Raw genomic sequence first — 43,623 nt, 5'->3', positions numbered from 1 at the left:
CGGTGGGCTCCGGGGAGGCGGCGGGCGCGCCGGCCCCCGCTGCCGCCGCGCCCGCCGCCTCCCCGGAGCCCACCGACTCCAACCCCGGCTACGTCACCCCGCTCGTGCGCAAGCTCGCGGGCGAGAACGGCATCGACCTCTCCACCCTCACGGGAACCGGAGTCGGTGGCCGCATCCGCAAGCAGGACGTCCTCGACGCGGTCGAGGCCGCCAAGTCGGCTCCGGCCGCCCCGGTCTCGGCGCCCGCCGCCGCAGCCGCGAAGGCCGCGCGCACCCCGCTCGAGACCTCGCCCCTCCGCGGCACCACGCAGCCGATGTCGCGCCTGCGCAAGGTCCTCGCTCAGCGCGCCGTCGAGTCCATGCAGACGAGCGCTCAGCTCACCTCGGTCATCGAGGTCGACGTCACGGCGGTCGCCCGCTTCCGCGACTCGGTCAAGAAGAGCTTCCAGGAGAAGACCGGCGCCAAGCTGTCCTTCCTCCCGTTCTTCGCCCTCGCAGCGGCTGAGGCACTCAAGGCCTACCCGGTGATCAACTCGACGCTCGACGGCGAGTCGATCGTCTACCCGGACCACGAGAACATCAGCATCGCCGTCGACACCGAGCGCGGCCTGCTGACCCCGGTCCTCAAGAACGCCTCCGAGCTGAACCTCGCGCAGATCGCCTCCACCATCGGCGACCTGGCCGAGCGCACCCGCAACAACAAGCTCAAGCCGGACGAGCTCGCCGGCGGCACCTTCACGCTGACCAACACCGGTTCGCGCGGAGCCCTCTTCGACACGCCCGTCGTGTTCCTGCCGCAGACCGCGATCCTCGGCACCGGCATCGTCACCAAGAAGCCGGCCGTCGTGCAGGTGGACGGCGCTGACGCCATCGCGATCCGCTCGACCGTCTTCCTCGCGCTCTCGTACGACCACCGCACGGTCGACGGAGCCGACGCGGCGCGCTTCCTGGTCGCGATCAAGGAGCGCCTCGAGGAGGGCTCGTTCGAGAACGACCTCGGCATCTGAGCCGCTCCTCCTGAGCGCGACTCTCACGAGGGTGCTCCGGCGTAGACGTCGCGGATGAGCCAGCCGGCCTCCGTCCTGATGATCAGGACGGAGGCCGCTGTCGTTCCCGGGGTCGTCCGGAGGTGCACCACGGCCGACGCCCCGTACACGTCGACGAGGACCGCCGAGACCTCTCCCGTCGTCGGGACAGCGGAGGCGGGGCCGCCAGCCGCGTCGTCGAGCGGCGAGTCCGCCGTGACCAGCCCGCGGGCGCACTCCCGGTCACCGCACAGGCGCACCGCGTCGATCAGCACCTCCGCCGCCTGCTCGGCGTCGAGCGAGGCCGACGCGACCGGAGCCGGCGATGCCGCGGTCGTCGCCTCCGCCCGCGGAGTCGACCGTGTCGGGACGGGCGCGGCTCCGGTGGACGCCTCCGCGTCCTGCACCTGCCGACCGGGCCCGCCCGCGAGCGAACCGGCGAGCACCGCTCCCAGCACGATCGCCGTCCCGACGGACAGCGGTCCCCGACGCCGGACGACGAACACCCGGAGGCGGTCCTGCCATCCGTCGAGCGGATGGACGCGCCGATGCCGGGCAGCAGGAGTGAGCACCGCCTCCCGACCAGGTGCATCCGCTCCGGACGTCGGCAGCGCCCGGACCGCCTCGCCGATCCCCTGCGGATCCGCGAGTCCGTAGAGGCCGCCCTCTAGCGCCAGCAGGTCGCGGTGCCGCGCGAGTGCGGCGACCGGCAGCTCCGGACAGAGCATCCCGAGGCGCTCCAGGACCCGCTGCAGCGCGTCGCGCGCCGCAGGCGGGGTGTCGACGGCGGGCGTCGTCAGCAGCAGCAGCGGCCGGCCCTCCTCCGTCAGGCCGATGTCGTCCGTCGTCGGACCCAGCCAGGCTCCCTCGAGTGCGGCCGAGCGCACGGCTCCGACCACGGGGGCGAGCAGGGTGACCGCGGCGCCGAGTCCGATCCCCCGCTCGACCCGCAGGAACCTCTCGAGCGTGGCGACGACGGGAGGAGCGGTCGAGACGACGCACCTCCTCGGAGACGACTCCACTCGGACGATGCGCTCGCGGTGGCGGTGCTCGGCGAGACGAGCCACCGGCGAGGCCTGCAGCGCCTCGGCGTCCCGGGGCCGCATCGTCCTCTCGACCGCCGGTGAGGCGTCCGGCTCAGGCGTCCGCCGCCTCCCCGTCCGCACTCCGCCGCTCCTCCGGCTCTGGACCGTCCCGCTGCTCGTCATGAGGGGAGCCTGACCGCGGACCGCGGCGGAGGACGCGCGCCGATCCCGATCAGTGGAGGGATCGGCGCACGCGTTCTCTGTGGAGGAGCCGGATCCGCGTCCGGGGTCCGTCGCCGCGCTCCCGCTCGGTATCCTTGACGTCATGGCACGCAGCACGGAACCGTCGACGAAGGCGGTCAAGGAACCCGGACGTCTCAAGCAGATGTGGCAGGTGTTCCAGATGACCCGCCGCTACGACAGCAGCGCCGTCTGGATCATCCTCCTCGCGCTCCTGCTCCCGATCCTGCTCGGCGTGCTCCTCGGCGTCCTGCTCGGCAACGGCAACGGCTTCGTGATCGCGCTGTGGATCGTCGTGGGCGTGATGGCCGGACTCGTCGCCGGACTCGCCGTGCTCTCGCGTCGCGCCGAGCGCGCCGCCTACGGCCAGATCGCCGGGCAGCCCGGCGCGGTCGGCGCCGTTCTGCGCAGCGGCCTGCGGGGCACCTGGACCGGCGGGGAGATGCCCGTCGCCGTCAACGGCAAGACCCAGGACGCGGTCTACCGTGCTGTCGGCCGCGGAGGCGTCGTGCTGATCGCGGAGGGCCCCGCCTCCCGCACCAAGCGCATGCTCGAGGACGAGCGGCGCAAGGTGTCGCGGATCCTGCCGAACGTCCCCGTCACCTTCGTGCACGTCGGCTCCGACGCCGACGCGACTCCGCTGCACAAGGTGCCGAGCCGCCTCTCGAAGACGAAGAAGGTCCTCACCAAGGCCGAGGTCCTCGCGGTGAAGAACCGGCTCTCCTCGCTCAACACGTCGCTGCCCATCCCGAAGGGCGTCGACCCCTTCAAGGTGCGCCCGCAGCGCTCGCGCTGACGCACGACACGACAGGCCGGTCGGGATCGCTCCCGACCGGCCTGCTCCGTCTGCGTCACCGTCAGTAGCGGACGAGCACCGTCCCGGCCACCTTGTCGTGGAAGCCGCGCTGATCCGAGTCCCAGACGAGCGCCGGCACCAGCACGGCCAGCAGCACCGAGCGCACGATCGGGCGCCACACGCCGACCCAGCCACCGCCGAGCCGGATGACGCGCATCCCGAGCAGGCGGTGCCCGATGCTGCCGCCGATGGTGGGGATGAAGACGACCTGCAGCAGGACGAACAGCAGCAGGCTCGCCCAGCGGTCGTAGTCGAAGAACGCGAGCGACAGGAGGGCGGCGACGGCGAAGTCGACGGCCAGGGCGGCGATGCGGCGGCCGGACCGTCCGACCGAGAGGCGGCCTTCTCGAGGGAGGCCGAGGCGCTCCCCCGGGTACGAGCTCGGGGCGGCGTCGGCGAAGGTCCTGCGGTCGGCGGCTGGCATCCTCCGATCCTATCCGCGGCGTCTCGGAGCGGCCCGAGGTGCGGCCGGTCCGGCCCGCGACGTGGAGCCCGACCCCGGACGGGCCCCGTAACATGTCGGAAACAACAGGGACACGGTGGGGAAACCCCCCGTCACTACCCTGGAACGGCTGCGCTCTGCAGCACCCCGTTACGCCATTGGAGACCTTTGCATGTTTAAAGATTCTTCCGAGGTGCTCACGTTCATCAAGGACACGGACGTCAAGTTCCTCGACATCCGGTTCACCGATCTCCCCGGTGTCCAGCAGCACTTCAACATCCCCGCCTCGACAGTCGACGAGGAGTTCTTCTCCGTCGGCCAGCTCTTCGACGGGTCCTCGATCCGCGGATTCGCGAACATCCACGAATCGGACATGCAGCTGATCCCTGACGTGACCACCGCCTACGTGGACCCGTTCCGCGTCGAGCGCACGCTGATCCTCGTCTTCGACATCTACAACCCGCGCAACGGCGAGATCTACTCGAAGGACCCCCGCCAGGTCGCGAAGAAGGCCGAGAAGTACCTCGCGTCGACCGGTATCGCCGACACCGCGTTCTTCGCCCCGGAGGCGGAGTTCTACATCTTCGACGACGTCCGCTACGAGGTCACGCAGAACTCGGCGTTCCACTCCGTCGACTCGGTCGAGGGCGCCTGGAACTCCGGACGCGTCGAGGAGGGCGGCAACCTGGGCAACAAGACTCCCTACAAGGGCGGCTACTTCCCCGTCAGCCCGGTCGACAAGCAGGCCGACCTCCGCGACGACATCTGCCTCAAGCTGATCGACGCCGGCCTCATCCTCGAGCGCTCCCACCACGAGGTGGGCACCGGCGGCCAGGCCGAGATCAACTACCGCTTCGACACGATGGTCCACGCGGCGGACGACATCCTGAAGTTCAAGTACATCGTCAAGAACACGGCGGAGCAGTGGGGCAAGACCGCCACGTTCATGCCGAAGCCGCTCTTCGGCGACAACGGCTCGGGCATGCACACCCACCAGTCGCTGTGGAACGACGGCACGCCGCTGTTCTACGACGAGAACGGCTACGGCGGTCTCTCGGACCTCGCGCGCTGGTACATCGGCGGCCTGCTCAAGCACGCCCCCGCCGTCCTCGCGTTCACGAACCCGACGGTCAACTCCTACCACCGCCTGATCCCGGGCTTCGAGGCGCCGGTCAACCTGGTGTACTCGGCCGGCAACCGCTCCGCGTCCATCCGCATCCCGATCACGGGCACCAACCCGAAGGCCAAGCGCATCGAGTTCCGCGCGCCCGACGCCTCCGGCAACCCGTACCTCGCGTTCGCCGCGCAGCTGATGGCGGGCCTCGACGGCATCAAGAACCGCATCGAGCCGCACGAGCCGGTCGACAAGGACCTCTACGAGCTGCCCCCCGAGGAGGCGAAGCTCATCCCGCAGGTCCCCGCGACCCTCGGCGAGGCGCTCGACGCCCTCGAGGCCGACCACGACTTCCTCCTCCAGGGCGGCGTGTTCACTCAGGAGCTCATCGACACCTGGATCGAGTACAAGCGCGAGAAGGAGATCAAGCCCCTCGCGCAGCGTCCTCACCCGTTCGAGTTCGAGCTGTACTACGGGGTCTGATCCCGCAGCACCGCAGCAGGGCCGTTCCTCCTCGGAGGGGCGGCCCTGCGCCGTTCCCGGCGCCCGGCGTCAGCGGTAGGAGGGGGTGTCCTCCGCCGCCGGCCCGTAGAACAGCCGCTCGAAGACCGCGCGGGAGCGGCGGGTCACTCCGAGGTAGTCGTCCTCGAGCGCCGTCGCGGACCCGGCCGGATACTCCAGCAGGCGAGCGACGCCCTCGAGCTGACGGCGGTCGGTCGGGAGGACGTCGCTGGTGCGGTTGCCCCAGAGGGTGGTGCCCGAGCGGACGCGGGAGGCGAGGATCCACGCGGCGCGCAGCCGCTCCGCGTCCTGCGGGCCGATCATGCCCTCCTCCTCCGCGACGGCGAGGGCGGTGAGGGTCGAGGTCGTCCGGAGCGCCGGGGTCCGCCGCGCCTGCTGCAGCTGGAGGAGCTGCACCAGCCACTCGACGTCGCTCAGCGATCCGCGGCCGAGCTTGAGGTGCCGGCGGGGGTCGGCTCCCTGCGGCAGGCGCTCGCTCTCGACCCGTGCCTTGATCCGCTTCACCTCGCGGATGTCGCGGTCGGAGACCGCCCCCGGATAGCGGACCCCGTCGGCCAACTCCTCGAAGTCCTCGATGAGCGACCGGTCCCCCGCCACTCCCCGCGCCCGCAGCAGAGCCTGCGCCTCCCAGGTCAGGGACCAGCGGGCGTAGTAGGCGCGGTAGGAGTCGAGGGAGCGCACGAGCGGCCCGTTCTTGCCCTCGGGCCGCAGGTCGGCGTCGAGGTCGAGCGGCAGGCGGGAGTCCTCCGTGAGCCGGACCAGCTCGGCGACGACGAACTGCGAGTAGAGCTGGGCCTGGTGCGGCTCGGCCGTGCCGGGGCGCTGGACGTACATCACGTCGGCGTCGGACCCGAAGCCCAGCTCCGCCCCTCCGTAGCGGCCCATGCCGATGATCGCGAACTCCGCGTCGGCGCCGGGCCGCGTCGCACTGCCGCGCCGGACGGCGGCGAGCACGCCGCCCAGCAGCGCGCTGATGATGTCGGTGAGGCTGGTCGCGATCTCCTCGATCGAGCTGAGACCGAGCACGCCCCCCATGGCGGTCCGCAGCACCTCGCGCCGGCGCATCGAGCGGAGGACCGAGGCGACCGCGTCGGACGTCTCGTGCCGCGCGAGCACGGCGCGGACCTCCTCGGCGAGCTGCGCCGCGCTCCGGGGCCGGAGAGCGTCGTCGTCCTCGAGCCAGGCCGCCGACTCCGGGATGCGGTCGAGCAGCTCGCCCACGAAGCGCGAGCCCGAGAGCACCGTGGTGAGCCGCTTCGCAGCGCCGGAGGAGTCACGGAGCATCCGCAGGAACCAGGGCGTCCCGCCGAGCGCGTCGCTCAGCCGCCGGAAGGCGAGGAGTCCGTAGTCGGGGTCCGGACCGTCGGCGAACCACTGCAGCATCACCGGCACGAGATGGCGTTGGATGCTCGCGCGCCGCGAGACGCCGGAGGTCATCGCCGCGATGTGGCCGAGCGCCCCGCGTGCGTCGGCGAAGCCGATGGCGGCCAGGCGCGCCTCCGCCTGACCGGTCGAGAGCTCGGCGCCGCCGTCGGACAGCGCGGCGACGGCGGACAGCAGCGGCCGGTAGAACAGGCGCTCGTGCAGACCGCGGACGCGGTGCTTGATGCTGTTCCACACCGTCAGCAGCTCCTCCGCCGTGCGGGCGAGGCCGCTGGAGCGGGCGAGGGTGCGCAGCTCGTGCTCGTCCCGCGGCATCAGGTGCGTGCGGCGCAGGCGTCGCAGCTGCAGGCGGTGCTCGAGCAGCCGCAGCGCGCGGTAGTCCTGCGCGAACTCCTCCGCAGCGGAGCGCCCGATGTACCCGCGGTCGGCGAGGGCGCCCAGACCGAGGAGCGTACCGGGCATGTGGATCTCGTCGTCGGTCTGCCCATGCACGAGCTGGAGCAGCTGGACGGTGAACTCGATGTCGCGCAAACCGCCGGGCCCGAGCTTGATCTGGTAGTGGACGTCGTTCTGCGGGATGTTCTCGGTGACCCGCTCCCGCATCCGCTGCACCGACTCGACGAAGTTCTCGCGGGACGCGCTCGACCACACCTTCGGCGCCACCGCGTCGACGTACGCCCGCCCGAGCTCGGGGTCGCCCGCGAGCGGACGCGCCTTCAGGAGCGCCTGGAACTCCCAGCTCTTCGCCCACCGGTCGTAGTAGGTGATGTGCGACTCGAGAGTGCGCACGAGCGCACCCTGCTTGCCCTCGGGGCGCAGGTTCGGGTCGACCTCCCAGAGCTCCGGTTCCATCGCCAGCGCGGACGTGCCGCGCATGAGGAGCACGGCGAGCCGGGTGGCGACGTCGATCGCGCGGGCGTTCGTCAGCTCCTTCTCCGGGTCGCCCTCCGCGACGAAGATCACGTCGACGTCGCTGACGTAGTTGAGCTCGGACGCTCCCGCCTTGCCCATGCCGATGACGGCGAAGCGGGTGGCGGCGACCTCGTCCCGGCCGAAGCGGCCCGTGCCTTCGACCAGCTCGGTCCGCGCCACGGCGAGGGACGCCTCCAGCGCGGCTCCGGCGAGGTCGGCCAGCGCCCTCGTCACCCGGTCGATCGCCGCAACGGGGTCGGCCTGGCTCAGGTCGTGGACGACGATCCTGGTGAGGAGGCGGCGGTACCGCACGCGCAGCGCCGTCCAGCCCGCCTCCTCCCGGAGCGACGAGAAGCCGTCGACGGCGCCGACCGACTCGAGGAGCTCCGCCTTCATCTCGGCGCGCCCCGGGAGGGTGCGGACGGGTTCGAGGACGATGGCCAGCTCGTCCGGCCGGCGCTGCAGGAAGTCGGCGAGGCCGGACGAGGCCCCCACCACCAGCAGCAGCCGGGTCAGGGCGTCGTCGTCGGCGAGGACCGCGTCCATCCGGTCGCGGTGCCGCCGCAGCAGGTCGATCAGAGCGAGCAGCGCCTCGTCCGGGTCCGCCACGCGAGCGAAGGAGGGCAGCACCGACTCGAGCTGCCGCCCGGCCAGCTCCTCCGCCTGGGCCAACCGCGACCCGGTCTCGCCGAGCGCGGCGAAGCCGAGGCGTGCGACATCGCGGAGGGAGCGTTCGCGGGGCATGGCCGAAGGGTCAGAGCATCTCGAGGTTGCTGCGCAGCTCGTACGGCGTGACTTGGGCGCGGTACTCGGCCCAGTCCTTGCGCTTGTTGAGCAGCACGAAGTTGAACACCTGCTCGCCCAGCGTCTCGGCGACGAGCTCCGACTCCTCCATCAGCGAGATGGCGCGGTCGAGGCTGGCGGGCAGAGCGCCGTAGCCGAGCGCCCGGCGCTCCGCGTCCGAGAGCGCCCAGACGTTGTCCTCGGCCTCGGCGGGGAGCTCGTAGCCCTCCTCGATGCCCTTGAGCCCGGCCGCCAGGAGCAGCGAGTACGCCAGGTAGGGGTTCGCCGCGGAGTCCAGCGCCCGGTACTCGATGCGCGAGGACTGCCCCTTGTTGGGCTTGTAGAGCGGAACGCGCACGAGGGCGGAGCGGTTGTTGTGGCCCCACGAGACGTAGCTGGGCGCCTCGTCGCCGCCCCAGAGCCGCTTGTAGGAGTTGACGAACTGGTTCGTCACGGCGGTGATCTCGGGCGCGTGCTTGAGCAGGCCCGCGATGAACTGGCGGCCGAGCTTCGAGAGCTGGTACTGGGCGCCCTGCTCGTAGAACACGTTGACGTCGCCCTCGAAGAGCGAGAGGTGCGTGTGCATGCCCGAGCCGGGGTGCCCGGAGAGCGGCTTCGGCATGAACGTCGCGTAGACGCCCTGCTCGATCGCCACCTCCTTGATCACGGTGCGGAAGGTCATGATGTTGTCGGCCGTGGTGAGCGCGTCCGCGTAGCGGAGGTCGATCTCGTTCTGGCCGGGGCCCGCCTCGTGGTGGCTGAACTCCACCGAGATGCCGAGATCCTCCAGCATGCGCACGGAGCGGCGGCGGAAGTCGTGCGCCGTGCCTCCGGGGACGTTGTCGAAGTACCCGGCGGAGTCGACCGGCTCCGGACCCTCGGCACCGAAGGACGACGACTTGAGGAGGTAGAACTCGATCTCCGGGTGCGTGTAGAAGGTGAAGCCCCGCTCGGCCGCCTTCGCCAGCGTGCGCTTGAGAACGTTGCGGGGATCGGCGACGGCGGGCTGGCCGTCCGGCGTGGTGATGTCGCAGAACATCCGCGCCGTCGGATCGATCTCCCCGCGCCACGGGAGGATCTGGAAGGTCGACGGATCCGGGTGGGCGAGGACGTCGGCCTCGAAGGAGCGGGTGAGGCCCTCGATGGCGGAGCCGTCGAAGCCGAGCCCCTCCGCGAACGCGCCCTCGACCTCGGCCGGCGCGATCGCGACCGACTTCAGCGTGCCGACGACGTCGGTGAACCAGAGGCGAACGAATTTGATCCCTCGCTCTTCAATGGTGCGAAGAACGAAGTCCCGTTGCTTGTCCATCCAGACCCCTCCTGTTTCGACCCTCAGGCTACTGCCTCCGGCCGGAGCCCGCGGGGCGCCCGAGGCGCGCCGTAGACTGGCGCCCATGTCAGCGCAGCCCGTGAAACGCGTTCGAACCCGCCACTTCCAGAACGCGAAGGACTCCGGTGTCCGCATCACCGGGCTGACCAGCTACGACCAGCTGACGGCGAAGATCTTCGACGACGCCGGGATCGACTTCCTCCTCGTGGGCGACTCGGCCGGCAACACGGTGCTGGGCTACGACACCACTCTGCCCGTCACCGTCGACGAGCTCATCCCGCTGGCGCGGGCCGTCGCCGGGGCCGTCGATCGCGCTTTCGTCGTCGCGGACATGCCCTTCGGCTCCTACGAGTCGGGCCCCGACGACGCGCTCCACACGGCGTTCCGCTTCATGAAGGAGACGCACGCCCACGCGGTGAAGCTCGAGGGCGGAGTCCGCTCCGCCGAGCAGATCCGGCGCATCGTCGAGGCGGGCATCCCCGTGATGGCGCACATCGGCTTCACGCCGCAGAGCGAGCACGGGCTCGGCGGCCACATGGTCCAGGGACGCGGCGAGGGGATCGAGCAGCTGCTCGCCGACGCGCGCGCCGTCCAGGAGGCCGGCGCCTTCGCCGTCGTCCTCGAGATGGTGCCCGCCGACGCGGCACGTCAGGTGACGGCGGAGCTGCGCATCCCCACGATCGGAGTCGGAGCGGGACCGCACGTCGACGGACAGCTGCTCGTGTGGACGGACTTCGCCGGATTCACCACCGGCCGGATCCCCCGCTTCGTGAAGCAGTACGCAGACCTCCGCGGCGTGCTCACCGGAGCGGTCACCGCGTACCGGGACGACGTCGAGTCCGGCGCCTACCCCGGCGCGGAGCACAGCTACGAGTAGCTGGGCTCAGCGGTCCTCGGCGGCGTCCTCCTCGGCCCACTTGCGGCTGTTCTCGTGCAGCCGCTCGAGGGCGTGCTCCGCCTCCTCGCGCGAGGAGAAGGGCCCGACCCGGTCGACGGAGGGGGACACGAATCCCTGCTCCACCGTGCCGGCCTTGAGGTTGTACCACCAGGAGTTCGCGTCGCCGTCAGCCATGCCGCGATCCTACGCCGCAGCCCGCGTCGGTCCGCACCCCTCGCCCTTCGCTAGCATGGCCGCTATGACTGCTGCGGCGACCGCCATCGGGATCGACATCGGGGGAACGGGCATCAAGGGGGCCTCGGTGGACCTGGCCGCGGGCACTCTGCTCAGCGACCGGATGAAGCTCGCCACTCCCCCGGGCGGCACGCCGAAGGACATCGTCGCCACCGTCCAGCAGATCCTCGAGAAGATCCCGGACCTGCCCTCGGACACCCCGGTCGGCATCTGCTTCCCCGCCGTCGTCGTCCACGGACGCACGATGTCGGCGGCGAACGTGTCCGACGAGTGGATCGGCCTCGAGGCCGAGAAGCTGTTCGAGGACGCGATCGGCCGGAACATCTTCTTCGTCAACGACGCCGACGCGGCGGGCTACGCCGAGTCGCGCTTCGGAGCGGCGAAGGACACGAAGGGCCTGGTCATCATGACCACGCTCGGCACCGGCATCGGGACGGCGCAGATCCACGACGGGATCCTCATCCCCAACGCCGAGCTCGGCCACCTCGAGATCCACGGCGGCGACTACGAGAAGAAGGCCTCGTTCGCCGCCAAGGAGCGCGACGACCTCGACTACAAGCACTGGGCCAAGCGCCTGCAGCGCTACTACTCCCACCTCGAGGCGCTGCTCTGGCCGGACCTCTTCATCGTCGGCGGCGGCATCTCCAAGCACCACGACGAGTTCCTGCCGCTGCTCGACCTGCGCACCCCGATCATCCCGGCGGCGCTCCGGAACAACGCCGGCATCCTCGGCGCGGCCGCGCTCGCAGGGCGGGACTGAGTCCTTCTCCTCGGCTGTCCCTGCCCGTCGAGGCGCGGTCGGTCGAGGGAGGTGGCGGGTTCCGGGGAGCGGGGTGCGGACGGCTACGGCGAAACGCTGGGACGCGTTCCACCGGTTCGCCTTGCGAGCGGCGCGGCGGTGCAGGGACGTGGGCGGACTGCGCAGGCTCAGTGGTCGTGTCTCAGTGATCAGCGACGACGGGGTGCGGCGCGCACGTCCGGGGCCGTGCTGGTCGAGTAGCCGAACAGCGGCTGAGGGAGACCTCTCCGCCGGACCGGCGCCTACCGAGCGCCGTTGGAGGAGCCCCTGCGTCCGCCCGTGCAGGGCGAGACGTCGGCCGCGTCGTGCTGGTCGAGGAGCCGCGGAGCGGCGTGTCGAGACCCCGGAGCCGCCGCGCCCCGCCGTCGCGCTGCCAGCGCGGACGGGAGCGCGAGGACCGCGGCGGGCGGAGACGCGAGATGCCCCGCCGGGGCGGGGCATCTCGTGGCGAAGGGGTCGGCTGATACGCCGGGTTCTGTTCACGCCGCGCCTCTCGGCGGGCGCTGGACGGCCATCTCTCTCGGAGCCACGTCGCCGTGACCCTCCAGCGGTCTACCCGAGGACCCGACGAGCAGCCGCATCGTCCTCTGTCTGACCTTGCTCCGGGCGAGGTTTACCGAGCGGACCGGATCACTCCGGCCCCTGGTGGTCTCTTACACCACCGTTTCACCCTTACCGCCGGCCGGAGCCGACGGCGGTCTGTTCTCTGTGGCACTGTCTCGCGGGTCGCCCCGGGTGGGTGTTGCCCACCGCCCTGCTCTGCGGAGCCCGGACGTTCCTCGGCACCACGGCTCTCGCCGCGGTGACGCGACCGTCTTGCCGGCCCGTTCGCCCGTCCAGTGTACGGCTCAGGCGAGGGTGGACTCCTCGCCGCGCACCAGGATGCAGCCGCTGTCGGGGCAGAGGACGACCTCGTCCGGAGCGGAGGCGCGGATCCAGGAGAGGTCCGACTCGGTGAGGGCCACGCCGCTCCCCTCCGACACCTTCCCGCGGAGGAGGGCCGCACCGACCCCGTAGCGGGCGCGCTGCTTCTCGTACAGCTCGACCAGGTCCTCCGGAAGGGTCGTCACCAGATCGGCGCGGTCCCGGCCGAGCGCCTCCTGCTTGTCGCGGAGCTTCTCGGCCTGCGCGTCGCGCTCCTCGGCGAGGGTCCCGAGCGAGGCGACGACCTCGTCGCGCTCGGCCTGGGCCGCGGCGACCTCGGATTCGATGCCCTCGATCCGCTCCATCAGGGTCAGCTCGATGTCCTCGAGGTCTCCCCGGCGCTTCACGAGGGAGGTGATCTCGCTCTCGAGCGCGGCGATGTCCTTGGCCGCGGACGCGGTCTGCAGGCGGTCGCGATCGCGGGTGAGGCGCTTCTCGACCACGCTGACGTCGGACTCGATGCGCCCGAGCTCGGTGCGCACGTCCTCGAGGCGCCCGGTGCGCTCGGCGAGGGAGCGGCGGGTCTCGTTGTCGCGGGCCTGCATCGCCTGGATCCGCGCGATCTGCGGGAGCGTCGCGAGGGCGTGGCGCAGCTGCGCGCCCCTCGTGTCCAGACTCGCCAGAGTCAGGAGTTCGCGCTGGTGTGCGGGGCTGGCTTTCACGTGGCGGTCCTCGTTCCCGGCGCGCAGTACGGGCGCGCCGCGTCCATTCTCCCGCGCCCGCGGCGGGTCAGTGAACGATCGCGAAATCCCACGGGTCGGTGCGGGTCTCGCTCACCTCGACGGTGACCGTGGGCAGGGCCTCCCGCAGCGCGGTCGCGGCGACGTCGAGCCACAGCCACTCGCTCGCCCAGTGCGAGACGTCGATGAGGGCGGGCCCGGTGCCGTGCAGGGCTCTCTCGCGCGCCTCGGACGCCGGGTGGTGCCGGAGGTCGGCGGTGATGAAGACGTCGCTCGTGCGGACCGCAGGGGCGTCCAGGAGCGAGTCCCCCGCTCCCCCGCAGAGCGACACGCGGCGCACGGGCGTCTCGTAGCCGCCCGCGGCCCGCACTCCCCCTGCGGTGGCCGGCAGGAGCTCGGCCACCGCTCCGGCCAGGCGTCCGAGCGTCACCTCCTCGGGCAGGTCGCCCACCCGGCCGAGCCCGACCGACGCGTCGGCGCCCGGGACGAGCGGAGTCGTGCCGGTCAGGCCCAGGCGGGTGGCGATCACGTCCGAGACCCCGTCGGCCACGATGTCGGCATTCGTGTGGGCCGAGATCAGTGCGCAGCCGCCCCGGATGAGGTCCGCGAGCAGGCGGCCCTTGTAGCCGTCCTCGGCGATCGAGGTGACGCCGCGCAGCAGCAGCGGGTGGTGCGCGATCAGGAGCTGGTATCCGCCGTCGACGGCCTCAGCGACGGTGTCGGAGACCACGTCGACCGTGAGCAGGATCCGCTCGACCGCGGAGTCGGGGTCGCCGGTGACCAGGCCGGGCGCGTCCCAGCTCTCGGCGGCCGCCTCGGGCCAGAGGCGGTCGATGACGGCGTGGACGTCGCGCAGTGTGGGCATGCGTCCAGGGTAGGGCCGCTCAGCGCGGGGGGTCGGTCTCGACGGCGCGGATCGCGGCGTCGGCGTCGGCCGCCGCGTCGAGGTCGGCTCGCAGGTAGTCGACCGACTCGGGCAGTCGGACGGTCGTGCCGCCGTACTGCTCGATCTCGAGCAGGGCCGGTGACTCCGGAGACGGCGAGCACGTGACCGCCGATCCCGCCGGTGGTGTCGACGACGTGCGCGTGCAGGCCGGCGACACTGATCCCCTGGAACGGCTCCGGGCCGACGAAGCCCAGCAGCGTGCCCTCGACGCCGGTCAGCCGGACCTCGTGCTGATCGCGGATCGCGTCCGCAGGCGGCGGTAGGGCTTCGCCTGCGCGATCGGCCGGCGGAGGGTCAGGGCCTCCGCCCGCTCGCGCAGGCGGACGCCGACGAAGACGTTCGGACTGGGCACGAGCGAGCGCACCGCGGCCAGCAGAGCGTCGAGGGAGACGAGGTCCTCGACCGGGAGGACATGGTCGGGCTCGAACCGTGCGGCCTCCGCGAAGGCGAGGACGTCGTCGGGCGCGAGGACGGCCACGGAGCCGTCACCCCGGAAGAGCCGGCGCACGCCGTCGAGGATCACGAGCTTTCCGTCCGTGTGGTCGCCGCAGCCGAGTCCGAGATCGCCGTGCGCATCCCCCTCGCGGCGGTTCACGACTCCGTCGAAGAGCCCGGCGAGCAGCGCGTCCACGATCGAGAACCGGGTGACGAGACCGCGCGGCGCGGAGGGAGTCGGCACGCGGCCGGTCTGCCGGACCGGCGCGATCGGGAGCCGTCGCGGCGCACGGTCGGTGGTCCGTGCTTGCCTGGGGACCATGAACGAGCACCTGCCCTGGGCCGTCGCGGCCGCCCTGCTCCTGGCCCTCCTCATCACTGTCGTCACCGGCCGCCGACGGCGTGCCGCGGCGAGAGCGGCGGCGGAACAGGCCGCGGAGGAGGCCTCGGAGGAGCACCAGCGCACGATCGCCGAGCGCGACCGGAGCCACGAGGTGGCGCTGAAGGCACTGACGCGCAGGCACGAGACTGAGCGCGACCTCGGTCGGACCGAGCTCGAGACGGCGCAGGAGGAGGCCGAGCAGACCCGGGACGCGCTCGCCAGGACCTGGAGGAGCGAGGCCGTCTCGCACACTCTGATCCGGGAGGCGTGCGCCTCGGCGGGATTGTCCGGCGTCCTCGCCACGAACGTCGTCTTCGTACCGGTCGAGGCACGCACGACGCGCCGCTTCCTCGCGCAGATCGACCATCTGCTGCTCACCCGGCACGGCGCGCTCATCATCGAGGCCAAGTACTGGCAGGGGGTCGTCTTCGACGGCGTGCGGCCCGGTACCGTCCACCCCTCCTACGGCGTCCTCGTCGACGAGGACGCCCTGCCCGAGGCCTTCGCTGTTCAGATCGCACCGGGGACGGCGTCGCGGTGGACGGTGCGCACCCATGTCGAGCAGCACGTCCCCGCCCGGCAGGTCCGGATCCAGGCCGCGAGGTTGAAGGAGCACCTCGCCCTGCAGGGTCTGCCGACGCCGTGGTTCGAGACGGCCGTGCTCTACAGCCACCCCGACGTCAGGACGTACGCGCCGGGATGGCAGGGCACGGGAGCGGCGCGGACGAGGATCGTGACGGGACTCGACGAGCTGACGGACGCCCTGGCCGATCTCGCACGACGCCCGGGCACCACCATCGAGGAGGACGCGTGGCGCGAGCTCTCCGGGTTCCTCGCCGGGTGCGGCGGCCATGTCGAGCCGGTCGGACCGATCCGTGCGTGACGAGCCTGTGGACCCGGCGGCCGGACTCGCACGGTCGTGCCTGGCAGGACGGGCAGGACGGGCCTGAGACGAACAGGCCTGGGCCGGACCGGCCCGAGCCGGACCGGCCCGAGCAGGAGAAGACCGAGCCGGACAGGACGGCGACGGATCCTGCAGCGCCCGAAACGACGAAGGTCCGCACTCCCGGAGGAGTGCGGACCTGTTCGGTGGATCCGAGGGGATTCGAACCCCTGACCCCCTGCATGCCATGCAGGTGCGCTACCAGCTGCGCCACGGACCCTTGCGTCGTACTGTCTTGCTCTGCCTCCGCCCGGCGGAAGCAACTCGAATAAACTACAACACGAACCGCATGAAGTGAAATCGAGCGCCGACGCCGGGCGTGTTCGTCAGTTCGAGGACGTCGACGAGTCGACGGCGACCGGCTGCTCGAGGGTGAACGGCACCGTCGGGCAGTCCTTCCAGAGGCGCTCGAGCGAGTAGTACATGCGGTCCTCCTCGTGGAAGACGTGCACGACGAGGTCGCCGAAGTCGAGGAGGATCCAGCGGCCCTCCGCGCGGCCCTCGCGGCGCAGCAGCTTGGCGCCGGAGTCGTTCAGGCGGTCCTCCACCTCGTTCGCGATCGCGACCACGTTGCGCTCGGAGCGGCCGGTGGCGAGGAGGAAGATGTCGACCAGCGGAAGCGGCCCCGAGACGTCGAGGGCGACGAGGTCCTCACCGCCCTTGGAGTCGGCGGCGGTGGCCGCGAGCTGGAGCAGGGCGCGGGCGGAATCGGTCGCAGTCATGAAGCCTTCAGTGTCGGTGGTGGAGATCAGAAGATGTTGAGCACGAAGCCGCCGATGAACAGCGCGATCGCGCCGACCAGCAGGACGGCCGCGGTGATCGCGAGGACCACCGGGACGCTCACGCCGGCGCGCTTCTGGGGCGCGATCATCGAGGTGCCGGCGGCGTGCGTGGAGACGGCGCTGGACGCCCGGACCGGCTCGGACTCGCCGGCGGGCTGCTCGCGGTCGATGCGGTCGACGTAGCGGTCCACATCGGGCGAGTCGTAGAGGTTCGGGTGCTGGCCCGTGGAGCCGAGGCTGCGGGGGAGGTCGAACGAGCCGGTGACGAGGATCTCCCCCGTGTCGGTGCCGACGGTCGCGCCGGGGCCCGTGGTCGGCAGGATCAGCGCGTTGGTGGTGGTGACGGCACCGGTGGCGGCGACTCCGCTCGCGATGAGGGAGTCGAACGAGGCGTCCACCTCCTCCTTCGACTTGCTGTCGAGCTCCTCGGTGATGGCGAGGTGCTCGATCGGCGGCTCGAAGCTCCCGGTGATCTCGGTGGCCTTCTCGTCGGCGATGTCGAGGGATCCGCCCACCGACGCGAAGAGCGCGGTGTTCAGATGCGGCTGCTCGGGCTGCTCGTCGTCCGCGTTCCGCTCGTCGGAGGACGGCGTCTCGTCGTCGGAGGAGGAGCTCTCGATCCCGGCCTCGTGCACCTCGGCCGCATCGGACTCGTCGGCGTCCGTGCTCGCATCGGCGGCGGACTCGTCCGCGTCCTGCTCGGACGCCTCGAGGGCGTCCTCGCTGACGACGTCCTCGTCGCCCTCCGCCTCCTGCTCCGCAGCTTCCTCGGGCGCCGGCTCCGCATCGCGCGACTCGTCGGCCGCCTCGATCACGGGGACGGCCCCGGTCGGCGGGAGCGCCGAGGCGCGCTCGAGGGCGCCCTCGACGTCGTCGGAGCGCTCGTCGTCCGACCGCTCCTCGTCGGCGGGCGGCTCCGCCTCCGGGGCGGCGGCGACCTTCTCCGCCTGCTGCTGCGCCAGCAGTGCGCGCAGCTCCCGACGGGTCAGCTGGCGGCCCGTGGCGTTCTCGGTGGCGACGATCTCCATCGAGGAGGTGCGCAGGTCGGGCTCGCCCGCAGGGCTCGGCTCGACGGGGGTGATCCGCAGGGCCTGGGTGGGGGTCAGCACGGGCATGTCGCCGGCGGTGGTGGCGGTCGCGGTGGCAGCTCGGCGGGACGTCGTCGGAACGGCGGCGGTCGTGGCCGCACCGGCCTCGCGTCTCTCGCGCTCGCGGATCTCGCGCCGGGTGAGCGGCTTCTCCTCGGGCTGAACTGTCATGGCGTGCTCCGATACAGGTGGTGCTTCGAGATGTACTGGACGACACCGTCGGGAACCAGGTACCAGACCGGATGACCCCGGTTGACGCGGCTCCGACAGTCGGTCGAGGAGATCGCCAGTGCCGGAATCTCCAACAAGGATACGTCCTGGGCCGGCAATCCCGAAACGTTGAGGACGTGCCCCGGCCGGCTGACGGCGACGAAGTGGGCCAGCTCCCACAGCTCGTCGTAGTCCTTCCAGCTCAGGATCTGGGCGACGGCGTCCGCTCCGGTGATGAAGAACAGCTCGGCGTCCGGGTGCGCGGCGTGGATGTCGCGCAGGGTGTCGATCGTGTAGGTCGTCCCGATCCGGTCGACGTCCACGCGGCTCACGGTGAACTGCGGATTCGAGGCCGTCGCGATGACCGTCATCAGGTACCGGTGCTCGGCCGAGGTCACGGTCTTCTTGTGCCACGGCTGGCCGGTGGGCACGAAGACGACCTCGTCCAGGTCGAACGACTGGGCCACCTCGGAGGCGGCGACCAGGTGACCGTGGTGGATCGGATCGAAGGTGCCGCCCATCACGCCGATGCGCGGACGCCGCGGGCCTCCGCTCGCGGCGGACGTCACGATCGCTGGGCTCCCCGCCTAGTGTCCGTGACCGTGCTGGTCGTGGGAGCCGGCGCCGGTCTTGTGCGAGTGGCGGTTCGCCACGTCGCGGTAGCTCCAGGTGACGAAGCCGAGGGCCGTGAAGGCGACGGCGGCGATCAGGCCGAAGACGATCGGGGGGAACGGCAGCTCCGTGTGGGCCGCTGCTTCGGCGAGGACGGTCGTCGCGAGGGACATGCAGTGCTCCTTGGAGGTCGTGGTCGCCCCGGCGGGGCTCCGACGAGTCTACCCGGACGCCGCTCGACGCCGGATCGCCGGTCCGGGCGCTAGGCGCGGACCTGTCCCGCTCCGCGCAGCAGCCACTTCGTGCTGGTCAGCTCGGGCAGGCCCATAGGACCCCGAGCGTGCAGCTTCTGCGTCGAGATGCCGACCTCGGCGCCGAACCCGAACTCCCCGCCGTCGGTGAAGCGCGTGGAGGCGTTGACCATCACGACCGCGGAGTCGACCTCGGCGAGGAAGCGCTCGGCGCTCCGGAGGTCGTTCGTCACGATCGACTCGGTGTGGTGGGTGGAGTACCGGTCGATGTGGGCCATCGCGGCGTCGAGGTCGTCGACGACCGCGACGGCGACGTCGAGCGAGTAGTACTCGGCGGACCAGTCCTCGTCGGTGGCGGGCACCGCGTCGGGCCAGAGCGCCGTGACGCGCTCGTCGCCGTGCACGGTCACTCCCGCGGCCGCGAGCCGGCCGAGGACGGGAGGGAGCAGGCGCTCGGCCGCATCGCGGTGGACCAGGAGGGTCTCGAGGGCGTTGCAGGTGCTCGGACGCTGCACCTTGGCGTTGTGGACGATGTCCACGGCCCACTGCTCGTCGGCACTGGCGTCGAGGAAGACGTGGACGACACCGGCGCCCGTCTCGATCACGGGGACCGTCGACTCCGTCACGACCGACTCGATGAGGCCTGCACTCCCCCGCGGCACCAGGACGTCGACGTAGCCGCGCGCTCGCATGAGGGCCTTCGCGCCCTCCCGGCCGTGGTCGTCGACCGTCTGCACCAGCTCGGCGGGAAGGCCGACGGAGGCGACGGCCTCCTGCAGCAGCTCCACCAGGACGCGGTTCGTGTTCTCCGCGGCCGTGCCTCCGCGCAGGATCACGGCGTTCCCGCTCTTGAGGGCGAGCGCCGCGATGTCGATGGTGACGTTGGGCCGTGCCTCGTAGATCGCTCCGACCACGCCGAACGGGACCCGCACCTGGGTGAGGGACGCGCCGTTGGGCAGATTCGATCCCCGCACCGTCTGCCCGACCGGATCCGTGAGCCCGACGACCGCGACGACGGCGTCCGCGAGGGACCCCAGGCGCGCCGCGTCGAGGCGGAGGCGGTCCTGCAGGCCCGCGCTCATCCCGCTCTCGCGACCCCGCTGGAGATCGACCTCGTTCGCCGGGACGACCCGCTCGGCGCTCGAGCGCACCGCGTCGGCGATGGCGAGCAGAGCCCGGTTCTTGAGGTCGGTGGTCGCACTGCGGAGGGAGCGCGACGCGGCACGGGAGGCGGCGAAACGCGCGTTCAGCGCACTGCTGTCGGGGGTCGTCTGCGGCATCCGGCCAGTGTAGAGGCAGACGACCCCGGTGGCGGGAGTCAGCCCTGCTCGCCGACCTCCGTGCCGTCGTCCTCGTCGGCGACCCGCCAGACGCCGCCCTGGCGCTCGCGCTCGAGCTCCGCGCGGGCCTCCGCCTTGGCGTCCATCCGCTCGAAGTAGTCCTCGCGACGCTCGTTGCGGGTCTTGCGCCGGTTGTCCTCGAGGCGGAGGTCCGTTCCACGGGGTGCGGTGATGAGCTCGGCCGTCGAGGTGAGGGTCGGCTCCCAGTCGAAGACGACGCCGTCGCCCGGACCGATGACGACGGTGGAGCCGGCGATCGCCCCTGCCGAGAACAGGCCGTTCTCGACGCCGAGCTTCGCCAGGCGGTCGGCGAGGAAGCCGACTGCCTCGTCGTTCGTGAAGTCGGTCTGCGCGACCCAGCGCACGGGCTTGGTGCCCAGGACCCGGTAGACGTTGCCGTACGAGCCGCCCTCGACCCGGATCTCGAAGTCCTTCTCGTCCACGGCGCGCGGGCGGATGGTGATGCGCTCCACCCGCGGCACGGCGGCGAGCTCGAGGCGGTGCTTCTCGACGATCTCGGCGAGGGCGAAGGTCAGCTGGCGCAGTCCGGAGTGGCTGACCGTCGAGATCTCGAAGACGCGGTAGCCGCGGCCTTCCAGGTCGGCTCGGACGAAGTCCGCCAGCTCCTGGGCCTCGGGCACGTCGACCTTGTTCAGGGCGATCAGCTGCGGCCGCTCGATCAGAGGCACCTGCCCGTCGCCGACGGGGTACGCCGCCAGCTCTCCGAGGATGATGTCGAGGTCGGTCAGCGGGTCGCGGCCGGGCTCGAGCGTGGCGCAGTCGAGCACGTGGACGAGCGCGGTGCAGCGCTCGACGTGGCGGAGGAACTCCAGGCCCAGGCCCTTGCCCTCGCTCGCGCCCTCGATGAGACCGGGGACGTCGGCGACGGTGAACCGCGACTCCCCCGCCTGCACGACGCCGAGGTTGGGCGCGAGGGTCGTGAACGGGTAGTCCGCGATCTTCGGCTTGGCCGCCGAGATCGCGGCGACGAGGCTCGACTTGCCGGCCGAGGGGAACCCGACGAGCGCGACGTCGGCGACGGTCTTCAGCTCGAGGACGACGTCGCCCTCCCAGCCCGGCGTGCCGAGCAGCGCGAAGCCGGGCGCCTTGCGCTTCGTGGTGGCGAGCGAGGCGTTGCCGAGCCCGCCCTGGCCGCCCGGAGCGATGACGAAGCGGAGGCCCGGCTCGTCCATGTCGATCAGCTGGTCGCCGTCGGGCGACTTGACGACCGTGCCGACCGGGACGGGGAGCTCCATGAGCTCGCCGTTCCCGCCCGCGCGGTGGTCGCCCATGCCGGGACCGCCGTTCTCGGAGCTGCGGTGCGGGTGGCGGTGGTAGGCGAGCAGCGTCGTCGTCTGCGGATCGGCGACGAGGACGATGTCGCCCCCGTGCCCGCCGTTGCCGCCGTCGGGGCCGGCGAGCGGCTTGAACTTCTCGCGACGGACGGAGACGCAGCCGTTGCCGCCGTGGCCGGCACGCAGATGCAGCGTGACGTTGTCGACGAAGGTGACCATGGTGTGAATCCGTCCGTGAGTGCGTGCGGCGCCGGGATGCCGGCGCCGGGGGGCTGTGCCCCGGTAAACGCGCAAGGGGCGAGCCGAAGCCCGCCCCTTGCGTCCTGTGCCTGTACGGCCGAGGAGGTCGACCCTACTGGGCGGCCGCCACGATGTTGACGACCTTGCGGCCGCCCTTGCTGCCGAACTCGACAGCGCCCGCCGAGAGGGCGAACAGAGTGTCGTCGCCACCGCGGCCGACGTTCGCGCCGGGGTGGAAGTGCGTGCCGCGCTGGCGGACGATGATCTCGCCCGCGTTCACGACCTGGCCGCCGAAGCGCTTGACGCCGAGACGCTGCGCGTTCGAGTCGCGACCGTTGCGAGTGGAGCTCGCGCCCTTCTTGTGTGCCATTTCTCATCTCCTCGAGACCGGGGGGCCGCAGCCCCGTGCTGTTGCCCTGCAGGGCGATGGCTCGCTCCGCAGGTCAGCTCAATTCCTTTGCAGGACTACTTGATGCCAGTGACCTTGACGCGCGTGAGGTCCTGACGGTGCCCCTGGCGCTTCTTGTAACCGGTCTTGTTCTTGAACTTCTGGATGATGATCTTCGGACCGCGGAGGTCCTCGAGCACCTCGGCGGTGACGGTGACGCCCGCGAGGGTCGCCGCGTCCGAGGTGATCGACTCACCGTCGACGAGCAGCACGGCAGGAAGCTGCACGGTGCCGTTCTCGTCGGCCTTGACACGGTCCATCGTCACGATGGTGCCGACCTCGACCTTCTCCTGCCGACCGCCGGCGCGCACAACTGCGTAAACCACTTCTCGTACCTGTTTCTCGTCTGGACGGAGCGGAGGCCTCGTCCGGGGCTTGTAGGGACGGGGCTGAGCCCCGGTCTTCCGGTTCGTACCCGTCTCCTCACGACACGAGGGAACCGGCACCGCGGCCCGCGCCCCATGAGGGGCGGAGCGACAACGGAAATCTGCGTGAGCACATGGATCGCGCCACACCAACGGTCAAGAGTACGGGATCCGCGCTCCACGGTCAAACGCACACGACCGCGAAGCCGTGTCCGCCCGACCGGCGACCCCGTCACGATAGTCGAGGAGGAGGCGCGTGGACGGACGGCGCGCCGCCTACGATCGGGGAATGGCCATCCTCGTCGACGCCGCGCGCTGGCCGGCGCACGGCCGGCTCTGGGCGCACCTCGTGAGCGACGTCTCGCTCGAGGAGCTCCACGACTTCGCGCGCCGCCTCGGCGTGCCCGAGCGCGGCTTCGACCTGGACCACTACGACGTGCCCGAGGAGCGGATCGACGAGCTGGTCGCGGCGGGCGCGGTCCCCGTCGGCGCGCGGGAGCTGGTCGAGCGGCTGAGACGGAGCGGTCTGCGCGTCCGCGGACGCGACCGGGACGCCGAGAGGGCCCGGCGCCGGCTCTCGCCGGGCACCGGGCCCTCCTGACACCTCGGTCGCGCTACTGGTCGGCGCGGCGCGGCGTCTGCTCGGGGATGACCGCCACTCCGGTGAGCGCCGCCGTCGTGACGCGGCGGCTCTTCGCGCGGCCCTGGCCGGGCTGCTTCGGGGCCGGCAGGGCGTCGAGCACGGAGTCGAGCAGGTGCTCGGCGACCTCGCTGCGGACGCGGCGCGGAGGCGTGACCGGCGCGATCGGGATGTCGAGGATCGGAGCGGCTGCGGCCGGCTCGGCCTCCTTCTCGACCGGGCTCTCGACGGGCGCCGACTCGACGGGTGCCGACTCGGCGGGCGCCGACTCGACGGCCTCCTGGCGCGGCTCGCGGTCGCGGCTGCGACGGCGGCGCTCGCCCCGGGCGGGACGCTCGCCGCGACGGCTCGGCTCGGACGGCTGCTCCTCGGGTGCCGTGTCGGCCTCCTCCGGCGCCTGGGCCTCGACGGTCTCGGCGGCGTCCTCGACGAGCGCGGCCGCCTCCTCCGCCGCCTGGCGCACGGCCTGGGGGTGGATGGTGCTGGCCGCGATCTGCGCGAGCGCGTTCTTCGCGTCGTCCGTGATGGCGTGGGTGCTGACCGGCTTGGCCGCCGGCGCCCCCTGCCCGTTCTGCCCGCCGTTCGAGCGGCCGGAGGCGGCGGGCTGCTGCTCGCCGCCCTTGCCCCGGCGGCGCTGCTCCTGCTGGGGAGCGGCGGTCGAGCGGTGCTTGAGCACGGGGTCGTGGTGGACGATGACGCCGCGCCCGGCGCAGATCTCGCAGTTCTCGCTGAAGGTCTCGAGCAGGCCCAGGCCCAGCTTCTTGCGGGTCATCTGCACGAGGCCGAGCGAGGTGACCTCGGCGACCTGGTGCTTGGTCCGGTCGCGGCTCAGGCACTCGACCAGGCGGCGGAGCACGAGGTCGCGGTTGGACTCGAGCACCATGTCGATGAAGTCGACGACGATGATGCCGCCGATGTCGCGCAGGCGCAGCTGGCGGACGATCTCCTCGGCCGCCTCCAGGTTGTTCTTCGTGACCGTCTCCTCGAGGTTGCCCCCCGAGCCGACGAACTTGCCGGTGTTGACATCGACCACCGTCATCGCCTCGGTGCGGTCGATCACGAGCGAGCCGCCGCTGGGCAGCCAGACCTTGCGCTCCAGCGCCTTCTCGATCTGCTCCGTGATGCGGAACTCGTCGAACGCGTCCTTCTCGCCGGTGTAGACCTCGACGCGCTCGAGCAGGTCGGGGGCGACCTGGCTGAGGTAGAGCTCGATGGTCTCCCGCGCGTCGTCGCCGGCGATGACCATCTTCTCGAAGTCCTCGTTGAAGACGTCGCGGACGATCTTGATCAGCAGGTCCGGCTCGCTGTGCAGGAGAGCGGGAGCCTGCCCGGTCGCGGCCTTCGCGCTGAGAGCCGTCCACTGCGCGGTCAGGCGCTCGACGTCGACGGTCAGCTGCTCCTCCGTGGCGCCCTCGGCCGCGGTGCGGACGATGACGCCCACGTTCTCGGGCAGCACCTCCTTGAGGATCTTCTTCAGGCGCGCGCGCTCGGTGTCCGGGAGCTTGCGCGAGATGCCGTTCATCGAGCCGTTGGGCACGTAGACGAGGTAGCGGCCGGGGAGCGAGATCTGGCTCGTGAGCCGCGCGCCCTTGTGGCCGACGGGGTCCTTCGTGACCTGGACGAGGACCCGGTCGCCGGGCTTGAGCGCGAGCTCGATCCGGCGGGGGCCGCCGGCGTTGTTCGCGGCGTCCCAGTCGACCTCGCCGGAGTAGAGGACGGCGTTGCGGCCGCGTCCGATGTCGACGAAGGCGGCCTCCATGCTCGGCAGGACGTTCTGCACGCGGCCGAGGTACACGTTGCCGATGAGCGACGCCTCCTGCGAGCGGGCGACGTAGTGCTCGGCGAGCACGCCGTCCTCCAGCACGCCGATGCGGATGCTGTCCTCCTTCGAGCGGACGACCATGACGCGGTCGACGGCCTCCCGGCGGGCGAGGAACTCGGACTCGGTGACGACGGTCCGGCGCCGGCCGGCGTCGCGGCCGTCGCGGCGTCGCTGCTTCTTGGCCTCGAGCCGGGTGGAGCCCTTGATGCGCTGCGGCTCGGTGATGAGCTCGGGCTCGCGGGGCTCGCGCGGCTCGCGCGGCTGGCGGACCCGGACGACGGTGTTCTCGGGGTCGTCGGAGCCGGACCTCTCGCTCTCGCCGCTGCGGCGTCGCGAGCGGCGGCGGACGCTGCCCTGCTCCTCGGCCGGGCTCTCGCGCTCCTCCTGGACCCCCAGCGGCGCACCGCGGGGAGGCAGCGGAGCCAGCTCGACGTAGTCGGGCAGGATCGGCGCCTGGAACAGCAGCGACGGGCTCGGCAGCGCGGGCCGTCGCGGCTCCTCCTGCTCGGCGCCCGGAGTCTGCGGGAGGGCGTTGAAGAACACCGCGCCCGTCGACGTCGACGGCTCGGCCGCCTCGGCGGTGCTCCCGGTCTCGGGCAGCTCGGTGCCCTCGGCTCCGGTCCGGTCGGTCTCGTTGCTGTCGATGATCGTCTCCCCTGTCGCTGGCGCGCTCGACTCGGTCCGCCGGGTCGCCCGGCGGCCACCGAAGAGGCGGCTGATCTTCCTGGCCCCGCTGCGGGGCTCGTCGCGGTCCGGATCGGATCCGCTCGTACTGTTGTCTTCCACCATTCCTGGTGCACTCCTCGGCCGGGTCGTCCGCCGCGTCGTCTTCCCGGATGCTTCTCTCGTGCGAGGGGCCTCGGCCCGACGCGAATCCTTCCGCTCCCCCGGTCCCGTCGCGCTCGTGGCGCGGGACTCCGGTTGCAGCTGCACTCTCGGAACTGACTATCCGACACGCGCTCCCCCGCGGTGCGACCTGCGGTCGACTCCCGACGGAGCGGAGATCCGGCGCGTCCATTCGCGGAACGCTGTCGATCTCCTGTGGCCCGGTACTCGCCCGGTAAACCTTCTTCGCGTCGATGCGGGATCCCCCGGACCGACGGCTCCGATTATCGCACGCATTCCCAGAGGCGCCGATCCGGCCCGTGCCATAATCCCCCGGTGTCCAGCGATCCCGGGGTGCGCGACGCCCCCACCCAGCAGCGCCCCGTCCTCTTCGCCGTCCTGCTGATCGTCCTCGGCGTGATCGGCTGGACCGCCGCCTTCGCCCTCACGAACGACAAGTTCGCCGCTCTCGAGAACCCCGATGCGGGCCTCGGCTGCGACTTCAGCCTGCTGGTGCAGTGCAGTGCGAACCTGAACTCGGCGCAGGGGGCCGTCTTCGGCTTCCCGAACCCGCTCATCGGCCTCGCGGCCTGGATCGCGCCGATCGTCGTGGGGCTCGGCCTGCTCGCGGGCGCCCGCTTCGACCGCTGGTTCTGGGCGGCCTTCAACGTCGGATTCCTGCTGGCCCTCGTGTTCGTGGGCTGGCTCATCGCGACGAGCGTCTTCGCCCTCGGGACGCTCTGCCCCTGGTGCATGCTCACCTGGGCCGTCGTCATCCCGGGCTTCTGGCTGGTGACGCTCCGCAACCTCCGCGAGGGCGTCCTCCCCGTTCCCGCCGGGGTGCGCCGCTTCGCCGGCGCCGCCTACGGCTGGGTCCCGTTCATCACGCTGCTCTGCTACCTGCTGATCGCGGTGATCGCGCAGGTGAGGCTGAACGTGCTCGCCTACCTCTGACGGACGTCGTCAGAGGCAGGCGGGCGAGCGGCTCAGGCGAACCAGAGGCCGAGCTCGCGCGCGGCCGACTCCTCGGAGTCGGAGCCGTGCACGAGGTTCTGCTGGACCTTGAGGCCCCAGTCGCGGCCGAGGTCGCCGCGGATGGTGCCGGGAGCGGCCGTGGTCGGGTCGGTGGTGCCGGCGAGGGCGCGGAAGCCCTCGATCACGCGGTCGCCCGCGATGCGCAGGGCGACGATCGGGCCGCTCTCCATGAACTCGACGAGCGGCTCGTAGAAGGGCTTGCCCTCGTGCTCCGCGTAGTGGGCGGCGAGCAGCTCGCGGTCGGCCTCGACGAGCTTCACGTCGACGAGGGAGTAGCCCTTCGCCTCGATGCGGCGGAGGATCTCGCCGGTGAGGTTGCGGGCGACGCCGTCGGGCTTGACGAGGACGAGGGTCTCCTGGGTGGCCATGGTTCAGCGGTCTCCTTCGGTGGGGTCGGTGGGCTCCGCCGCCCGGCGCGTCTGAGCGTCGAGGCGGGTGCCGGTCACCATGCAGTAGGTCCACAGCGCCACGAACGCGGCGCCGATCACGTACATGATCGGGACCAGCAGGCCCGAGGCCACGATAACGAACTGGAGCACCCAGCCGATGCGGAAGCCGACCGTCCGGTTCAGCAGGCCCAGAGTGGCGACGAGTGCGAGGCAGACCACCGCTCCCCCGACCAGCACGACCACGGGGTCGGCCGCCTTCAGCCCGAAGGCCACCAGCGTGGCGAGGAAGACGATGACCGCCTCGAAGCCGAGCACGATCGAGCCGAGGCTCTCCCGCACGGACCGCGAGCGGCGCGGGCGTCCGGCCCTCACGCGCCCAGCCAGTTCTCGTCGCGGGCCGCGGTGATCGTGCGGCCGACGAGGGTGATCGAGCCGGTGACCAGCAGAGCGCCCTTGTCGGTGCGCGCCGCGAGGACGCGACCGGCCGTGAGAGCACCCAGCGGGTCGTCGGCGACGCGCACGGCCTCCTCCGGGAACACGGTGCGGGCGAGTGCGGCGAGCTCCTCGGCGGGCATCGCCCGTTCGCTCGGCGCCGTGGTCACGATAAGTTCGTCCACCACCGGGCGGAGCTCCCGGAGGATCCCCTCGGCGTCCTTCTCGGCCAGCACGCCGAGGACGGCCGTCACGCGGTCGAAGTCGAAGTAGCGGCCGAGCGCGGCGGCGAGCGACGCGGCGCCGTGCGGGTTGTGCGCCGCGTCGACGAGGGTGCGCGGGGCGAGTCCGACGAGCTGCAGGCGGCCCGGGGAGGTCGCGGCGGCGAAGCCCTCGTCGAGGACGTCGCCGGTGAGCTCCTGGGTCCCGCCTCCCAGGAAGGTCTCGACCGCGGCGACCGCCACGGCCGCGTTCTCGGCCTGGTGGTCGCCGAAGAACGGCAGCAGCAGCTGCTCGTAGGTGGTGACGAGGCCCCGGACGGTGACGACCTGGCCGCCGACGGCGACGGTCGTCGACTCGACGTCGAACTCCGCCCCCTCGACGACGATCGTCGACTCCGTGGCCTCGGCCGCGTGCCGCAGCACCGCCTCCGCCTCCGGGACCTGCCTCGCGGAGACCACCGAGGCGAGCGGCTTGACGATGCCGGACTTGGTGCGCGCGATCTCCTCGATGGTCGAGCCGAGGCGGTCGGTGTGGTCGAGGGCGATCGGCGTGAACACGGCGACCTGCGCGTCGGCGACGTTCGTCGAGTCCCACTCGCCGCCCATCCCCACCTCGACGACGGCCACATCGACCGGCGCGTCGGCGAAGGCCGCGTAGGCCAGGACGGTGATCGCCTCGAAGAAGGACAGCGGCGCCTCGCCCTGCTCGGCGAGCTCGGCGTCGGTCATCCGCAGGTACGGCTCGACGTCCTGCCAGTTGTCGGCGAGGCTCCGGTCCGAGATCGGCTCGCCGTCGATGACGATCCGCTCGTTGAAGCGCTCGAGGTGCGGACTGGTGAACAGGCCCACCCGCAGCCCGTGCGCGCGCAGCAGGCTCTCGATCATCCGGCTGGTCGAGGTCTTGCCGTTGGTGCCGGCGATCTGGATCACGGGGTAGGCGCGCTGCGGGTCGCCGAGGATCTCGACGGCGCGGCGGGTCGGAGCGAGGCGCGGGCGGATGCTCGCCTCGCCCAGGCGCTCCAGCAGCGCCGCGTAGACGGCGTCGGCGGCTGCGCGGTCGGCCTCGTCCGGCTCGAACGGATCAGACATCGGCGGCCTCGACCTTCTCGACGCGGATGATGGCGGTGCCCGCGGGGCCGACGGCGATCGCGCCCTCGCCGCCCTCGAGCGCCGTGGTGAGCGGAGTGAACGCGCAGCCGGTCGCGAGGGTCTCCTCCGCGATCCAGAGGGCGTGCGGCTCGAGCGCCTGCAGGCTCGGCTCGTCGAGCACGACCTCCAGGACGATCCGGTCGCTGACCTCGAGGCCGGCGGCCTTCCGGGCGTCCTGCACGGCACGGATGAGGTCGCGGGCGAGCCCCTCCGCCTCGAGCTCGGGCGTGGTCGCCGTGTCGAGGAGCACGAAGCCCCCGCGCGGAAGCAGGGCGATGGCGCGGTCGTCGCCTGCTGAGCCGCCGACCTCGAGCGTGAGCTCGTACTCGCCCTCGACCAGCTCGACTCCGCCGGCGGTGACGACGCCGTCCGTCTCGCTCCAGTCGCCGGCCTTGGCGGCCCTGATCACGGTCTGCACGCCCTTGCCGAGCCGGGGTCCGGCGGCGCGCGCGTTGACCGCGAGACGGGAGGTGACGCCGTAGTCGGCGGCGCTGGAGTCGACGAGCGGCACCAGCGACACCTCCTTCACGTTCAGCTCGTCGCGGAGGATCGCCTCGAACGGCGCGAGCTCGTCGGCGTCCGCGACCACCACGGTCAGGCGCGCGAGCGGCAGGCGGACGCGGAGCCCGGCCTGCTTCCGGAGGGAGAGCGCAGTGGACGAGATGCCGCGGACCGCGTCCATCGCGTGCACGAGCGCCGGGTCGGCGGGGAACTCGTCCGCCTCCGGCCAGTCGGTGAGGTGCACGCTGCGGCCGCCGGTCAGGCCCTGCCAGATCTGCTCCGTGACGAGCGGGAGGAGCGGCGCGGCGACGCGGCACACGGTCTCGAGGACCGTGTAGAGCGTGTCGAACGCCTCGGATCCGCGGCCGTCCTCGCCGACGCCCTGCCAGAAGCGGTCGCGGGAGCGGCGCACGTACCAGTTGGTGAGCACGTCGGAGAAGTCGCGGAGCGCGGCGGCCGCGAGCGTGGAGTCCAGCGCCTCGAGGCGGCCGGTCACGGTCTCGACCAGATCGCGGGTCTTGGCCAGCAGGTAGCGGTCCAGGACGTCCTCGGAGCCGGTGCTCCTGGTCGCCTCGTAGCCGCCGCCCGCCGAGGCGTTGGCGTAGAGGGAGAAGAAGTACCAGGTGCTCCACAGCGGCAGCAGCACCTGGCGGACGCCCTCGCGGATGCCCTCCTCCGTCACGACGAGGTTGCCGCCCCGGAGGACCGGGCTCGACATCAGGAACCAGCGCATGGCATCGGAGCCGTCGCGGTCGAAGACCTCGGCCACGTCCGGGTAGTTGCGCAGCGACTTGGACATCTTCTGACCGTCGTTGCCCAGCACGATGCCGTGGCTGACCACGTTGCGGAACGCGGGGCGGTCGAAGAGCGCGGTGGAGAGCACGTGCAGCGTGTAGAACCAGCCGCGCGTCTGCCCGATGTACTCGACGATGAAGTCCGCCGGGTTGTGGGTGTCGAACCAGTCCGCGTTCTCGAACGGGTAGTGCACCTGGGCGAAGGGCATCGATCCGGAGTCGAACCAGACGTCGAGGACGTCGCTGATCCGGCGCATCGTCGAGCGCCCGGTCGGGTCGTCGGGGTTCGGGCGGGTCAGCTCGTCGATGAACGGGCGGTGCAGGTCGTCCGGCCGCACGCCGAAGTCGCGCTCCAGCTCGTCCAGCGAGCCGTAGACGTCGATGCGCGGGAACTCCGGGTCGTCGCTCTTCCACACCGGGATCGGCGAGCCGAAGTAGCGGTTGCGGCTGATGGACCAGTCGCGCGCGCCCGAGAGCCACTTGCCGAACTGGCCGTCCTTGACGTTCTCGGGGACCCAGGTGATCTCCTGGTTGAGCTCCTCCATGCGGTCGCGGATCGCGGTGACGCGGACGAACCAGCTCGAGACCGCCTTGTAGATCAGCGGGTTGCGGCAGCGCCAGCAGTGCGGGTACGAGTGCTCGTAGCTCGCCTGGCGGAGCAGGCGGTGGCTCGCGCGCAGGAGCTGCGTGAGGGGCTTGTTCGCGTCGAAGACCTGGAGGCCGGCGACCTCGCTGATCTGCGGCAGGAAGCGGCCGCCGTCGTCGACCGAGATGATGACGGGGATGCCCGCCGCCTCGCAGACCTTCTGGTCGTCCTCGCCGTAGGCGGGCGCCTGGTGCACGATGCCGGTGCCCTCGCTGGTGGTGACGTAGTCGGCGACGAGGATGCGCCACGCGTTCTGCGTGCCCCACGCCTCGGTGTCCGCGTAGTGGTCCCAGAGGCGGTCGTAGCTGATCCCCTCGAGCTCCGAGCCGCGGTGGGTGCGCGAGACGGCGGCCAGGGCCGACTCCGCGTCCGGGTAGCCGAGGTCCTTCGCGTAGGCGCCGACCTGGTCGACGGCGAGCAGGTACTCGGCCGAGAGCTCGCGCTCCTCGGGCTCGCCCTTGCCGTCGGCCGCGCCGTTCGGACCGGCGGGGACGACCGCGTACTCGATGTCCGGCCCGACGGCGAGCGCGAGGTTCGTCGGCAGCGTCCACGGCGTCGTCGTCCACGCGAGAGCGCGGACCGCCGTCAGCTGCAGCGCCTCCGCCGTCTCGCCGACCAGCGGGAAGGTGACGGTGACCGTCTGGTCCTGGCGCATCTTGTAGACGTCGTCGTCCATCCGCAGCTCGTGGTTCGAGAGCGGGGTCTGGTCGCGCCAGCAGTAGGGCAGCACGCGGTGGCCCTCGTAGGCGAGACCCTTGTCGTAGAGCTGCTTGAACGCCCAGATCACGGACTCCATGAAGGTGGGGTCGAGCGTCTTGTAGTCGTCATCGAAGTCGACCCAGCGCGCCTGGCGGGTGACGTAGTCCTGCCACTCCCCGGTGTAGCGCAGCACCGACTCCTTCGCGGCGGCGTTGAAGGCGGCGACGCCCATCTCCTCGATCTGGGACTTGTCGGTGATCCCGAGCTGCCGCTCCGCCTCGAGCTCGGCGGGCAGGCCGTGGGTGTCCCAGCCGAAGCGGCGGTGCACCTGCCGTCCGCGCATCGTCTCGAAGCGGGGGAAGACGTCCTTGGCGTAGCCGGTGAGGAGGTGCCCGTAGTGCGGCAGGCCGTTGGCGAACGGCGGGCCGTCGTAGAAGACCCACTCCGGCGCTCCCTCGCGCTGCCGGATCGACTCCTGGAAGGTGTCGTCCGCCTTCCAGTACGCGAGCACGCGCTCCTCGATCTCGGGGAAGCGCGGCGACGGGGACACGCCCCGGCCGAACGCGGAGCCCTCGGCGGGCTCGGCTCCGTGCGGGGTGGGCGGGGTCAGGGGGTAGGTCACGTGCGGTCTCCTGGCAGTGCTGCTGGTCTGCACGAGGACGGCCCGCCCGGATCTCAGACCCCGGGCCGGGTCGCGGTACCACCTCGCTTGGACCGGTCGGCCGGTCGCTCCCGGAGGAGTGCCCGCTGACGCGTTCCCACTCGATCGGCTGTCACGGGCCGCACCCGTCCGGGTCTACTGGGCGCAGGCCGGAGCCGGCGCCGTTCTTCCGGAGACTCACCGGTGATGGCCGGGTCGAAGTCGTCCGGCGCTATCCTAGCGCGTCGGGGGAAGCGGAGCAGGAGCGGGTCATGGTGCGAGGAGTGCAGCGCGGACGGCCCCGCGCGTCGTCGCGCTCCATGTTGGAGGACGCCGCTCTGGACCTCTTCGTCGAGCAGAGCTACGCGGGCACGACGATCGAGCAGATCGCCCAGCGCGCGGGCGTCTCGCGCAACACCTTCTTCAACTACTTCGAGTCCAAGAGCGACGTCTTCTGGGTGCTGGTCGACGATCGGCTGGCCGAGCTCCCGGAGGCGCTGGCCGAGACGGCGGCCGGGGCGCCGGTGATGGACGCGCTCGGCGACGCGCTGCTCGCGATCGGCTCCGGCTTCGGACCCGCGACGGTGCCGTGGGTGCTCACCCAGTCCGAGATGATCGGCAGCGTCCACGAGCTGCAGGCGTCGGCCCTCGGCCGCCTCGCCCGGCAGGCGGCCGTGATCGCCCGCTTCGTGGAGGAGCGGAGCGCGCGCCCGCTGCCCTCGCACCTCTCCCGCGCGATCGCCTACGCGAGCGTCGGAGCCGCGGTGGCGGCCGTGCAGGCCTGGGCCGCGGCAGGTCCGACCCGCGGCGAGCTCGTGCCCTACCTCGACGAGGCGCTCGCGCCCGTCCGCGCCGGCTTCGCCCCTGTCGTCGACTGACCCGGCTCCCGCTGCTCCGGTAGAATCGTCGCGGCCGGCGGGCGACTCGCCCCGGAGCCCCCATCCAGGCACCATCACCACCGACACGGTGCCGCCCATAGCGAACCGGAGCATCATGACCCTCGCCGACCGCCTCCCCGCGAAGCCCGCCCTCGAGGGCCTGGAGGGCACGTGGGGCCTCCGCTGGCAGACCGACGGGACCTACCGGTTCGACCGCACGGGCCTCACCCGCGCCGACGTCTACTCGATCGACACCCCGCCGCCCACCGCGTCCGGGTCGCTGCACATCGGGCACGTCTTCTCCTACACGCACACCGACGTCGTCGCGCGGTTCCAGCGGATGCGCGGCAAGAGCGTCTTCTACCCGATGGGCTGGGACGACAACGGCCTGCCCACCGAGCGCCGCGTGCAGAACTACTACGGGGTGCGCTGCGACCCGACGCTCCCCTACGAGCCCGGCTTCACGCCTCCGTTCGAGGGCGGCGACAACAAGAGCAGCAAGGCCGCCGACCAGAAGCCGATCTCGCGCCGCAACTTCGTCGAGCTGTGCGAGCGGCTCACCGTCGAGGACGAGAAGCAGTTCGAGGACGTGTGGCGGGCCCTGGGCCTGTCCGTCGACTGGTCGCAGAGCTACCGGACCATCGGCGACGAGTCTCAGGCCGCCTCGCAGCGCGCCTTCCTCCGCAACCTCGCCCGCGGCGAGGCCTACCAGGCGCAGGCCCCGACGCTCTGGGACATCACCTTCCGGACCGCCGTCGCCCAGGCGGAGCTCGAGGACAAGGACCAGCCGGGCGCCTACCACCGCCTCGGCTTCCACCGCGAGGGCGGCGAGGACGTCTTCATCGAGACGACCCGTCCCGAGCTGCTGCCGGCCTGCGTCGCCCTCGTCGCTCACCCCGAGGACGAGCGCTACCAGGCGCTGTTCGGCACCACCGTCCGCACGCCGCTCTTCGACGTCGAGGTCCCGGTGCTCGCGCACCACCTGGCGCAGAAGGACAAGGGCTCGGGCATCGCGATGATCTGCACCTTCGGCGACATCACGGACGTGGTCTGGTGGCGCGAGCTCGACCTGCCCAACCGCGCGATCATCGGCTTCGACGGCCGCCTGATCTCGGAGGCGCCCGCCGCGATCACGAGCGACGCGGGCCGCGCCGCCTACGAGCAGCTCGCCGGCAAGACCGTCTTCTCCGCGAAGCAGACCGTCGTGGCGCAGCTGAAGGAGTCCGGCGAGATGGTCGGCGACCCGCGCCCCATCACGCACCAGGTCAAGTTCTTCGAGAAGGGCGACAAGCCGCTCGAGATCGTCTCGACGCGCCAGTGGTACATCGGCAACGGCGCTCGCGACGCGGTGCTCAAGGAGCGCCTGCTGGAGCTCGGCCGCGACGTGCGCTTCGTGCCGGAGTTCATGCGCGTCCGCTACGAGAACTGGGTGAACGGCCTCTCCGGCGACTGGCTGATCTCGCGTCAGCGCTTCTTCGGCGTGCCGATCCCGGTCTGGTACCCCCTCGACGGCGACGGCAACCCCGTCTTCGACTCCCCGATCGTGCCGGACGAGGTGGCGCTGCCGGTGGATCCCTCCAGCGACCCGGCTCCCGGCTACTCGGAGGACCAGCGCGGAGCGGCGGGCGGCTTCCAGGGCGAGCTCGACGTGATGGACACCTGGGCGACCTCCTCGCTGACCCCGCAGCTCGCGGGCGGCTGGGAGCGGGACGACGAGCTCTGGCAGCTGGTCGCTCCCTACGACCTGCGCCCGCAGGGCCAGGACATCATCCGCACCTGGCTCTTCTCGACCCTCCTGCGCTCGCAGCTCGAGGACGGCCGCGCCCCGTGGAGCACGGCGACCGTCTCCGGCTTCATCGTCGACCCGGACCGCAAGAAGATGTCGAAGTCGAAGGGCAACGTGGTCACTCCGGCCGCGATGCTCGAGCAGCACGGCTCGGACGCGGTCCGCTACTGGGCCGCCTCCTCGCGCCTGGGCACCGACGCTGCCTTCGACCCGCAGAACCCGACGCAGATCAAGATCGGCCGCCGACTGGCGATCAAGATCCTCAACGCGGCGAAGTTCATCCACGGCTTCCCGCTCGCCGAGGGCGCCGAGGTCACCGACCCGCTCGACCTCAGCATGCTGGCCACCCTCGACACCGTGGTCGCCGACTCGACGACGGCGCTCGAGAACTACGACCACGCCCGCGCCCTCGAGACGACCGAGGCGTTCTTCTGGACGTTCTGCGACGACTACCTGGAGCTGGTGAAGGAGCGCGCCTACAGCGAGGACGGCGCGTCCGCCGCGGCCGCCCTGCACCGGGCGCTCGACGTCCTCCAGCGCCTCTTCGCGCCGTTCCTGCCGTTCGCGACGGAGGAGACCTGGTCGTGGTCGCACGACGACTCGGTGCACCTGCGCCCCTGGCCGGCCGTCGAGGGCCTGGGGGGCGACCCCGCCGTCCTGGCCGCGGCGAGCTCCGTGCTCACGGCGATCCGACGCGCGAAGACCGATGCGAAGGCCTCGCAGAAGACGCCGGCCCGCTCCGCCCTGGTGACGGCGCCCACCGAGCTCGTCGCGTCTCTCCGGCTCGCCGCGGGAGACCTCGCGGCCGTCGGCAGGATCGCGGCGCTCGACTTCGCCGAGGGCGACGCCCTCGCCGTGAGCATCGGGCTCGAGACCGAGGCGTAGAGCCGCTCCCGGGAGGCGGGAACCGTCCCGCCTCCCTCCCCACCGTCGAGAGGACCCCTCCCATGCAGCTCGGAACCCGCTGGGCGGTCGGCCAGGTGCCGCCGCAGACCCTCCCCGAGATCGTCGTGACCGCGATCGGCGACGTCGAGGGCGAGCTCGCCGGCTCCGGCACGGCGACCGCCGACTGGCGCTGGACGCTCACCTGGCTCGAGGGCAAGCCGGTCCTCGAGCTCGACGACGGCACGACGATCACCTACCGTCCGGAGGAGGACGCTGCCTACATCACGCAGCCGCAGGGCCGCGTGGAGGGCGAGGACGACGACGACTGGGGCTGACGACCCTTCGCGGCGCAGTCGCCGAGCCCGGCGCGCGCGTCCTGCGGTCCTCGGCCGGAGTCCTCTCCCCTGCTCGCGCTCTAGGCTCGCAGGATGAGCGCTCCCGATCCCGTCGCCGTCCTGCTCGAGCCGAGCGGACTCCCCCACGGGCTCCCCGACTTCGCCGCCGTCGACCCCGAGGCCTACCGCCCGGCGTTCCTCGAGGCCCTCCGCCGGCACCGCGCCGAGATCGACGCGATCGCCGGCGCCTCCGAGCCGCCGACCGTCGAGAACACCCTCGTCGCCCTCGAGCGGGCGGGTCGCGAGCTGCGCCGGGTGAGCGCCGTCTTCTTCACCGTCGCCGCCTCCGACCGCACCCCGCTCACCGACGCTCTGGAGGCCGAGCTCGCTCCGCTGCTCTCCGCCCACAGCGACGCGATCAGCCTCGACCCGCGCCTGTTCGCCCGGCTCCGAGCCCTCGCCGAGCAGTCGCCGGAGCTCGATCTCGACGCCGAGACGGCCTACCTCCTCGAACGCAGGATCACGGGGTTCGAGCGCTCCGGCGCGCTCCTCGACGACGCGGGGAAGGCACGGCTCGGCGAGCTGAACGAGCAGCTCTCCACCCTGACCACGCGCTTCGAGAAGGACCTGCTCGCCGAGTCGAACGACCGGGCCGTCCTCCTCGACGACGTCGCCGGCCTCGACGGCCTCGACGAGTCCGACGTCTCGGCCGCCGCGCGCGCCGCCGCCGACCGCGGGGTCGACGGCTGGCTGATCACCCTGCCCCTCTACTCCGGCCACCCCTGGCTGGCGCGTCTGCGCGACCGCGGCGTCCGCGAGCGCGTGCTGCGCGCCTCCACCGGCCGCGGTGCGGAGGGCGGGCAGCACGACACCACCGCGACTCTGCAGCGGATCGTCGCGCTGCGGGCCGAGCGCGCAGCCCTGCTGGGAGCGGCCTCGCACGCCGAGTTCGTGATCTCGGGCCAGACCGCGGGCTCGCCGGAGCGCGTCCTGTCGCTGCTGCACGAGCTCGCCGCTCCCGCCGCCCGGAACGCGAGGATCGAGCTCGAGCGGATGCAGGCCTCCGCCGATGCCGAGCAGGACGCCGCCGGATCGCCGCGCTTCACGATCGAGGCGTGGGACCGCGCCTACTACGAGGAGCGCGTGCGGTCGGCGAGCTACTCCGTCGACTCCAGCGCGCTCCGTCCCTTCTTCGAGCTGGAGCGGGTGCTCCGGCACGGCGTCTTCGCCGCCGCCACCGGTCTGTACGGGATCCGCTTCTCGGAGCGGAGCGACCTGGCCGGCTACAGCGAGCACGTGCGCGTGTTCGAGGTGCACGAGGAGGACGGGACGCCGCTGGGCCTGTTCCTGCTCGATCCCTTCACCCGCGACTCGAAGCGCGGCGGGGCGTGGATGAACTCGCTCTCCAGCCGCACCTCGCTGCTCGGCGACTCCGCCGTCGTCGTGAACAACCTGAACCTCTCGGCTCCGGGCCCGGGCGAGCCCGCCCTTCTCAGCCTCGACGAGGTGGAGACTCTCTTCCACGAGTTCGGCCACGCCCTGCACGGCCTGTTCGCGAGCACGCGGTACCCGCGTTTCGCCGGTACCGCGGTGTTCCGGGACTTCGTCGAGTTCCCGAGCCAGGTGAACGAGACATGGGTGCTTCACCCCGGGCTCCTCGCCGAGTACGCCCGCCACGTCGAGACCGGCGAGGCGCTGCCCGCGGGGACCGTCGAGCGCCTCGAGGCGTCCGCGCTGTGGGGCGAGGGCTTCGCGACGAGCGAGTACCTGGCGTCCGCCCTGCTCGATCTCGCCTGGCACTCCCTGCCGGCCCCGGTCGAGCCGCGCGACGCGGCCGCCTTCGAGCGCGACGTGCTCGACGCCGCCGGCCTCCTCCTCCGCGCCGTGCCGCCCCGCTACCGCAGCACGTACTTCGCGCACGTCTTCTCCGGCGGCTACTCCGCGGGCTACTACTCCTACATCTGGAGCGAGATCCTCGACGCGGACACGGTCGAGTGGTTCGAGGAGAACGGCGGCCTGGACCGCTCGGCGGGCGAGCGCTTCCGCCGCGGGGTGCTCGAGCTCGGCGGCTCCCGGGATCCGCTCGACGCCTACCGCGCGTTCCGCGGGCGAGATGCGCGGACCGAGCCGCTGCTGGCGCGCCGCGGCCTCCTCTAGCGGCGCCGGGGGACGAGCCAGGCGAGGAGGACGAGTCCCACGACCAGGCCCCAGAAGGCCGAGCCGATCCCCGCGATGGTCGTGCCGGAGGCGGTGACCAGGAGCGTCGCCGCCGCCGGCAGCCGCAGCCGCGCGTCCTCGACGGCGGCCTGCACCGCCGACACGAACACGCCCAGCAGCGCCAGCCCGGCGACCGCCTCGATCAGCAGCGGGCTCGCGGAGGACACCAGTGCGGCGGCCGCTCCGGCGAACACGCCCAGCACCAGGTACGAGGCGCCCGCCGAGACCGAGGCGACCCAGCGCTGCTCCGGCCGCGGAGACGCCTCGGGACCCGCGGTCAGCGCGGCGCTGAGCGCGGCGTAGTTGATCGGCACTCCGCCGAAGACCGCCGAGATCCCGGAGAGAGCGCCCGTCGAGACGATCCCGGGTCGCGAGTGCGCCGCGTAGCCGAAGCTCGACAGCACCGCGATGCCCGGGATGTTCTGCCCCGCCATGGTGACCACGTACAGCGGCAGGCCGATCCCGACCATCGCTCCGATCTCGAACACGGGCGCGACGAACTGCGGCACGGGGAGCAGCGGGGCACCGGCGAGAGCCGCGCCGTCCGTCACGATCAGCAGCACGATCGCCAGGGCGATCGCGGCCGGCACCGCCCAGCGGGGCAGGAGCCGCAGGAGCAGCAGCCAGAGCAGGATCACCGGCAGCGCGAGCGCGGGGATCTCCACCGCCGCGCGTACCGGCGCCAGCACGAGCGGGAACAGGATGCCCGCGAGCATGGCGTTCGCGAGCGGCCGCGGGATGCGCGCCACGAGCCTCCCGAGCGCCGGCCACAGCCCGGTGACCACCAGCAGAGCGGAAGCGACCAGGAACGCGCCGACCGCGCGGTCGAAGCCGCCGGGAAGAGTCGCGGTCGCGGCCAGCAGGGCGGCGCCCGGCGTGCTCCAGGCGAAGGTCATCGGCACGCGGTAGCGGATGCTCAGCGCGATGCAGAGGACGCCCTGCAGGACGCAGACGGCGAGGAGGCCCGAGGCGGCCTGCGCGTCCGTGGCGCCCACCGCGACCACCCCGGCGAGAACGATCGCGAACGAGCTCGAGAAGCCGGTCAGGGCGGCGACGATCCCGGCGAGCAGCGGCTGGACGATGGCGGAGCCTCCCGGAGGATCGACCGGCACCGAGGCGACCGGACGCACCGTCGGCGCGCTCCGCCAGGTTAGGGAAGCCGGAGCGGCCCGCCCGACGATCCGCCGGGCCAATCGCGGTGAACTGGCGCGGCGGGGCGGGGAGCGACTAGGCGCTCTTCTCCTGGCGACGGGGGGCGTGGGGCACGATCGTCGGAGCCGCGTTGTCGAGCACCGCAGCGCGGGTGACCACGACGCGGGCCACCTCGTCCGAGGAGGGCACCTCGAACATGATCGGGCCGAGCACCTCCTCGAGGATCGCGCGCAGTCCGCGAGCGCCGGTCTGACGCAGGACCGCCAGGTCCGCGATCGCCTCGAGAGCGCCCCGGTCGAACTCGAGCTCGACGCCGTCGATCTCGAACATCCGCTGGTACTGCTTCACGAGCGCGTTGCGCGGCTCGGTGAGGATCTGCATGAGCGCGTCCTGGTCGAGCTGGGTGACCGTCGTGACGACGGGGAGGCGCCCGATGAACTCGGGGATCAGCCCGAACTTGTGCAGGTCCTCCGGGAGGACCTCGCTGAAGATGTTGATCTCGTCCTCTTTGTTGTGCAGCGGGGCGCCGAAGCCGATGCCGCGCTTGCCCGCCCGGGACGAGATGATGTCCTCGAGTCCGGCGAAGGCGCCGGCGACGATGAAGAGGACGTTCGTCGTGTCGATCTGGATGAACTCCTGGTGCGGGTGCTTCCGCCCGCCCTGCGGGGGCACGGAGGCGACGGTGCCCTCGAGGATCTTGAGCAGCGCCTGCTGCACACCCTCGCCCGAGACGTCGCGCGTGATCGAGGGGTTCTCGGCCTTCCGCGCGATCTTGTCGACCTCGTCGATGTAGATGATGCCGGTCTCGGCCCGCTTGACGTCGTAGTCGGCGGCCTGGATCAGCTTGAGGAGGATGTTCTCCACGTCCTCGCCGACGTAGCCCGCCTCGGTGAGGGCCGTGGCGTCCGCGACCGCGAACGGCACGTTGAGGCGCTTCGCGAGGGTCTGGGCGAGGTAGGTCTTCCCGCAGCCCGTGGGGCCGATGAGCAGGATGTTGCTCTTGGCGATCTCGACCTCGTCGTGGATCGCATCGGCGGCGGTGATGGTGTTGCGGGCGCGCACGCGCTTGTAGTGGTTGTACACGGCGACGGCGAGCGTCTTCTTCGCCTGCTCCTGCCCGATCACGTACTCCTCGAGGAAGCCGAAGATCTCCTTCGGCTTCGGGAGGTCGAACTCGTGGCTCGTCTCCTCGCTCGACTCGGAGAGGCGCTCCTCGATGATCTCGTTGCAGAGCTCGACGCACTCGTCGCAGATGTAGACGCCCGGTCCCGCGATGAGCTGCTGGACCTGCTTCTGGCTCTTGCCGCAGAAGGAGCACTTCAGCAGGTCGGCGCTTTCGCCAATACGTGCCACGGGGATGCCCCACTTCCTTGTCGTGCGTCTGTCGTGCGTCGGTCGGGTCGTGCTCCGGAACCCGGGGCTCCGGCGAGTGCGAGCGGGACGGGCCCCCTGGCACTGCTCCGAGCCTAGCCGCTGAGCCGCGGGGGCTCGGCAGGCGGGCCGGATTCGCCGTGCCTTGCGCCTCGGGTGGCGCTTTGCTACGGGAACCGCGGACGCAGAGAGGGGCCGGGCGGCGGATCGCTCCGCCACCCGGCCCCTCCCGGACCACCTACGCCGTGAGAGCCGGCAGGCTCTTGCGGCTGGTGAGCACCTGGTCGATCAGCCCGTACTCGAGCGCGTCGCTCGCGCCGAGGATCTTGTCGCGGTCGATGTCCTTCTTGACCTGCTCGACCGAGCGGTTCGAGTGGTGCGACAGCGTCTCCTCGAGCCACTCGCGCATGCGCATGATCTCGGCGGCCTGGATCTCGATGTCCGAGGCCTGGCCTCCGCCCTGCTGCACGGCGGGCTGGTGGATGAGGATGCGCGCGTTCGGCAGCGCGAGGCGCTTGCCGGGCGTTCCCGCGGCGGTGAGCACGGCGGCGGCCGAGGCGGCCTGGCCGAGCACGACCGTCTGGATGTGCGGGCGGATGTACTGCATCGTGTCGTAGATCGCCGTCATCGCGGTGAAGGATCCACCGGGCGAGTTGATGTACATGACGATGTCGCGGTCCGGATCCTGGCTCTCGAGCACGAGGAGCTGGGCCATGATGTCGTCCGCGGAGGCGTCGTCGACCTGGACTCCGAGGAAGATGATGCGGTCCTCGAAGAGCTTGGCGTACGGGTCCTGGCGCTTGTAGCCGTAGGCCGTGCGCTCCTCGAACGTGGGGAGGATGTAGCGCGAGGACGGTGCGGCTCCGGAGCCGAACGCCGTTCCGCCGAAAATGGGTGTGGTCATTGTCTGTTCCTGATCTCTCGGCGCGTTCGCTGGACTACTCGTCGATGGCGGTACCGCCACCGCCGGCCACGTCGGTCGCCGACGAGCGGATGTGGTCGACGAAGCCGTAGGCGAGGGCCTCCTCGGCGCTGAACCAGCGGTCGCGGTCGCCGTCCTCGTTGACCTGCTCGACGGTCTTGCCGGTCGCCTTGGCGGTGATCTCGGCGAGGCGCTTCTTCATGTCGAGGATGAGCTGCGCCTGGGTCTGGATGTCGGAGGCCGTGCCGCCGAAGCCGCCGTGCGGCTGGTGGAGGAGCACCCGCGCGTTCGGGGTGATGTAGCGCTTGCCCTGGGTTCCGGCGGTGAGGAGCAGCTGGCCCATGGAGGCCGCCATTCCGATGCCCACGGTCACGATGTCGTTCGGGACGAACTGCATCGTGTCGTAGATCGCCATGCCCGCGGTGATGGAGCCGCCGGGCGAGTTGATGTAGAGGTAGATGTCCCGCTCGGAGTCCTCGGCTGCCAGGAGCAGGAGCTTCGCGGCGATCTCGTTCGCGTTCTCGTCGCGCACCTCGGAACCGAGCCAGATGATCCGGTCCTTGAGCAGGCGGTCGAAAACACTGTTGGGCATAACCATGTCGGCCATGTATTGCTCCGTTTCAGTTGTCGCTTCGGAGGCGAATCTATCGGACGCCGCCAGGCCGATCCGGCCGTGTTCGCCGGGGGCGGAGCGGGAGTCGCCCGTGTTCGCCCGGGGCGGACCGGAGCCCTGCAACGGCAGGAGCCGCCCTCCGACGGATCGGGGGGCGGCTCCTGCCGTGCTCGCGGTGACTACTCCGCGGCCGGGATCTCCTCGGCGGGAGCGGCGGCCTTCTTCTTGGCCGGCGCGCGCTTCTTCTTGGGGGCCGGGGCGGGCTCCTCCTCGGCGGCGGGCTCCTCGGCGGCGGGCTCGGCGGGGACCTCGGCGTCGGCGGCGGCCTGGGCCTCCTCCGCGACCTCGGTCTCGTCCGAGGCGACGGCCTCGTCGGAGGCCTCGACGGCCTCGTCGTCGCCGGGGACCGCGGTGAACGCGGTCAGGTCGACAGCGTTGCCCTCGGTGTCGGTGACCTTCGCCTTGCCCAGGACGATCGCGAGCGCCTTGTTGCGGGCGACCTCGCCGACCATCTGGCCGATCTGATTGTTCTCGGACAGGATCTTGATGAACTCGTTCGGCTCCATGCCGTACTGCGCCGCACCCTGGATGAGGTACTGCGTGAGCTCGTCCTGGCTGACCTGGACCTTCTCCTGCTCGACGACGTGGTCGAGGAGGATCTGGGTCTTGAAGGTCTTCTCGCTGGCCTCCTTGACCTCGGCGCGGTGCTCGTCGTCCTCGAGGCGGTTCTCGCCCTCGAGGTGGCGGTGCACCTCGTCCTCGACGAGCCCGGCGGGCACGGGGACCTCGACGAGGGCGAGCAGCGCCTCGACGAGCTTCTCGCGGGCCTCGCCGCCCTGGCCGAAGGTCTTCTGCTGAGCGGCCTGCTCCTTGAGCGACTCGCGCAGCTCGGCGATGGTGTCGAACTCGCTGGCGATCTGCGCGAAGTCGTCGTCGGCCTCGGGGAGCTCGCGCTCCTTGACGGCGGTGAGCGCGACGGCGATCTCGGCCTGCTCGCCGGCGTGGTCGCCGCCGAGCAGCGGAGCGGTGAACGTGGTGCTCTCGCCCGCGGTGAGGGAGTCGAGCGCCTCGTCGATGCCCTCGATCAGCTCGCCCGAGCCGAGCTCGTAGGAGATGGCGTTGGCGGTGTCGACCTCGACGCCGTCGATGGAGGCGACCAGATCGATC

The 43,623-nt window shown here is 71.6% G+C and carries 38 protein-coding genes, 1 tRNA gene, 1 other RNA gene and 1 pseudogene (1 of these 41 running past the window's edge); 12 read left to right on the top strand and 29 right to left on the bottom strand.

The features are described from left to right. The coding region (gene sucB, locus C5D08_RS04930) for a 2-oxoglutarate dehydrogenase, E2 component, dihydrolipoamide succinyltransferase (protein WP_104276075.1) at positions 1-1,007 on the top strand (1,007 nt) is incomplete at its 5' end. 23 nt (positions 1,008-1,030) lie between these two features. Here sucB and C5D08_RS04925 read toward each other — a convergent pair. Continuing rightward, complete coding sequence (locus C5D08_RS04925; protein ID WP_104276074.1) at positions 1,031-2,131, bottom strand: hypothetical protein; 1,101 nt, start codon at positions 2,129-2,131, stop codon at positions 1,031-1,033. Between the two features lie 244 nt (positions 2,132-2,375). On the opposite strand from C5D08_RS04925, the gene C5D08_RS04920 reads away from it, so the two are divergent. Continuing rightward, positions 2,376-3,086, top strand: coding sequence for a DUF4191 domain-containing protein (locus tag C5D08_RS04920; RefSeq protein ID WP_104276086.1), 711 nt, complete (start codon positions 2,376-2,378; stop codon positions 3,084-3,086). 61 nt (positions 3,087-3,147) lie between these two features. Here C5D08_RS04920 and C5D08_RS04915 read toward each other — a convergent pair whose 3' ends face one another. Then, positions 3,148-3,570: an RDD family protein gene (locus C5D08_RS04915; RefSeq protein WP_104223667.1), complete on the bottom strand. Its 423-nt coding sequence runs from the start codon at positions 3,568-3,570 to the stop codon at positions 3,148-3,150. Positions 3,571-3,760: 190 nt separating this feature from the next. On the opposite strand from C5D08_RS04915, the gene glnA reads away from it, so the two are divergent. Then, positions 3,761-5,185: a type I glutamate--ammonia ligase gene (glnA, locus tag C5D08_RS04910; RefSeq protein ID WP_104276073.1), complete on the top strand. Its 1,425-nt coding sequence runs from the start codon at positions 3,761-3,763 to the stop codon at positions 5,183-5,185. Between the two features lie 69 nt (positions 5,186-5,254). Here glnA and C5D08_RS04905 read toward each other — a convergent pair whose 3' ends face one another. Together C5D08_RS04905 and C5D08_RS04900 are read right to left on the bottom strand one after the other, a co-directional pair. Further along, positions 5,255-8,263 carry a bifunctional [glutamine synthetase] adenylyltransferase/[glutamine synthetase]-adenylyl-L-tyrosine phosphorylase gene (locus C5D08_RS04905; protein ID WP_104276072.1) on the bottom strand — a complete coding sequence of 1,003 codons (3,009 nt, stop codon included), beginning with the start codon at positions 8,261-8,263 and terminating at the stop codon, positions 5,255-5,257. 10 nt (positions 8,264-8,273) lie between these two features. Next, positions 8,274-9,611: a glutamine synthetase family protein gene (locus C5D08_RS04900; protein WP_068253236.1), complete on the bottom strand. Its 1,338-nt coding sequence runs from the start codon at positions 9,609-9,611 to the stop codon at positions 8,274-8,276. An 85-nt stretch (positions 9,612-9,696) separates the two neighbouring features. Here C5D08_RS04900 and panB point away from each other — a divergent pair, with 85 nt between their 5' ends. After that, positions 9,697-10,509, top strand: coding sequence for a 3-methyl-2-oxobutanoate hydroxymethyltransferase (gene panB / locus C5D08_RS04895; protein WP_104276071.1), 813 nt, complete (start codon positions 9,697-9,699; stop codon positions 10,507-10,509). 6 nt (positions 10,510-10,515) lie between these two features. Here panB and C5D08_RS04890 read toward each other — a convergent pair whose 3' ends face one another. Continuing rightward, a complete protein-coding gene (locus tag C5D08_RS04890) occupies positions 10,516-10,704 on the bottom strand; it encodes an SPOR domain-containing protein (RefSeq protein ID WP_104223671.1) in 189 nt (62 codons plus the stop codon). A gap of 64 nt (positions 10,705-10,768) precedes the next feature. On the opposite strand from C5D08_RS04890, the gene ppgK reads away from it, so the two are divergent. Further along, on the top strand, positions 10,769-11,524 hold the full coding sequence (gene ppgK, locus C5D08_RS04885) for a polyphosphate--glucose phosphotransferase (RefSeq protein ID WP_104276070.1): 756 nt from the start codon (positions 10,769-10,771) through the stop codon (positions 11,522-11,524). A 487-nt stretch (positions 11,525-12,011) separates the two neighbouring features. On the opposite strand, the gene rnpB is transcribed toward ppgK, so the two are convergent. From rnpB to C5D08_RS04855, 5 genes and pseudogenes are all read right to left on the bottom strand, one after another. Then, an RNA gene (gene rnpB / locus C5D08_RS04880) (RNase P RNA component class A) lies at positions 12,012-12,390 on the bottom strand. Between the two features lie 21 nt (positions 12,391-12,411). Next, on the bottom strand, positions 12,412-13,149 hold the full coding sequence (locus C5D08_RS04875) for a zinc ribbon domain-containing protein (protein WP_104276069.1): 738 nt from the start codon (positions 13,147-13,149) through the stop codon (positions 12,412-12,414). Between the two features lie 67 nt (positions 13,150-13,216). Beyond that, the gene (locus C5D08_RS04870; RefSeq protein WP_104276068.1) at positions 13,217-14,032 is read right to left on the bottom strand and encodes a Nif3-like dinuclear metal center hexameric protein; all 816 of its coding nucleotides are present in this window, start codon (positions 14,030-14,032) and stop codon (positions 13,217-13,219) included. Between the two features lie 19 nt (positions 14,033-14,051). Then, complete coding sequence (locus C5D08_RS04865) at positions 14,052-14,270, bottom strand: hypothetical protein (protein WP_104276067.1); 219 nt, start codon at positions 14,268-14,270, stop codon at positions 14,052-14,054. Further along, positions 14,260-14,870: pseudogene (locus C5D08_RS04855) on the bottom strand (acetolactate decarboxylase); the annotation flags it as partial. The pseudogene C5D08_RS04855 and the gene C5D08_RS04865, both read right to left, overlap by 11 nt. Here C5D08_RS04855 and C5D08_RS04850 point away from each other — a divergent pair. After that, the gene (locus C5D08_RS04850; protein ID WP_104276065.1) at positions 14,869-15,813 is read left to right on the top strand and encodes a nuclease-related domain-containing protein; all 945 of its coding nucleotides are present in this window, start codon (positions 14,869-14,871) and stop codon (positions 15,811-15,813) included. The pseudogene C5D08_RS04855 and the gene C5D08_RS04850 sit on opposite strands and share 2 nt — an antisense overlap. 207 nt (positions 15,814-16,020) lie before the next feature. Here the strand turns inward: C5D08_RS04850 and C5D08_RS04845 are convergent. The 9 genes from C5D08_RS04845 to rplU all read right to left on the bottom strand — a co-directional run bounded on the left by C5D08_RS04845 (position 16,021) and on the right by rplU (position 22,465). Further along, positions 16,021-16,093 (bottom strand) — tRNA-Ala (locus tag C5D08_RS04845). Positions 16,094-16,199: 106 nt separating this feature from the next. Then, the gene (gene rsfS, locus C5D08_RS04840) at positions 16,200-16,595 is read right to left on the bottom strand and encodes a ribosome silencing factor (protein WP_104223676.1); all 396 of its coding nucleotides are present in this window, start codon (positions 16,593-16,595) and stop codon (positions 16,200-16,202) included. Positions 16,596-16,621: 26 nt separating this feature from the next. Then, complete coding sequence (locus C5D08_RS04835) at positions 16,622-17,914, bottom strand: hypothetical protein (protein ID WP_104276064.1); 1,293 nt, start codon at positions 17,912-17,914, stop codon at positions 16,622-16,624. Beyond that, the gene (gene nadD, locus C5D08_RS04830) at positions 17,911-18,522 is read right to left on the bottom strand and encodes a nicotinate-nucleotide adenylyltransferase (protein WP_104276063.1); all 612 of its coding nucleotides are present in this window, start codon (positions 18,520-18,522) and stop codon (positions 17,911-17,913) included. Before nadD ends, C5D08_RS04835 begins: the two co-directional genes overlap by 4 nt. Positions 18,523-18,540: 18 nt before the next feature. Next, the gene (locus tag C5D08_RS04825; RefSeq protein ID WP_104223679.1) at positions 18,541-18,738 is read right to left on the bottom strand and encodes a hypothetical protein; all 198 of its coding nucleotides are present in this window, start codon (positions 18,736-18,738) and stop codon (positions 18,541-18,543) included. An 89-nt stretch (positions 18,739-18,827) separates the two neighbouring features. Beyond that, a complete protein-coding gene (locus tag C5D08_RS04820) occupies positions 18,828-20,096 on the bottom strand; it encodes a glutamate-5-semialdehyde dehydrogenase (protein ID WP_104276062.1) in 1,269 nt (422 codons plus the stop codon). A 38-nt stretch (positions 20,097-20,134) separates the two neighbouring features. Further along, the gene (gene obgE, locus C5D08_RS04815; protein WP_104276061.1) at positions 20,135-21,670 is read right to left on the bottom strand and encodes a GTPase ObgE; all 1,536 of its coding nucleotides are present in this window, start codon (positions 21,668-21,670) and stop codon (positions 20,135-20,137) included. A 133-nt stretch (positions 21,671-21,803) separates the two neighbouring features. Further along, positions 21,804-22,061, bottom strand: coding sequence for a 50S ribosomal protein L27 (gene rpmA, locus C5D08_RS04810; protein ID WP_068209107.1), 258 nt, complete (start codon positions 22,059-22,061; stop codon positions 21,804-21,806). A gap of 95 nt (positions 22,062-22,156) precedes the next feature. After that, positions 22,157-22,465 (bottom strand): 50S ribosomal protein L21, encoded by a 309-nt coding sequence (gene rplU, locus C5D08_RS04805; RefSeq protein WP_104223682.1) that lies wholly within the window; start codon positions 22,463-22,465, stop codon positions 22,157-22,159. Positions 22,466-22,793: 328 nt separating this feature from the next. Between rplU and C5D08_RS04800 the strand changes: the two genes are divergently transcribed. After that, positions 22,794-23,105, top strand: coding sequence for a DUF4031 domain-containing protein (locus C5D08_RS04800; RefSeq protein WP_104226718.1), 312 nt, complete (start codon positions 22,794-22,796; stop codon positions 23,103-23,105). A gap of 13 nt (positions 23,106-23,118) precedes the next feature. On the opposite strand, the gene C5D08_RS04795 is transcribed toward C5D08_RS04800, so the two are convergent. Continuing rightward, entirely contained in the window at positions 23,119-25,755 is a 2,637-nt protein-coding gene (locus tag C5D08_RS04795) for an Rne/Rng family ribonuclease (RefSeq protein ID WP_104276060.1), read from the bottom strand. A 372-nt stretch (positions 25,756-26,127) separates the two neighbouring features. Between C5D08_RS04795 and C5D08_RS04790 the strand changes: the two genes are divergently transcribed. Continuing rightward, positions 26,128-26,745 (top strand): vitamin K epoxide reductase family protein, encoded by a 618-nt coding sequence (locus C5D08_RS04790; protein ID WP_258067316.1) that lies wholly within the window; start codon positions 26,128-26,130, stop codon positions 26,743-26,745. Between the two features lie 32 nt (positions 26,746-26,777). On the opposite strand, the gene ndk is transcribed toward C5D08_RS04790, so the two are convergent. Genes ndk through ileS form a run of 4 tightly spaced genes read right to left on the bottom strand, consistent with a single transcriptional unit; the run spans position 26,778 to position 32,279 of the window. Next, positions 26,778-27,194, bottom strand: coding sequence for a nucleoside-diphosphate kinase (gene ndk, locus C5D08_RS04785; RefSeq protein WP_104223686.1), 417 nt, complete (start codon positions 27,192-27,194; stop codon positions 26,778-26,780). Positions 27,195-27,197: 3 nt separating this feature from the next. Further along, complete coding sequence (locus C5D08_RS04780) at positions 27,198-27,587, bottom strand: DUF4233 domain-containing protein (protein ID WP_258065004.1); 390 nt, start codon at positions 27,585-27,587, stop codon at positions 27,198-27,200. Next, positions 27,584-28,957, bottom strand: a complete 1,374-nt coding sequence (locus C5D08_RS04775) for a folylpolyglutamate synthase/dihydrofolate synthase family protein (protein WP_104276058.1) — start codon at positions 28,955-28,957, stop codon at positions 27,584-27,586. The genes C5D08_RS04780 and C5D08_RS04775 overlap by 4 nt, the downstream gene beginning before the upstream one ends. Beyond that, the gene (gene ileS, locus C5D08_RS04770) at positions 28,950-32,279 is read right to left on the bottom strand and encodes an isoleucine--tRNA ligase (RefSeq protein WP_374953946.1); all 3,330 of its coding nucleotides are present in this window, start codon (positions 32,277-32,279) and stop codon (positions 28,950-28,952) included. The genes C5D08_RS04775 and ileS overlap by 8 nt, the downstream gene beginning before the upstream one ends. A gap of 338 nt (positions 32,280-32,617) precedes the next feature. Between ileS and C5D08_RS04765 the strand changes: the two genes are divergently transcribed. From C5D08_RS04765 to C5D08_RS04750, 4 genes are all read left to right on the top strand, one after another. After that, positions 32,618-33,175, top strand: a complete 558-nt coding sequence (locus tag C5D08_RS04765) for a TetR/AcrR family transcriptional regulator (protein ID WP_258067315.1) — start codon at positions 32,618-32,620, stop codon at positions 33,173-33,175. A 115-nt stretch (positions 33,176-33,290) separates the two neighbouring features. Next, the gene (gene valS / locus C5D08_RS04760; protein ID WP_104276057.1) at positions 33,291-35,846 is read left to right on the top strand and encodes a valine--tRNA ligase; all 2,556 of its coding nucleotides are present in this window, start codon (positions 33,291-33,293) and stop codon (positions 35,844-35,846) included. 62 nt (positions 35,847-35,908) lie between these two features. Then, entirely contained in the window at positions 35,909-36,181 is a 273-nt protein-coding gene (locus C5D08_RS04755) for a hypothetical protein (RefSeq protein ID WP_104276056.1), read from the top strand. A 93-nt stretch (positions 36,182-36,274) separates the two neighbouring features. After that, the gene (locus tag C5D08_RS04750) at positions 36,275-38,338 is read left to right on the top strand and encodes a M3 family metallopeptidase (protein ID WP_104276055.1); all 2,064 of its coding nucleotides are present in this window, start codon (positions 36,275-36,277) and stop codon (positions 38,336-38,338) included. Here the strand turns inward: C5D08_RS04750 and C5D08_RS04745 are convergent. The 5 genes from C5D08_RS04745 to tig form a co-directional block, all read right to left on the bottom strand. Then, complete coding sequence (locus C5D08_RS04745) at positions 38,335-39,510, bottom strand: benzoate/H(+) symporter BenE family transporter (RefSeq protein WP_104276083.1); 1,176 nt, start codon at positions 39,508-39,510, stop codon at positions 38,335-38,337. The genes C5D08_RS04750 and C5D08_RS04745 overlap by 4 nt on opposite strands. 115 nt (positions 39,511-39,625) lie before the next feature. After that, positions 39,626-40,903: an ATP-dependent Clp protease ATP-binding subunit ClpX gene (clpX, locus tag C5D08_RS04740; protein ID WP_104276054.1), complete on the bottom strand. Its 1,278-nt coding sequence runs from the start codon at positions 40,901-40,903 to the stop codon at positions 39,626-39,628. A gap of 256 nt (positions 40,904-41,159) precedes the next feature. Next, the gene (locus tag C5D08_RS04735; RefSeq protein ID WP_104276053.1) at positions 41,160-41,825 is read right to left on the bottom strand and encodes an ATP-dependent Clp protease proteolytic subunit; all 666 of its coding nucleotides are present in this window, start codon (positions 41,823-41,825) and stop codon (positions 41,160-41,162) included. Between the two features lie 34 nt (positions 41,826-41,859). Then, positions 41,860-42,450 carry an ATP-dependent Clp protease proteolytic subunit gene (locus C5D08_RS04730; RefSeq protein ID WP_097165884.1) on the bottom strand — a complete coding sequence of 197 codons (591 nt, stop codon included), beginning with the start codon at positions 42,448-42,450 and terminating at the stop codon, positions 41,860-41,862. A 185-nt stretch (positions 42,451-42,635) separates the two neighbouring features. Then, on the bottom strand, positions 42,636-43,623 hold the 3' portion of the coding sequence (tig, locus tag C5D08_RS04725) for a trigger factor (RefSeq protein WP_104276052.1). The gene runs 509 nt beyond the window's last position; the window shows 988 of its 1,497 coding nt (coding positions 510-1,497); its start codon lies beyond the right edge, outside the window — the gene reads right to left on this strand; the stop codon is at positions 42,636-42,638.

The sequence above is a fragment of the Rathayibacter sp. AY1B6 genome (genome assembly GCF_002932755.1).
GTDB lineage: Bacteria > Actinomycetota > Actinomycetes > Actinomycetales > Microbacteriaceae > Rathayibacter.
Note: the sequence above shows the minus strand (reverse complement) of the source record. Positions and strands in the feature narration are given on the sequence as shown.

Bases quoted from the DNA above. Each gene is read 5' to 3' on its own strand.
- C5D08_RS04925 (WP_104276074.1), bottom strand. From the start codon at position 2,131: ATGCGGCCCCGGGACGCCGAGGCGCTGCAGGCCTCGCCGGTGGCTCGT.
- C5D08_RS04920 (WP_104276086.1), top strand. From the start codon at position 2,376: ATGGCACGCAGCACGGAACCGTCGACGAAGGCGGTCAAGGAACCCGGA.
- C5D08_RS04915 (WP_104223667.1), bottom strand. From the start codon at position 3,570: ATGCCAGCCGCCGACCGCAGGACCTTCGCCGACGCCGCCCCGAGCTCG.
- glnA (WP_104276073.1), top strand. From the start codon at position 3,761: ATGTTTAAAGATTCTTCCGAGGTGCTCACGTTCATCAAGGACACGGAC.
- C5D08_RS04905 (WP_104276072.1), bottom strand. From the start codon at position 8,263: ATGCCCCGCGAACGCTCCCTCCGCGATGTCGCACGCCTCGGCTTCGCC.
- C5D08_RS04900 (WP_068253236.1), bottom strand. From the start codon at position 9,611: ATGGACAAGCAACGGGACTTCGTTCTTCGCACCATTGAAGAGCGAGGG.
- panB (WP_104276071.1), top strand. From the start codon at position 9,697: ATGTCAGCGCAGCCCGTGAAACGCGTTCGAACCCGCCACTTCCAGAAC.
- C5D08_RS04890 (WP_104223671.1), bottom strand. From the start codon at position 10,704: ATGGCTGACGGCGACGCGAACTCCTGGTGGTACAACCTCAAGGCCGGC.
- ppgK (WP_104276070.1), top strand. From the start codon at position 10,769: ATGACTGCTGCGGCGACCGCCATCGGGATCGACATCGGGGGAACGGGC.
- C5D08_RS04870 (WP_104276068.1), bottom strand. From the start codon at position 14,032: ATGCCCACACTGCGCGACGTCCACGCCGTCATCGACCGCCTCTGGCCC.
- C5D08_RS04850 (WP_104276065.1), top strand. From the start codon at position 14,869: ATGAACGAGCACCTGCCCTGGGCCGTCGCGGCCGCCCTGCTCCTGGCC.
- rsfS (WP_104223676.1), bottom strand. From the start codon at position 16,595: ATGACTGCGACCGATTCCGCCCGCGCCCTGCTCCAGCTCGCGGCCACC.
- C5D08_RS04835 (WP_104276064.1), bottom strand. From the start codon at position 17,914: ATGACAGTTCAGCCCGAGGAGAAGCCGCTCACCCGGCGCGAGATCCGC.
- C5D08_RS04825 (WP_104223679.1), bottom strand. From the start codon at position 18,738: ATGTCCCTCGCGACGACCGTCCTCGCCGAAGCAGCGGCCCACACGGAG.
- C5D08_RS04820 (WP_104276062.1), bottom strand. From the start codon at position 20,096: ATGCCGCAGACGACCCCCGACAGCAGTGCGCTGAACGCGCGTTTCGCC.
- obgE (WP_104276061.1), bottom strand. From the start codon at position 21,670: ATGGTCACCTTCGTCGACAACGTCACGCTGCATCTGCGTGCCGGCCAC.
- rpmA (WP_068209107.1), bottom strand. From the start codon at position 22,061: ATGGCACACAAGAAGGGCGCGAGCTCCACTCGCAACGGTCGCGACTCG.
- C5D08_RS04800 (WP_104226718.1), top strand. From the start codon at position 22,794: ATGGCCATCCTCGTCGACGCCGCGCGCTGGCCGGCGCACGGCCGGCTC.
- C5D08_RS04795 (WP_104276060.1), bottom strand. From the start codon at position 25,755: ATGGTGGAAGACAACAGTACGAGCGGATCCGATCCGGACCGCGACGAG.
- ndk (WP_104223686.1), bottom strand. From the start codon at position 27,194: ATGGCCACCCAGGAGACCCTCGTCCTCGTCAAGCCCGACGGCGTCGCC.
- C5D08_RS04775 (WP_104276058.1), bottom strand. From the start codon at position 28,957: ATGTCTGATCCGTTCGAGCCGGACGAGGCCGACCGCGCAGCCGCCGAC.
- C5D08_RS04765 (WP_258067315.1), top strand. From the start codon at position 32,618: ATGTTGGAGGACGCCGCTCTGGACCTCTTCGTCGAGCAGAGCTACGCG.
- valS (WP_104276057.1), top strand. From the start codon at position 33,291: ATGACCCTCGCCGACCGCCTCCCCGCGAAGCCCGCCCTCGAGGGCCTG.
- C5D08_RS04755 (WP_104276056.1), top strand. From the start codon at position 35,909: ATGCAGCTCGGAACCCGCTGGGCGGTCGGCCAGGTGCCGCCGCAGACC.
- C5D08_RS04750 (WP_104276055.1), top strand. From the start codon at position 36,275: ATGAGCGCTCCCGATCCCGTCGCCGTCCTGCTCGAGCCGAGCGGACTC.
- C5D08_RS04735 (WP_104276053.1), bottom strand. From the start codon at position 41,825: ATGACCACACCCATTTTCGGCGGAACGGCGTTCGGCTCCGGAGCCGCA.
- C5D08_RS04730 (WP_097165884.1), bottom strand. From the start codon at position 42,450: ATGGCCGACATGGTTATGCCCAACAGTGTTTTCGACCGCCTGCTCAAG.